Here is a 56307-nt window from a genome sequence, read left to right as displayed (position 1 = left end):
GACCCGGCCCAGGGCCGGCACCGCGACGACGCGATCCAGGACTACGGCTGGGTCCCGACCGCCGACGGCACCATGGTCTGCGCGCAGCCCGACGGAGCCAAGATGATCTTCCCGGCCAACGACCACCCGAGCCTGCGGGCACCGGTCACGTTCCGCATCACCACCCCGCCGGGGCTCAGCGCGGTGGCCAACGGCCGGCTCGTCTCCACCGTCCGGCGACCCGACGGCCGCACCCGGTGGACGTACGACTCCGAGCAGCCGATCGCCGCACAGCTGGTCCAGCTGGCGATCGGGAGGTTCACGTTCGTCGACAGCAGCGGCCCGCGCGGGCTGCCCGTCCGGGACGTGGTCCCCGACGACCTGGTCACGGACACCGAGGAGTACCGCTCGCTGACCCCGGACCATCTGGCCTGGCTGGAACGGCGGCTCGGCCCGTACCCGTTCCGCCGCTACGGCGTGCTGGTCGGGAACACCGACCTGCCGGTGGCCCTGGAGACCCAGTCGCTCTCCGTCGTACCGCGCGACGATCTGCTGGGCGACCGGGTCGCCGCCGAACGCAACCTCGTCCACGAGCTGACGCACCATTGGACGGGTGACAGCGTCGCCATCCGCCGCTGGTCCGACCTGTGGCTGAGCGAGGGTCACGCCCGTTTGTACGAACGGTTGTACTCCGACGAGCACGGCGGCGTGAGCCTGGAGTCCGCGATGCGGGACGCGTACGAGCAGCACGACCAGTGGCGGCACGACGAAGGGGCACCCGCCGAGCCCACCGAGGAGACGCTCTTCAGGGTGATGCGGTACGACGGTTCGGCGCTGGTGCTGTTCGCCCTGCGGGAGAAGGTCGGCGAGGAGACCTTCGAGCGGATCGAGCGGGCCTGGGTGACCGAGTACCGGGGCCGCGCGGCCGGCACCCGGGACTTCGTCGCGCTCGCTTCCCGGGTCGCGGGCGAGGACCTGACGCCGTTTCTGAAACCGTGGCTGTACGGCCCGCACACCCCGCCCATGCCGGGCCACCCCGACTGGCAGGTGGACCCGGTGGAGGACTGAGCCGTACCCGGTCGCGCGTGGTTGCCCCAGGCAGCCGAGTCACTGCCGCCGACCGGGTGGCCTCTGCGGGGCCGCTGGTCCACCCCGGTGACGCTCGCCACGACACGGCGCTCGGGGCACGGAAACGTACAAGGGGTGGCGCCACGGGCAACTCCTTTGCCCCTGGTTGCGATCGAGCGTGGTTGGGAGAGCCTCTGCGATGAGAAGAAATGTTTCTGCACATGTCCCCGGTGCCATCCGGAGGTGCCGCCGCACGGCTTGTGTGATCGCCGGGGCGGCTCTGCTGCCGCCGCTGCTGATCCTCCCGATGTCCGGCGCCGACGAGGCGGCGGACCGGCGTCTGCAGGACGCCTTCACCAACGCCGCGCGCGAGTTCCAGGTGCCGCGCAGTGTGCTCATGAGCGTCTCCTACATGCAGTCGCGCTGGGACACCCACCCGGGGGCGCCCAGCGTCTCGGGCGGCTTCGGGCCGATGCACCTGGTGGACACCGACCGCGTCAAGGCGGCAGCCCCCACGTCCGCCCCGCAGCCACCGCTCGGCGGACACGACCGGCCGCGCACGGGCACGGCGGGGGGCCCCGCCGGCGCGACCGCGCCGGCCCGCCGTGCCGTACAGCCCGCGGACCTGCAGCACGCGGCACGCCTGATCGAGGCCCCTGCCGGGCGCCTGCGCACGGACGCCGTCGCCAACGTACGCGGTGGAGCGGCCATCCTGGCCGAAACGCAACGGCGGCTCGGCAAGCCCCTCAGCGCCGACCCGGCGGACTGGTGGGAGGCGGTGGCACGCTTCCCGGGCACCCGTGACGTCACGTCAGCCGCCGCGTACGCCGACGACGTCTTCTCCGTGATCCGCCGGGGAGCGCACCGCACCACCGCCGAGGGCCAGGACGTCTCTCTCCCCGCCAGCCCCCGGGTGCGGCCGCACCCCCGCACCGCCGGCCAGCAGAATCCGCAGCGGTCGAAGCTGGCGGAGTGCCCCGCCGAACTGGCCTGTGACTGGCTCGGTGCGCCGTACGAGGAGATCGACGACAGCTCGTACGGCAATCACGACCTCGCCGACCGGCCCAGGGACCAGCCGATCGAGTACATCGTCATCCACGACACCGAGGCGGAGCTGCCGAGCATGCTCCAGACGGTGCAGGATCCGACGGAGTCCTCGTGGCACTACTCGATCCGCTCCAGCGACGGCCACGTCACCCAGCACGTCAGGACCAAGGACGAGGCCTGGCACTCCGGCAGCCAGTTCGTGAACGCCCGCTCGATCGGCATCGAGCACGAGGGGTTCCTCACCCACCCGGGGACCTGGTACACGGAACAGATGTACCGGGCGTCGGCGCGGCTGGTGAAGTACCTGGCGAAGAAGTACTCCATTCCGCTCGACCGGCAGCACATCTTCGGCCATGACAACGTGCCGGCCCCGACCGCCGACACCATCCCCGACATGCACGACGACCCCGGCCCCTTCTGGGACTGGCGGCACTATTTCGACCTCCTCGGCGCGCCGCTGCGCGCGACGGCGGGACCCGACAGCGACATGGTGACCATCCTGCCGGACTACACCACGCACAAACCGGCGTTCACGGGCTGCACCGGCAGTGGTTCACCGTGTCGGCCGCACGGCTCCAGCGCCGTCCGGCTGTACACCGAACCGGACGAGAAGGCCCCGCTGATCCAGGACCCGGGCCGCAAGCCGGACGGCGAGGATTCCACCCAGGACGTCAACGACCTCGGATCGCGCGTCTCCGCCGGTCAGACCTTCGCCGTCGCCGACCGCAGCGGCGACTGGACGGCGATCTGGTTCCAGGGGCGGAAGGCCTGGTTCAAGAACCCCGCGAAGAAGCCGACGGCCGTCGGTGCGGCCGGGCGCATGGTGACGCCCAAGGAAGGCCTGGACGAGATCCCGGTGTACGGGCGAGCCCTTCCGGAGGAGGAGGCCTACCCGGACGACGTGGACGAGCCGACCGAGTCACCGCTGCCCTACAACCTCCTGGCGGGCCAGCGGTACGTGACGCAGGCCGGCGTCGGCAGTTCCTACACCGCCAAGTCGTTCAGCGACACGCCCAACCCGGTGGTGTGGGGCCGGGAACGGTACTACGAGATCCAGTTCGGCCACCGGCTCGCGTACGTCCGGGCCAGCGACGTGGACGTGGTGAACTCGTCCGCCGCCGCGGGCGCGCCGGGAGACGGGGCCGGTCGGTGACCTCCGCGGGCGCCGGGGCTCCAGGCTGAACCGGACGGACGGTGGCATGGCGGTGACCTCGCGGTGGCCGGGGCTCCAGGCCGGGCCGTGCGGGTGGTGGCATGGCGGTGACCTCGCGGTGGCCGGGGCCCCAGGCCGGGACCGCCCGGGCGGTGACCTCGTGGTGGACGGGTGCGGGCCGGCGGGCGGGCTACGTCCCGATGCCCTCGCTACGCCTTCAAGCTCGGTCTGTCCCCCATCACCACGACAGGCTCGCGCGCCGGGTCCAGGGTGCGCAGCAGGAACTCCATGGCTTTTCTGGAGACGCTGACGCAGGCCGAGGTGCCGCTGCCGTGGTCCAGGTGCAACCAGATGCCACCGCCCTTGTCCACGCCCCAGGGGCGGGTGGCGTCGCGCGGCGGGGTGCCCTTGACGCGGTTGTAGTCGATGGCGATGACGTAGTCGAAGTCGTGCTGGTGGGCCTCGTCCCAGTCGGCGGGCGGTGCGTAGGCGCCCTCGTTCTGGTCGTAGGGCAGCCGAGTGCCGGGGTCGGCGAGCACGCCGCCGGCGTCGGTGAGGGTGAACACGCCGACCGGGCTGCGTGCGTCGCCCTCGTGGTGGTGCGCGGTCCAGCCCCTGCGCCCGTTGTGGGCGGGCCAGCCGGCCAGCGGCCGCCAGTGCGCGCCCTGTCGGGAGTACAGCACGACCAGGGAGTCCGCCGAATTCCGGCCCTCGCCGTACACGGCCACGACCTGGCGGGAGCCGGCGGGTATCCGCCGGTACAGGCGGTCGCCGACGCCCGGGATGCGGGTCGGGTCGGTCGTGGGGGCGGCCGATGGCACGGTGGTGGTCCGCGCGGCACCGTGCGCGCCATGAGCGGGGGCGTTGGTGCCGCAGGCGGAGAGCGTTGCGAGGAGGGCGCCGAGGGCCGCCACCACAGCGACCGTCCGGCGCCGCACACTGTCGATCTGCACACCTCCATGCTGCCATCACCGAACCGGCTGATTGGGTGAATGTTCGGGCAATCACCTTGTCGGGTGACACGATTACCCGGACTTGACGGCGGGGTGAGCGGGGCGTCCGGGGCCCTGGCCGGAAGTCGGCGGATTTCGCGGGCCGTCGAGGAAAACCGTTTGAAATTCACCACTCTGCGACGCGAACCTTTCACGGCTTGTTGCCGCTCACGGCGGCTTCCCGGTCCTTCCCCTCCCCTTGACACGAGCCACTGGGACGTCATGCAGATTCAAGACCTTCCGTATCCCGATCCGGGCGTCCCCGACGTGCGTTCGGGTCCCCGATTCCTGTGGTGGCTCTGGCGCAACCAGCTGGGCGGGCAGCTGAAGTCGCTCGCCTGGGGCCTGCTGCACTTCGTGTCCGTCTCCGCGCTGCCCTTCTGTGTCGGTCTCGCCGTGCAGGCGGCCGTCGACCGCTCCGGCGGCCGGCTCGCCCTGACGGGCGGTCTGATGCTGCTCTGCGGAACGGGTATCGCGCTCGGCGACACCTTCCTGCACCGAACTGCCGTCACCAACTGGATCACCGCCGCCGCCCGCGTCCAGCAGCTGCTGGCGCGCAAGGCCGCCCACCTGGGCTCCGCCCTGACCCGGCGGGTGGCCGCCGGTGAGGTGGTGGCCGTGTCCACCGGCGACGTGGAGAAGATCGGCTGGTTCGTCGAGGCCGTCTCCCGGTTCACCGCGGCCGCGCTCACGGTCCTGGTCGTCTGCGTCAGCCTGCTCGTGTACCAGCCGGCGCTCGGCGTGGTCGTCGCTGTGGGCCTGCCGGTCGTGGCCCTCGCGGTCCTGCCGCTGCTGCCCCGGGCGACGCGCCGCGCCGACGTGCAGCGCGAGAAGGCGGGCCGGGCCACCGAACTGGCCTCCGACACCGTTGCCGGACTGCGGGTGCTGCGCGGCATCGGCGGCGAGGAGCTGTTCCTCGACCGCTACCGCCGGGCCTCGCAGGAGGTACGGCACGCCGCCGTGCGCAGCGCCCGGATGTGGTCGCTGATCTCCGCCGTCCAGGTGCTGCTGCCCGGACTACTGCTGATCGCCGTCGTCTGGCACGGCGTCGACCTGGCCCGTCAGGGCCGGATCACGGTCGGCGAACTCGTCACCGTCTACAGCGCGGTCATGGTCCTCAACTACCCGCTGCGGCACTTCGAGGAGATCGCCATGGCGTACTCCTTCTCCCGGCCCTCGGCCAAACGCGCCGCGCGTGTGCTGTCGCTGGAGCGGTCCACGGCCACCGACGGCACCCGCGGGGCCGGCGTACCGGCCGGCGACCTGTACGACCCCGAGACCGGTCTGCTCGCTCCCGCCGGCCGGTTCACCGCCGTGGTGTGCGGAGACCCGGACGCGGCGGGCAGGCTGGCCGAGCGGCTGGGCGGTCACCCCACGGAGCCGGGCCGGTCGGTGCTGCTCGGCGGGGTCGCCCTGGACGAACTCCCCCTCGACAGCGCCCGGACCGCCGTCCTCGTCCAGGACAAGGACCCGGTGCTGCTCTCCGGCACCCTGCGCGAACTGCTCGACGTGCCCGCCTCCGGTGCCGTACGGCCCGAGGACGCGCTGGCGGCGGCCCAGTGCGAGGACGTGCTGGACGCGCTCGTGCAGGGTTCGCTGGACGCCGCCGACCCGATGGACGCCCGCATCACCGAGCGCGGACGGTCCCTGTCCGGCGGCCAGCGCCAGCGGCTCGCCCTGGCCAGGTCGCTCATCACCGATCCGGAGGTGCTGGTGCTGGACGAGCCGACCTCCGCCGTCGACTCGCACACCGAGGCCCGGATCGCGGAGGGACTGCGCCGGCTGCGGTCGGGGCGGACGACCGTGGTGTTCACCTCCTCTCCGCTGCTGCTCGACAGCGCGGACCGGGTGGTCCTGGTACACGAGGACGAGGTCGTGGCGGTCGGCGCGCACCGCGAACTGGTCGACAGCGAGCCGCGGTACCGAGCCGTGGTGACCCGGGAGACCGACGAGGAACTGGCCGCGGCCGACGAGGACATGCTGCTGGACGCGCTCCAGGAGCTGGAAGAGATCGAGGAGAGCGCATGATCGGCGTTGCGCCGCCGGCGTACGACCCGGCGGCCCCGACGACCGCCACCACCCTGCCCGTCGGCGCCACCGCGACCGTACGCGCCTACGTCACCGAGCTGTTCCGGCGGCACCGGCGGGCCTTCCTGCTGCTCATCGCCGTCAACACGGTGGCCGTGGTCGCCTCCATGGTGGGCCCGTACCTGCTGGGCGGCCTGGTCGAGCGGGTGACGGACGAGGCCCGGGAGCTTCACCTGGGCCTGACCGCCACGCTGTTCGTGCTCGCGCTGGCCGTGCAGGCGGTCTTCGTCCGTCAGGTGCGGCTGCGGGGCGCGATGCTCGGCGAGCGGATGCTGGCCGACCTGCGCGAGGACTTCCTCGTGCGGTCCGTCGGGCTGCCGCCGGGCGTGCTCGAACGGGCGGGCACCGGCGACCTGCTCTCCCGCATCACCACCGACGTCGACCGCCTGGCCAACGCCATGCGTGAGGCCGTGCCACAACTGGCCATCGGTGTGGTGTGGGCCCTGCTGCTGCTCGGCGGGCTGGTCGTGACGGCCCCGCCGCTGGCCGCCGCCGTGCTGCTCGCCGTGCCGGTCCTGGTGATCGGCTGCCGCTGGTACTTCAAGCGGGCGCCGTCCGGCTACCGCTCGGAAGCCGCCGGCTACGCCGCCGTCGCCGCCGCGCTCGCCGAGACCGTGGACGCGGGCCACACCATCGAGGCGCACCGCCTCGGCGCCCGCCGCGTGGCCCTGTCGGAGCGACGGATTTCGCAGTGGGTCGCGTGGGAGCGGTACACCCTCTGGCTCCGCTCCGTGCTCTTCCCGGTCATCAACGCCGTCCACCTCCTCGTGCTCGGCTCGGTCCTGATGGTCGGCGGTGTCCTCGTCCTCCACGGCTGGCTCGGAGTGGGCCAGCTGACCACCGGCGCGCTCATCGCGCAGATGCTGGTGGATCCGGTGAACCTGATCCTGCGCTGGTACGACGAGGTGCAGGTCGCCCAGGTATCGCTGGCCCGCCTGGTCGGTGTGCGGGACATCGAGCCGGACGCCGGGGACGCCTCGCTCGCCCCCGACGGGCGGGACGTGCACGCCGACCGGGTGCACTTCGGCTACCGCGAGGGCGTCGACGTGCTGCGCAAGGTCTCCCTGGAGGTCGCGCCGGGCACCCGGCTGGCCCTGGTCGGCCCGTCCGGAGCGGGCAAGTCCACCCTGGGCCGGCTGCTCGCCGGGATCTACGCGCCCCGGGACGGCCGGATCACCCTGGGCGGGGCCGAGCTGTCCCGGATGCCGGCGGAGCGTGTCCGCACGCACGTCGCCCTGGTCAACCAGGAGCACCACGTCTTCGTGGGCTCCCTGCGCGACAACCTCCGGCTCGCCCGCGCCGGCGCCACGGACGCCGAGCTGTGGTCGGCTCTGGGCGCGGTCGACGCGGACGGGTGGGCGCGGGCGCTGGACGACGGCCTGGACACCGAGGTCGGCTCCGGCGGCCTGGCGCTGACCCCGGCACAGGCGCAGCAGATCGCGCTGGCCCGGCTGGTGCTGGCCGATCCGCACACGCTGGTCCTGGACGAGGCGACCTCGCTGCTCGACCCCCGCGCGGCCCGCCACCTGGAACGCTCCCTGGCACGTGTCCTCGACGGCCGCACCGTGGTCGCCATCGCCCACCGCCTGCACACCGCCCACGACGCCGACATGATCGCCGTCGTGGAGAACGGCCGGATCAGCGAGCTGGGCAGCCACGAGGAGCTGGTCGCAGCCGGGGGCGCGTATGCGGCGCTGTGGCGGTCCTGGCACGGGTGAGAGCACGCGCGTGGGCGGTGTGTGAGTGCGGTGCCTACGGCGCGGTTGTGTGGGTGCGGTGCCTCCGGCGGTGGGGGCCGGGGGCCTGCCGTGGGGGCGGCGGGGAGGCGCGGGCCTGTACTGGTGGGGGCGAGGGCCTGAGGCGCGGGGCTGCGCTGGTGGGGGCGAGGATTTGACGCGCAGGGCTGAGGCTTGCGTTGCCTGGGGCCCAGGTGCCGGTGCCGCGGCGAGGGTGGGGGCGGTGCCTGTGCCCGGCCAGGGGCGGGTGCCTGTGCCGGGCGGGGCGAGGCCTGTGCTGCCCGGGGGCGGCTGCCGATGCCGGCCAGGCGAGGCCTGTGCTGGCCGCGCCCGAAAGCCCGTGCCGGCGAGGGCCGGGGCCTGCACCGGGGCCGGAGGCCTGCTTCGCCGAGGTTGATGCACCGGGCCCACCTGAGTGCAGGGGCCCGGGCTGACGTCGGGGGCGCGGGCCATGGCGCCTGTACGGCACGCCGGGTCCCGGGGGCCGGTGGGGTGCTGGTAGGTCCCGGTGGGGTGCCAACGCTCCGGGTGGGGATCCAGGGAGATCGCGCCGCAGCCCCGCGTAGCGGCCCGCCGCCCCGCCGGGACTCGTGGCGTTGCGCGGGGGCGAGCAGGGGTGGAAGGCTGGAGAGCGGCACCAGCTCGGGGTGCGGCCGGGAGCCAGGGGTTCGCGGCGTGTGCCCCGGTGCCCTGGGTGCCGACGGCCCGCCGCCCGCTGGGGCGGTACCCGGCCGTCCTCACCACCTGGAGGTAGTCGTGGACAGCGCCGACGGTTGGGGGGACGACGTCTACCAGCCCGATCCCGACCCCAGGGAGGTCCGGGAGGACACAGGGGTGCTCGACGTCGAGGACACACTGGACTTCGACGGCGTCGCCGACCCCCTCGACCGTGGCTGGTCCCCACCCGAGCGACCCTGGGCGGTCGAACACACCGGCGTGACGGCGGCCGAACGCCAGGCGGGCGAGACCCTCGACCAGCGGCTCGCCGAGGAGCTGCCGGACCTCGCCGCGCCCGACGGTGACGGCATCGGTGACTGTGAGAGCACCGACGGGGAACCCCTCGACAACGAGGTCGGCCACTTCCGCTCCGGCCGGCTGGTGGCTCCCGACGAGGGCGCGCACGAGGACGACGAGGCCGCCCTCGTGGCCACCGACGTCGGCATCGACGGTGCCGCCGCCTCCGCCGAGGAGGCAGCGATGCACATCGTCGACGAGGACTCCCTCCCCGGTTGAGCCGGACCGAGCGGAACCGCCCGTCCCGACCGCCCCGCACAAGGAGCCGCGATGCAGCAGGACCAGCACCCCGACTACCACGCCGTGGTCTTCCGTGACCGCGCCGCCGGCTACGCCTTCCTGACCCGCTCCACCGCGCAGAGCGAGCAGACCATCGAGTGGGACGACGGCGAGACCTACCCGGTGGTCGACGTGGAGATCTCCTCGGAGAGCCACCCCTTCTACACGGGCAAGGCCCGCACGGTCGACACCGAGGGCCGCATCGCCCGCTTCGAGCGCCGGTACGGCGCCGCGGACGCGGGCGAGGCCACCTGATCCCGAAGTGTTCCTCAGATCACGTTGAGGGCCGCCGCGCAGCCCACTCCCCCGAGCAGCATGAACACCGGCATCAGCACCTTCAGCTCGACCCAGCTGCCCGCCCGGAACCGCATCGCCTTCGGCGGCCCCACCGGGTACCAGCGCTTGCGGCCCACCGGGATCGGCCACAGGATCGGGCAGCCGGACACGGTCAGCGCGTCCCCGATGTCGTGCACCAGCGCGCCCAGCACGATCGGCAGTCCCAGCCACAGGTACTCCTGCCCCGGCGCGGTGAACAGCCAGTCCGAGCCGTAGCCCGGCTTGTCCAGCACTCCCGCGAGGATCCAGGCGCTGGTCGCCGCCAGCAACCAGACCAGGACGTCGCTGCTGGAACCGCGCGCCGCCCGCCACAGCAGGCCTTCGATCGCGAGCACCATGTGCACGAACAGGATCGCCAGCACCGCCCAGCGGCCCCCGGTGATCGCCGCGGCGGAGCAGCCGGCACCGATCAGGACCGCCCACACCCAGGTGTGGGTCAGCGTGCGGTGCCCGCCGGAGCGGCGCGGGTCGCCCTGTTTCCTGGTCGCCTTGTAGACGGCGTACGACAGCTTGTCCACGATCTCGCAGATCCAGCGGGAGACCGGCCCGAAGGCCCGGGAGATGGTGGCGGCCTTGTGATCGAGGTCCGGGGCGAGCGCGGCGCCGGCACAGATCAGGGCGCCGCACAGGAGGACCGGCCAGGGCATCGGGTGCCCGGCCGCCGCGGCGGCGGCTCCGACGCCCAGCCAGGCCGCGGCCCCCGACAGTGAGTGTGCTGGTCCCATCATGGCCGCTTCCCGCCCCATTCCTCGTGTGCCGCTGTCCAGTTGACCTGGTGCGCTGACGCTGCGTCGGCGACACAGCGTAGCGGTCGTGATCTTCGTACCCGCAGCCGATTCCCCGCTCGGGCCCAAGGCCAGGCAAGATGGGGTCGTGACCCTCATCGATCAGCTGCCGCCGACCGCCGACCCCGACGCCCTGTACGAGGCCTTCGAGTCCTGGGCGCAGGAGCGCGGGCTCACCCTCTATCCGCACCAGGAGGAGGCGCTGATCGAGGTGGTCTCCGGGGCGAACGTGATCGTCTCGACGCCCACCGGCTCCGGCAAGAGCATGATCGCCGCGGGCGCGCACTTCGCCGCACTGGCCCGGGACGAGGTCACCTTCTACACGGCGCCGATCAAGGCCCTGGTGTCGGAGAAGTTCTTCGAGCTGTGCAAGCTCTTCGGTACGGAGAACGTCGGCATGCTCACCGGCGACGCCTCGGTGAACGCCGACGCGCCCGTCATCTGCTGCACCGCCGAGGTACTGGCCTCGATCGCGCTGCGCGACGGCAAGCACGCGGACGTCGGCCAGGTCGTCATGGACGAGTTCCACTTCTACGCCGAGGGCGACCGCGGCTGGGCCTGGCAGATCCCGCTGCTGGAGCTGCCGCAGGCACAGTTCATCCTGATGTCGGCCACTCTGGGCGATGTGTCCTTCTTCGAGAAGGACCTGACCCGCCGCACCGGCCGCCCCACCTCGGTGGTCCGCTCGGCGACCCGCCCGGTACCCCTCTCCTACGAGTACAAGCTGACCCCGCTCACCGAGACGCTCACCGACCTGCTGGAGAGCAAGCAGGCCCCTGTGTACATCGTGCACTTCACGCAGGCGCAGGCCGTGGAACGGGCGCAGGCGCTGATGAGCATCAACATGTGCACGCGCGAGGAGAAGGACCAGATCGCCGAGCTGATCGGCAACTTCCGCTTCACCACCAAGTTCGGCCGGAACCTCTCCCGTTACGTCCGGCACGGCATCGGCGTGCACCACGCCGGCATGCTGCCCAAGTACCGGCGTCTGGTGGAGAAGCTCGCCCAGGCCGGTCTGCTGAAGGTCATCTGTGGCACGGACACGCTCGGCGTGGGCGTCAACGTGCCCATTCGGACGGTGCTGTTCACCGCACTGACCAAGTACGACGGCAGCCGGGTGCGCACCCTGCGGGCCCGGGAGTTCCACCAGATCGCGGGCCGGGCCGGCCGGGCCGGTTTCGACACCGCGGGGCTCGTGGTCGCGCAGGCGCCCGAGCACGTCATCGAGAACGAGAAGGCGCTGGCGAAGGCGGGCGACGACCCGAAGAAGCGGCGCAAGGTGGTGCGCAAGAAGGCGCCGGAGGGCTTCGTCGGCTGGACGGAGAACACCTTCCAGAAGCTGATCGAATCGGAGCCGGAACCGCTGACCTCGCGATTCCGGGTGACGCACACGATGCTGCTGTCGGTGATCGCCCGCCCGGGCAACGCGTTCGAGGCGATGCGCCACCTCCTGGAGGACAACCACGAGCCGCGCAGGCAGCAGCTGCGGCACATCCGCCGGGCGATCGCCATCTACCGTTCCCTGCTGGACGGCGGGATCGTGGAGAAGCTCGACAAGCCGGACGCCGAGGGCCGTATCGTCCGGCTCACGGTCGACCTCCAGCAGGACTTCGCGCTGAACCAGCCGCTGTCCACGTTCGCCCTCGCCGCGTTCGAACTCCTCGATCCCGAGTCGCCGTCCTACGCGCTCGACATGGTCTCCGTGGTCGAGTCCACTCTTGACGACCCGCGGCAGATCCTCGTCGCCCAGCAGAACAAGGCGCGCGGCGAGGCCGTGGCCGCGATGAAGGCGGACGGCGTCGAGTATGAGGAGCGCATGGAGCGCCTCCAGGACATCACGTACCCGAAGCCGCTGGAAGAGCTGCTCTTCCACGCGTACAACACCTACCGCAAGAGCCACCCGTGGGTCGGTGATCACCCGCTGTCGCCGAAGTCGGTGATCCGGGACATGTACGAGCGGGCGATGTCCTTCACGGAGCTGGTGTCCTTCTACGAACTGGCCCGCACCGAGGGCATCGTGCTGCGCTACCTCGCCAGCGCCTACAAGACCCTGGACCACACCATCCCGGACGACCTGAAGTCCGAGGACCTGCAGGACCTCATCGAGTGGCTGGGCGAGATGGTGCGCCAGGTGGACTCCAGCCTGCTGGACGAGTGGGAGCAGCTCGCCAACCCGGAGGAGATGACCGCCGAGGAGGCCCAGGAGAAGGCCGACGAGGTCAAGCCGGTCACCACCAACGCCCGCGCCTTCCGCGTCCTGGTCCGCAACGCCATGTTCCGCCGCGTGGAGCTGGCCGCCCTGGACCAGGTCGAGGAGCTGGGCGAGCTGGACGCCGAGTCCGGCTGGGACGCCGACGCCTGGGGCGAGGCGATGGACAAGTACTGGGACGAGTACGACGACTTCGGCACCGGCCCCGACGCCCGCGGTCCCAAGCTGCTCGTCATCAACGAGGAGCCGGAGAACGGCCTCTGGCGGGTTCGCCAGATCTTCGACGACCCGAACGGCGACCATGACTGGGGCATCAGCGCGGAGATCGACCTCGCGGCCTCCGACGCCGAAGGCCGCGCGGTCGTCCGCGTCACCGATGTGGGCCAGCTGTGAGCTGTTCGCGACCAGTGGTGAGCCAAGGAGAATCCCGCCGATGACGAATCCGGCCGAGAGACTGGTCGACCTGCTCGACCTGGAGCAGATCGAGGTCAACATCTTCCGTGGCCGCAGCCCGCAGGAGTCCCTGCAGCGGGTTTTCGGCGGCCAGGTGGCGGGCCAGGCGCTGGTCGCCGCCGGCCGCACCACGGACGGCGAGCGCCCGGTGCACTCGCTGCACGCGTACTTCCTGCGCCCCGGCCGCCCGGGCGTGCCGATCGTGTACCAGGTGGAACGGGTCCGCGACGGACGCTCCTTCACGACGCGCCGGGTCACCGCCGTCCAGCAGGGCCGCACGATCTTCAATCTGACCGCCTCCTTTCACAAGCCTGAGGAAGGACCGTTCGAGCACCAGCTGCCGCCGGCCCGTGAGGTGCCGGATCCCGAATCGCTGCCGACGGTCACCGAGGAGATCCGCAAGCACCTGGGGGCGCTTCCGGAGCAGTTGGAGCGGATGGCGCGCCGCCAGCCGTTCGACATCCGGTACGTCGACCGGCTGCGCTGGAACGCCGAGGACATCGACGGCGCCGAGCCGCGCAGCGCCGTGTGGATGCGGGCGGTCGGGCCGCTCGGTGACGATCCGCTGGTCCACACCTGCGCGCTGACCTACGCCAGTGACATGACCCTCCTGGACGCGGTGCGCATCCCGGTGGAGCCGCTGTGGGGACCGCGCAACTTCGACATGGCCTCGCTGGACCACGCCATGTGGTTCCACCGGCCGTTCCGCGCGGATGAGTGGTTCCTGTACGACCAGGAGTCGCCGATCGCCACCGGTGGGCGCGGGCTGGCCCGCGGGCGCATCTACGACCTGCGTGGACGGCTGCTCGTCTCGGTCGTCCAGGAGGGCCTGTTCAGGACCCTGTAGCGCCCGCGGCCGACGACCGCGTCCGGCAGTGGGGCTTCAGACACCCGCCGGCCGTGCCGGTCGTGGACTTCTCCGCCGCAGCCAGGCCCGCAGACCGCGGGACGACCGCGGCGGAGTCGGCTGTGCCGACTCTGCCGGCTCGTGCTGCCGGGGGACGGATTGCGCCGCCGGTCGGATCGCGAACTCCGCGGGCCGCAAGCGCGACTCCGAAGGCCGCACCGCCAACTCGGGACGCCGTCCCGGCAACTCCAGGAGCGGTGTCGCCGACTCCTGAGGCCGTGCCGGCAACTCCAGGCCCCGCGCCGCGACCTCGACACCCCGCATCGGCGACTTCAGGGGCCGCGTTTCCGCCTCCCGCGGCGGTGCTGTCGCCTCCGGGGTCCGCGCTGCCGGTTCCGGGGTCCGTGCTGCCGGTTCCGGGTTCATCTCGTCCGTGGGCCGGCTGACCGTGGGTTCTTCCACCAGCCCGGTGACCGTCCGTGCCATCGGCGGGATGGGCCGTGCGACGGTTCGGATCGCGGGCGGTACGCGGTGGGCGGCCGGGCGCGGGGCGGGCGAGAGGCCGCGGGCCTCCTCGACCGAGCGCGCCAGGTCGCTGCGCAGCCAGCCGATCTCGTCCGCGTCCTGCGCCGTCATGATCTGCTCGGCCAGGTGCGCGGCGGGGGAACCGGGAACTCCGTGTCCTGGCGGCGCGGGCCGCAACCGGTTCAGGTGGGCGCGCTCGTACGGGTCCTTGACGATGTCGGCGACCTCGACGGGTGCGAGGAGCGCGGCCACGGCTCCGGCGCGGGCCCACGGGTCGTCGGCCTCCCGCAGCAGGAATCCGAGGTGGCGGCCGCGCCAGTTACGGGCCCGCAGATCCACTCCCGCCGCCAGTTGGCTCCGCAGGGTCTCGGGCGTACGTCCCTTGAGCAGGTTCCTGTTCTCCGTGGCCGTCGCGAACTCGCGTAGTTCCTCCGCCAGATAGAGCCAGACCACCGCACGGTAGCGGTTGAGGTAGAACATGACGGGCACGAGCAGACCCAGGCGGGCGAGCCGGCTGAACCGGCCGGCCGGGATGCCCATGAGGGCGGCACCCTCCGCCGTACCGACGACCTGCACCCGCTTGCGCAGGGATTCGGGGAAGTCGTCCTGTGCGCGGAGGCGGTCGATCTCCGCGCGCTCCACGCGCCGGCCTCCCCCGCCCTCGTCGGGCATGGTCCGGATGCGGCCGAGGTGCACGGCGAGGTCGAACTCGCTGCGCTTGAGCCCCAGTTCGCGGGCGGCCCGGCTCGGTGTGCAGGTGCGGGGACGGGATGGGCCGAAGGTGCTTGCCGACATGGTCGTACTCCCCCGTGGAGTCCGTGGCTCACGCCCTGTGCGTTCGCCGTGCACTCACGGTAGCCCGTCCGTCGCAACTCGTGGCGAGCCTGTGGATAACTCGACGAGAGCAAGGAAAGACGCAGGTCAGACGTCGTCTGCCAGGCGGGTCCGCTCGGGTTGCCTGGCGTCGACACCGAGGTGTTCGCCGACCCGGTTGACGAGCAGGGTCATCTCGTAGGCGATCTGGCCGATGTCGGCCTGAGCCCCGCTGAGCACGCACAGACAGCTGCCGGTGCCGGCCGCGGTCACGAACAGCACGGCGTCGTCGTACTCGATCATCGTCTGGCGCACCCGGCCGGCGCCGAAGTGGCGGCCCGAGCCCTTGGCCAGGCTGTGCAGCCCGGATGCCACGGCGGCCAGATGCTCGGCGTCCTCCCGGCGTAGGCCCGTGCTCGCGGCGGTGACCAGCCCGTCGTTCGACAGGACCAGCGCGTGGCGTACGTGGTCCACCCGCTCGGTCAGATCGTCCAGGAGCCAGCCGAGACCCTGGTTCTGCGCCATCTCCGTCTCCCCGTGTGATGTCTCCCCCTGGCTGGAGGAACTTCCCCGCCAGCCTTCCCCACGACCGGCGTGCGGGCAAGCAGGATGGGCGCATGGCAGAGAAGATGACCGATGAGGAATGGCGGGCGTTCGTCTCGGACGGCACCCGCACCGGCAAGCTGTCCACCGTCCGCGCCGACGGGAGCCCGCACGTGGCGCCGATCTGGTTCCTGCTGGACGGGGACGAGTTGGTGTTCAACACCGGCAAGGAGACGGTGAAGGGGCGGAATCTGGCCCGCGACGGCCGGGTCGCCCTGTGTGTCGACGACGACCGTCCACCGTTCCACTTCGTGGTGCTGAACGGCCGCGCCCGGCTGTCGGAGGACCTCGGCGAGCTGCGTCTGTGGGCCACCCGGATCGCCGCCCGGTACATGGGCGAGGACCGCGCCGAGGAGTACGGCGCCCGCAACGGTGTACCGGGTGAACTCCTGGTCCGCGTCAGGATCGACAACGTGGTGGCGGTGCGGGACCTGGCGGCCTGAGCCTCGGGCTCAGCCGACCGAGTCCAGGAGCCGGGCGGTGTGCATCCGCCCGGCGTACTCGACCAGCCGGATCAGCACTTCCTTGCCGGAGTCGCGGTCGCGCGCGTCGCACAGCACCACGGGTGTGCCGTGGTCGAGGTCGAGTGCCCGGGAGACGTCGTGGGCGCCGTACCCGCGGGCTCCCGCGAAGCAGTTGACGGCCACCACGAACGGGATGCGCCGGTGCTCGAAGTAGTCGACGGCGGGGAAGCAGTCCTCCAGCCGTCGGGTGTCCGCGAGGACGACGGCGCCGAGGGCTCCCTGGGCGAGTTCGTCCCACAGGAACCAGAATCGGTCCTGTCCGGGTGTGCCGAAGAGGTACAGCGACAGGCCGGAGCGGATCGTGATGCGGCCGAAGTCCATGGCCACGGTCGTGGTGACCTTCTGGTCCACGCCATCGGTGTCGTCCACCAGCTGGCCCGCTTCGCTGAGGAGTTCCTCGGTGCGCAGCGGCCGGATCTCGCTGACGGCGCCCACCAGGGTCGTCTTGCCGACGCCGAAGCCACCGGCGACCAGTATCTTCAGCGCCAGGGCGGAGGTGTCGCCGGCGGCGTCGGAGTGCTCGGAGACCATGATCACTTCTTTCGGGAGGGCAGGGTGCGGCCGGCGTCCGCCTGTGGCGGTTTCTGAACGTTCATCTACAGCGCCCGCAGACCCTCGATGACCTCGCGCAGAATCCGTTCATCGGGCAGGTGCGCCGGGGGTACGGGGCGGCTGATGGTCACGCAGCCGAGTTCCAGGAGGTCTCCGAGGAGCACCCTGACCACGCCGACCGGAAGGTCCGCGTCCGCGGCGAGTTCGGCGACGGACTGGGTCTCCGGGCGGCACAGGTCGATCAGGGCCCGGTGCTCGGGTCCGAGCGCGCTGTCGTCGTCCAGCGCCGGTGCGGCGAGGTCCAGGGTGACGAGCGCGATCAGATCGAAGCGCACGCCAGTGGGTCCCGGCTGGGTGCGGCCACCGGTCATGGCGTACGGGCGGACAAGGGGCCCGGCCTCGCCGTCGTACCACTGGCTGCCCGGCTCGCGGGGGCCGCCGGGCGGGTTCTCGGTCATCGGTGCGGCCTTCCGTCTCATCCGGCGGCGGGCGGCTGCGCCGCGACGCGCGGCGGCGTGTAGAGGTGCTCACCGACGCGTTTGACCAGGCGGGCCATCTCATAGGCGACCAGCCCGATGTCGGCCGTGACCGCGGTGAGCAGGGCGAGGCACGAGCCGTCACCGGCGGCGGCCACGAAGAGGAACGCGTCGTCCATCTCGACCATGGTCTGGCGGACCCCGCCCGCTCCGAAGTGCCGTCCGGCGCCCTTGGCGAGGCTGTTGAAGCCGGATGCCACGGCCGCGAGATGCTCGGCGTCCTCCCGCGCGAGGTCGGTCGAGGCGCCGACCGCCAGGCCGTCGTTGGACAGCACGACGGCGTGCCGTACCTCGCGCACGCGCGTCACCAGATCGTCGAGCAGCCAGTCCAGTTCGCCGGATCGCTGGCCGGCCCTCCGGTTCGGGTCCTGGATCATGCCGGGTCTCCTTCGGTGCTGTGCCTGCCCGTTCCGGGTTCCGGGGCGGGCCCGCGGCCGGGCTGCCTGCCACCGCCACGCGCCCAGCCGTCGCGGTACGCCGCCATGCGGTCCCGTACGAGTTCGGGGGTGCGCCGGTCGTCGCCGCGCCGGGCGGGCTGCGGAGCCGGCTCTTCGGGGCGCTGGTGGCGCAGTTGGGGGGCGAGGCTCGCCTGGCGCACCCGGCGCGGGAGGTCGTCGGGGGAGTCGGAGTCGTCCGACGGTCGGTGCAGCCGCAAGGCGGTGACGCCGGGCGGCGGGGGTTCGTGGGCGGTGCCGTGGCGGCCGTCCGCCGGGCCCTTCTCGTCCGGGACGGGAGCCGGCCGGGTGCCCTGGGGGCCTGCCGCCGTGCCGGTGGCGCGCGGGCCGCGGATCTGGGCGGTGCCGTGTGCGCCGGGTGCGGTCGCCGCCAGGGCGGGCCGGTCCGGCCGTGCGACGACGGCGGCTTCCTGGGGCGAGGCCGTGCCGGGCACGCGTGCGTAGGCGCGTTCCTGGTCGGGCCGGGCTTGCGCGTCCTCGCGGGAGAAACGTTCTGCCGAGCCGCTGTGCAGCAGGGCGGTCGGCACCAGGACCACGGCGGTGGTGCCGCCGTACGGGGAGATCCGCAGGTGCACCTTGATGTCGTGCCGGGAGGCGAGCCTGCTGACCACGAAGAGCCCGAGTCGGTCGCTGTCGAAGAGGTCGAGCGCCTCGGACTGTTCGATGCGCCGGTTGGCCTCGGCGAGGGTCTCGGCGCCCATGCCGAGTCCGCGGTCCTCGATCTCCAGGGCGTAGCCGTTGCCGACCGGTTCGCCGGTGACCCGCACGCGCGTGTGGGGCGGTGAGAACTGGGCGGCGTTCTCCACGAGTTCGGCGAGCAGGTGGGTGAGGTCGGCGACCGCCGCGCCGATGACGTGGGCCTCGGGGAGCTGACGCACCTCCACGCGCGCGTAGTCCTCGACTTCCGAGACGGCCGCGCGTACGACGTTCGTCAGGGACACCGGCATGCGCCAGGCCCGGCCGGGTGCGGCGCCGGAGAGGATGATCAGGCTCTCGGCGTGGCGTCGCATCCGGGTGGTGAGGTGGTCCAGACGGAACAGGTCGCTCAGCTCGTCCGGGTCGTCGGAGCGCCGCTCCATGCTGTCGAGCAGGCTGAGCTGGCGATGGACCAGGACCTGGCTGCGGCGGGCCAGGTTCACGAAGACCCCGGAGATGCCGCTGGCCAGTTCGGCGCGCTCCACGGCCGCGCGAAGCGCGGCGCGGTGCACGGTGGTCAGGGCTTCTCCGACCTGACCGGTCTCGTCCTCGGCGGGTGGTCCGGCGGGCGCCTCGGCCTGGATGTCGATCTCCTCGCCCGCGCGCAGTTTCCGCATCGCTTCGGGGAGTTTGCGGCGGGCGATCTCCAGCGCGTCGTTGCGCAGGCTCACGAGTTCGACCACCAGGGCCCGCCCGATGCGGACGGAGATGACGAGGGAGGCGGCGACGGCGGCGAGCCCGAGGAGTACGGCGGCGCCTGCGGGGCTGAGCAGACCGCGGGCGACCGGGTCGGCACGGCCGGCGACGGCACGGCCGGTGGCCGTCGCGATGGTCCGCATGCCGTCCTGCACGCGCGCGTGCGCGGCGCTCCAGGCGGCCTGCGGTGCCGTGTCGGCCGGTCGGGCACCCGGTCCGGCGGCCAGCAGCTTGTTCTCGGCGGCGCCCAGGTCGGTGTAGGACCCGCTGCGCGCCAGGTCCTGCCAGGCGGCGCGCTGGGCGGCGGGCAGGTCGGCGACGGCGGTGTCGGTGAGGGTACGGCGCGTGGCCACGGCGGCGCCGAAGAGCCGTAGCCGCTCCCCCCGCAGGGCACCGGCGGTCCGTGCGCTGCCCAGCAGCGCGTCCTCCTGGGCCAGGGCCTCGGCGGCACGGGAGAATTCGAGCAGCACGCGAGCGTCGGAGGCGACGTCGGCCTGCTGGACACCGGTGAGGGCGCCGTCCACGGCGAAGGCCGCGGCGATGGTCTTCGTGTACCGCGCGTACGTGTCGTCCCAGCCCGTCTTGTGGTCCCGTACGGCAGCTCGCAGTGTGCGGAGGTGCTCGGCACCGGTGACGAAGGCGTCGAGACGCCCGGAGACGCCGGCGGGCAGTTCCTGGCTGTCGGCGACCGTGCTGTGCCGGCCGAGCCGGAGTGCGGCCACGGCCCGGTCGGTGCGGGCCGCGAGGTCTTCGAGGTCGCCACCGTTCCCGGCGCGCGGGTCGGTGGCGTAGCGCACGGCCGCGGTGCGCTCGGCCTGCAGTGCGGTGACGGCGGCGGCCACCGGGGTGCGCAGTTCGGCGTCGACCCGCTGCGACTGACGCAGCCGGGCGACGTCCTGGGCGGTGCTGACGGTGGCGTACGCCCAGAGGGCGAGGAGGGAGACCACGGGCACCATGAGGAGGCTGACCACCTTGGCGCGCACGGTCCGCGGTCGCAGGTGCCGGCGGCCTCCGCGCGCGCGTGCCGGGCCGGGCGGTGTGCCGAGCGGGCCGTGGGTGCCCTCGTCGGCGGGTGGTCCGGCGTGTGCGCGGCGGCCGCGGGGGCGGTGCTCCGGGGCGGCGGCTTGCTCGGGGGTACGGGGTGGGCGCATGGCCTCCTCGCTCGGGACGGGGTCGGTGCGTTGGGGGCCGGAGTCCCGCTAGCGGGCGACACTCTCGACGGGCCGCTGGGCGGAGGCGGATGCCTCGCGTTCGTCGGCGGTGGGCGAGAGGGCCACGAAGGCCGACGTGATGAACAGGTAGGACCCGAGGCCGACGGCGAGGGGGAAGATGAACTGCATCGCCGTGGCCCCGGGCAGGGTGTCGCCGGAGGGGTCCACACGCACGCTCACCGCGAACATCCCGGTGTAGTGCATGCTGCTGACGGCCGCTCCCATGACGAGGGAGGCGACGGTGACCGCGAGGGGTGACTTGATGTTGAGCCCGGCCCACAGGGCCGCGGTCGCCGCGACCACGGCGATCAGTACCGACAGTCCGACGAGGACGGGGTCGTACCTGACGTCGCCGTGCAGCCGGACCGCCGCCATGCCCAGGTAGTGCATGCTGGCGACGCCCAGTCCGGTGGTGAGTCCGCCGAGAAGGAGCGCGCGGCCTCGGTCGCGGCTGTAGCCGACGGCGAAGACGCCGGCGCAGACGACGACCATGGCGACGAGGAGGCTGAGGATGGTCAACGGCACGTCGTAGCGGATGTCGCTGCCGCTCACACGGAAGCCGAGCATGGCCACGAAGTGCATGGTCCAGATGCCCGTCCCGATCGCCGAGGCGGCGGTGACGAGCCAGTTGCGGCGCGAGCGGCCGGTGGTGGCGAGCGCGCGGACGGTGCAGCGCAGTCCGAGTGCGGCGCCTATGCAGGCCATCACGTACGACAGCACGGGGGTCAGCCAGTCGAAGGCGGCGTGGTCCAGGTGTCCCATGGCCCCGGGACGCTAGCGGTGGCATGGGCGCACAAAGGGGGCGCATTTCGAAAACTGCCGGAATATGGCGCACAGATGCGACGGAACGATCGCGTCCCGCTCGAACATGCGCACAGAGGCATCCCTCGTGACGGTGAGGAATCATGCGGAACATGAGCGACGACCACACACACGTCCAGGAGTTCTTCACCGCCCGCGCCGCCGACTGGGACACCCGGTTCCCGGACGACGGCCCGGCCTACGCGGCCGCCGTGGCCGACCTACGACTGCGGAAGGGGGACCGCGTGCTGGACGCCGGGTGCGGCACGGGGCGCGCCCTGCCGCCGCTGCGAGCCGCCGTGGGGCCTTCGGGGGTGGTGCTGGGCGCCGATCTCACCCCGGCGATGCTCCAGGCCGCCGTACGGGCGGGCAGGGACCGCCACGGGCGGCTGGTGCTCGCCGACGTCTCCGCCCTGCCGCTGCGCTCGGGGAGCCTGGACGCCGTGTTCGCGGCCGGCCTGATCGCCCACCTGCCGCGTCCGGTGGACAACCTGCGGGAACTGGCCCGCGGGGTACGGCCGGGCGGCACGCTCGCGCTCTTCCACCCCATCGGCCGCGCCGCGCTGGCAGCGCGTCAGGGCCGCCGTGTCACCCCCGACGACCTGCGGGCCGAGGCCAACCTGGGTCCGCTGCTGGCCCGCTCGGGCTGGCGCATGACGTCGTACGTCGACGAGGACGCCCGCTTCCTCGCGCTCGCGGTGCGCGAGGGCTGACGGCGGGGCCGGGTCAGTCCGTTCCTGCGACGGCCGCCGCGAAGGCGTCGGGGTTGTCGAACATGACGTTGTGCCCGGCGCCGGGCACCGTCACCACGCGCACCCCGGCGGCCTCCAGGCGCTCCCGGCCCACGAGTTCGCCGCTGCGCTCGCCCTGGAGGAAAACGCGGTCGACGGGCAGCCCCTCCAGGAGCGTACGCATCACAGGGTCCGAGCCCTTGCGCAGGCCGACGGCACTGCGGTGCAGGGCGCGCGGGTCGGCCAGCCGCATGGTCGCCGCCCACAGCGGGCCGACCGCCTCCAGCACGCGCGCGTGCCCCTTCTCGACGAACTCGTCCTCTCCATAGGCGGCGATTCCGCTGCTGGCGGCGGTCGAGGGCGGAAAGGCGTCCAGGTTGGCCTCCGTCAGCACCAGCCGGGAGACGAGGCCGGGCCGCCGGTGGGCGAGGACGACGGCCACGGCGCCGCCCATGCTGTGCGCGATCAGTTCGGCACCGGTGACTCCGGCCGCGTCCAGCGCGGCCGCGACCGCGTCGGCGTGGTCCTCCAGCGTGTACCCGAAGTCGCGGGGCCGGTCGCTGGTGCCGTGCCCGGGCAGGTCCACGAACAGGCTGCGCCGTCCGCCGAGTTCGGGCCGGGCCGCGATGTGTGCGTGGTACACGGCGGACATCGATCCCAGTCCGTGCAGGTACACCCTGGCGGGCTCCGCCCCGGGCACCTCGGTCCACCGGATGTGACTTCCCCTGCTGTCGAACGCGGCCTGCTGCACCGTGCCCCTCCCTGTGTTCGGCGACGCCGCACGATACATCGAGCTCGATGTATACCGTCAAGGTGGTATTGGCGTGGCGAGGTATCCCTGCGGAAGAATGCGGCCATGCTCGAACTCGCCATCCTCGGTTTCCTGTACGACGCCCCGCTGCACGGTTACGTCCTGCGTCGCCACATCGCGGCGCTCACCGGGCATGTGCGCCCCGTGGCCGAGAGCACGCTGTACCCGGCGATCAAGCGCCTGGAGAAGGCCGGTCTGCTGGTGCGGGCGACCGAGCCCGGGGCCGTGGCCGCGCCACGCCATGTGCTGCGACTGACCGAGGAGGGCGGGCGCGAGTTGCAGCGCCGGCTCGCCGAGCCCGCCCAGCGCGAGATCACCGACGAGAACCACTGGTTCACGCTGCTCGCGTTCCTGCGGCACCTGGAGGACCCCGCCGCGCAGGCGGCCGTGCTGCGGCGCCGGCTGGCCTTCCTGGAGGAGCCGGCGAGCTTCTTCTACGACGGCGACCGGCCGCTGTCCGCCGAGGAACTGGACGACCCGTTCCGGCGGGGTGTCCTCACCATCGCGCGTGCCACGAGCCGGGCCGAACTGGCCTGGCTGCGCGACACCCTGGCGTCACTCGACGGGGTCGGCCGCTGAGCCGTCCCAGTGCCGCACCGGGCAGCCGCGCAGCCCGGGGACCGGGCGGGTGCCCAGGTCGGCCACGCGGTATCCGTTCGGGTAGCCCTTGATCTCCCAGTTCTGGCGCGCGAAGTGCGGGTCGCGGCGCGGCGGCAGCAGCCGGACGAGCCGGCCGCGGGTCCGTACGGCGCGGCGCACCAGCGCGGAGGTGGCGGCGCCGGGACGCGGATAGCGGAACGCGCGCAGCAGCGGTTCGTCGAGCAGGGCGAGCGTCGCCGTGCGCAGCACCGGTGCCAGCGGACGCGGATACCAGGACGCCATCAGGTCGAGGGTGGCGTCGGAGACCCGCCGGGCCTCCTCGTCCCAGCCGAAGTGGGCTTTCTCATAACTGTCGAGAAGGGCTTCGAACTCCTCGTAGGTAGCGGGAATGTCCGGGATGCCCATGTGCCGGCCCAGGGTGCGGTAGTACTCGGTGGTGGCCACGATCTCGTGCCGGGACAGCCTCCGCCAGCCGTAGGCGTCGATCCAGCGCCGGGGCATCACCACGAACGTGCTCAGCACGTACCGCATGTCGTCGTCGCTGATGTCGTAGCTGCGGTGCATCTGGTTGATGCGGCGGATGGCGGTGCGCCCCTGCTCCGCGGCGAAGCCGTGTTCCACGATGGTGTCGAGGAGCAGCACGGTGTCGTCGTACCGCTTCTGCGTGCGCTCGGTCAACTCCGCCGTCCGCGCGAGCAGCCGGCCGATGCTGGGCACCGCGTAGGTGCGGTACAGGGCCAGTTCGAGGGCGCGGGTGTAGTCCCAGGGGAACTCGTACGCCACACTGATCCGGTAGATCTCCAACGCGTCCACCACCGGGTCCAGCCGGCGGATCCGGTCCAGCTGCTCGAACCGCTTCACCGCGTCTTCCCCCTTCTGATACCGGATCTCCAACTCTACGTTGTGGAACAGCAGATGGGCGATCGGTACTGACTTCGTTCGAGGAGAGGGTGATCCGTGTGTTCGACACGATCCGCAGGTACGCAGGCAGGCTCCGCACCTCCACGCCCGACCGGCCTGAGGGTGTCCGGGAGCGGCGCACGCACAACCTGTTCGAAGCCGCGGCCGTCTATGTGGCGGCCCGCGCGGAGGACGACCAGGACCGGATCGAGGAGGCCGCGGCCTGGGTGTCGCCTGAGGCGCTCTCCTTCGGGGTGAGCGAGCTGGCCTGCCGGGCGGTGATCGCGCTGGCCCGGGAGCGTGACGAGTCGCCCGACGCGGTCGCCCGTGACCTTCTCGGACTGCCTGCCGCCTGAGCGGAACATCCTTCTCCAGATGTGGCCGTTTCGCCCCCGTCCAGGTGGAAACCTGCAGCTCCGCGTGGTGTGCGGAGTCGTGACAAGCGGCTTGCGCTCGCACTAGGGTGCGCGCCGATGGACGACCACTGGGGAGGCAGGGATGGCCGGGACGGACGATGAGGCCGTCGCCGCCGCGGACGATGCGCTGTACGTGCTGACGGCGGTGCTGCTGACGCCGGCGCAGTTTCCGAGCGTGCTGGGTGACGACTACCCGGAGGCGTGTGCGGCGCTGGACCTCGCGCCGCGCGCCGACGGGTACGGCCTGGTGCTGGGCCAGGACGGGGACGGCGCTCGCTGGACGGTCGTCATCGACGACGTCTCGCTGGTCGCCGTGGCGATCGCTTCCTGGGACTGCGGCATGGAGTACGAGCTGTCGCCGGACGAGAGCGCGGTCGTGACCGCCCTGCCGGGGTGGCCCCTGGCCGTCGCCGTGGCGGCACCGGGTGTGCCCGCTCCGCACGACCCCCCTGCCGAGGCGGCGGACCGGCCGGCGCTGAGCCCGCCGGACACCGGATCCTGGGGGCCGGCCCAGCGCCGTCTGGGCGCCGACGAGATCGCGCTGCAGTGGGCGGCCTGGCGGGAGCAGATCGACGACGCCGACTTCCCCGCACCGGGTGAACCGGCGAAGGCCGCGCAGTCCGCGCCGGAGGGCGAGGAGCGCGCCTCGTCCGGCGGCCACGCCGGTGTCCGCCGGGTACTCGCGGAGGCGCGCGCCTACGTCGACTTCCCGCCGCCGCTCGGCCGGGTGCGCTCCTCGTTCGCCCCGGGCGAGGCCCGTACCCTGCGCGCCGACGGCCCCGGCTGGTCGATCGTGGCCCGCACCGACGACATCGCGTTCGTGCTGCTCGACGAGGAGCCCGGCGAGGTCCTGCCAGTCGGCCGGGGACCGGAGCTGCCGGGACTGCTGGAGGCGCTCGACAAGATGGCCGTACGGCCCCTGTGAGCCGGAGCGGCCGGACGAAGCCTCCCGTGCCGTTCCAGGAGCCGTACCGCGCGCGACGGCGCGGCCCCTGCGGATCGGCCCCTGCGGATCCGCCGGCTCGTGCGGGCGCCGCGGGCCGGTGCCCCGCCGTGGGTCGGCACCGCGGATCGCTGCCCGCCGACGGCCGGCGCCTCAGCGACCGATCTGCTTGCGTCCGACCCGGCGCAGCCGGCGCCGCTGTGAGGGGTCCAGCGCGAGGTACGCGACCACCGGGACTCCCACGACGAGTAGGAACGCCACCCAGCCGGTCAGCCATATCAGCAGGATCAGCCCGACCGCCACACCCCCTGCGGCGATCTTCGAGTTCATGGACATGAGCGTCGCCTCCTTCGCGGCCACTGCCGCTGTCTGATCTGAGAACGGCCTCCCGCTCGCCCCGGTTCCACGTCCTCACCCGGAGACATCCCTGAGGCCTCCCCCTAGTGGCTCCTCCGGCGCGAGCCCCGGCGGCGGTCAGGCGTGTCGGATCAGGCTCGCCGGATGAGCGCCTGATAGCCCTCGACGTCCCATCGCGCCTGATGCGGGGCTCCCCCGCGCGGCAGGGTGCGGGTGCCCGACGCGAGGGTCACGTGCTGTTCCGTGGACAGGCAGAAGACCACGAAGACCTTCTGGTGCGTGAGTTCGAGGCTCTCGTCGTAGTACCAGTCCGCGACGAGCCCGTGGTCGTCCGGCAGGAAGGGTCGCTGGAGGAACTCCTGGATCTCGGCGGGGAAGTTCCCCAGCACACCGACGGCGGCGGGGCCCAGGTTCAGTGGGCGCACGGCCGGGCGCGCCGGCTGCACACCACTGGCGGCCGGGGGCCGGCCCGAGGCGCCGGTGGCCGCCGACTGTCCCGCGCCGGTCGTGCCGAACGACCGGCGCCGCACCGATCCGGGCTCGAGTCTCAGGCGCTCACCCTGGAAGACCGGCCGGCCGTCGCGGACCACGCAGCCGACCTGGCACAGGCCGCGGGGACCGAACACGAACGCCCTGGGCCGGCCCTCGTGGTCCAGCCGCGCCCACCACTCCCAGACGCCGCCGGCCTTGCGCGTCAGCTTCTCCCGCACGCTCGGCTCAAGCATGTCCCAGCACTGCTGCCGGTTGGGGATCGAGGCGTCGACCTCGAAGCCGCCGGGACGATGGATCTGCGGGACGAGCCCTGCGGGATCCCCGGACTGCCGCTCGGCGTGGCGCAGCTCCAGGGCCGCGTGCTCGTCGCGCCGGGCCGGCATGCGGTCTCGTCCGCGAGACCCGGCCGGTCCCCCTGGCTCCGGGGTCCCCGGAAGCTGGGCGTCCGTCATGTTTCCCCCTTGCTCGGCCACAGCGCTCGACAGCGGTAGCGGACATTGTGCTGTACCCTCGGCGGCTCCGGTCGAGTAGTCAAATTTGAGGAGTGCGGCAGAGCTGTGCAGACCATCCCCACGGCACCACCCTCCGACCTGTCCGAACTGGCCCAATACAGCGTCGTTTTCCTGCCGTCCGACCCCGCGCGGGCGGGCCGGATCGGGTTCTGGCGACCGGACGGCGGTACTCCGGCCGCATGCTCGGAGGGCTCCCTGGCCGATCTGGAGCTCGCGCTGCCCTCGGCGGACGGCGGCGTCGAACGCGTCCCGCTGCCCGTCCTCCTGCTCCCGGTCCGCAGTGCCCTTCCGGTGCTCACGCGCGCGCGTGCGCTGCCGGGGGAACACCGGTCCGCGGCCTTCTGGCGGGCCGCGTACGAACTTGCCCTGGCCTTCCTGGCGCGCGGTCTGCTCCTGCCGGGCCTGTCCCCCGGCGACCACGACGCCTGGCGTGTGGGCCCGCTGTACGCCCACGATGCGGAGCTGATCCGGGAACTCGCCGCCGCCATGCCTCCGGAGGCACACGCCGTGCCACTGCCGGGGGACGGGCCGCTGCTGCTGCCCGACCCGGAGCGGCTGCTGCGTGCCTTCCTCGACGCGGTCGCCGACGTGCTCCCCCGCTCCCCCGCCGCCCCGCTGGTGACCGGCGGCCCCGCGTACGCGGTGCCCGAGCAGCAGCATCTGCCGGTGCTGCGGGCGTGGGCCGACGACATCGCCGCCGGCCATGACGCGGGGGTGCGGTTGTCGCTGCGTGTGGAGGCGACCGGTCTGGACGACGTCATACCCCAGGATGACGCCCCGGTCCGCTTCCGTGCGGTGCTCCAGGTGCACGGTCAGAGCGGTTCGGGGGACGTCATGGATGCCGCCGGCCTGTGGACCGGTGCGGAGGCCGGGAGCGTGGCGTTTGCTGCACGCGCGCGTGCGGACGCGTTGTTGGCGCTGCGCCGCGCCGCCCGGGCCTGGCCGCCGTTGGCGCCTCTGCTCTCCGCCGCCGTGCCCGACGCCATGGACCTGGCCGACGAGGACATAGCCGACCTGCTGGGCGAGGGCGCGCGGGCGCTGGCCGCCGCGGGAGTCGACGTGCACTGGCCGAAGCACCTGGCGCGTGGCCTCACCGCGCACGCGGCCATCGGCCCACCGGACGACGGCACCGCCTCGACCGGAGCGGCGTCCGCGCCGTCGTCGTACCTCTCCGCGGACGCGGGGGTCGCGTTCCGCTGGGGGTTCGACCTGGGCGGGCGGGAGTTGTCCCGGGACGAGCTGGACCGCCTCGCGGAGGCCAAGCGCCCCCTGGTGCGGCTGCGCGACGGGTGGGTCCTGGTCGATCCGCGGGAGGCGGAGCGGGCCCGGTCCGAGCGGAACCGTACCCTCGCTCCCGTCACGGCGCTGGCCGCGGCGCTGACGGGTTCGGCGGAGGTCGACGGCCGACAGGTCGACGTACGGCCCACCGGGTGGCTGGCGGGGCTGCGGGAACGGCTGACGTGCAGCGAGCCGGCGCACACCGTCGGTCAGCCACCGGGCCTGGTCGCGACCCTGCGGGACTACCAGCTGCGGGGCCTGGACTGGCTGGCCCGGACGACATCCCTCGGTCTGGGCTGCTGCCTTGCCGACGACATGGGCCTCGGCAAGACGATCACACTGATCGCGCTGCATCTGCACCGGCAGACGGACCCCTCGGCGGCGGGTCCCACGCTCGTCGTCTGCCCGGCCTCGCTGCTCGGCAACTGGCAGCGCGAGATCGAGCGGTTCGCTCCCGGCACAGCGGTGCGCCGGCTCCACGGAGCCGGGCGTGAACTCGGGTCTCCCACGAACGGGGAGGTCATCCTCACGACGTACGGGACGATGCGCATGGACGCCGCGCGGCTGGCCGGGGTGTCCTGGGGAATGATCGTGGCCGACGAGGCACAGCACGTGAAGAACCCTTACTCCGCGACCGCGCGGGCACTGCGCACGATCGGCGCACGCGCGCGCGTGGCGCTCACCGGCACTCCGGTGGAGAACAACCTCACGGAGCTGTGGGCGATCCTCGACTGGACGACACCGGGCCTGCTCGGCGGCCTCGGCGGCTTCCGCGAGCGGTACGCACAGCCCGTCGAGGGCGGCCGTGACGCCGCCGCCGCGCAACGGCTCGCCCGGCTCGTCGGACCGTTCCTGCTGCGTCGGCGCAAGTCCGATCCGGGTATCGCCCCCGAGCTTCCGCCGAAGACCGAAACCGATCACCCGGTGGCGCTCACGACCGAACAGGCGGGGCTGTACGAGGCGTTGGTGCGCGAGACCCTGGACCGGATCGCGATCGCCGACGACATGGCCCGCCGGGGCCTGATCGTGCGGCTGCTGACCGGCCTGAAGCAGATCTGCAACCACCCGGCGCAGTTCCTGAAGGAGGAGGATCCTCGGCTCGCGGGGCGCTCGGGAAAGCTGGAGCTGCTGGACGAACTGCTCGGCACCATTCTCGCGGAGGGTTCGGGCGTGCTGGTCTTCACCCAGTACGTGCGCATGGCCCGGCTGCTCGAACGGCATCTGGCGGCCCGTGGGGTGCCCTCGCTGCTCCTGCACGGCGGGACGTCGGTCGCCCGGCGTGAGGCCCTGGTACGGCGCTTCCAGGCAGGAGAGGCGCCGGTGTTCCTGCTGTCGCTCAAGGCCGCCGGAACGGGGCTGAACCTCACCCGGGCCGAGCACGTCGTGCACTACGACCGCTGGTGGAATCCGGCGGTGGAGGCACAGGCCACCGACCGCGCGTACCGGATCGGGCAGACCCGCCCGGTCCAGGTGCACCGGCTGATCACCGAGGGGACCCTGGAGGACCGCATCGCGGAGATGCTGGGCCGCAAGCGGGAGCTGGCCGACGCCGTGCTCGGCACCGGCGAGGCGGCTCTGACGGAACTGTCGGACGACGAACTGGCCGCACTGGTGGAACTGCGCGGGGAGGCACGATGAGCCACGACCACGACAAGAACGGCCACGTGGAGCGGACGTTCGCCGCGCTGCCACCCGCGCACGGGCGTGCCTTCGCGCAGAGCTGGTGGGGGCGCGCCTGGCTGCAGGCGCTGGAGGACGCGGCCCTGGAAGCGGCGGCGGTCAAGGCGGGACGCCGGCTCGCGCGCGCGGGCGGTGTGGGCGCGGTGACCGTGCGGCCGGGCCGGGTCACGGCCGTCGTACGCGACCCCGCGGGTGCGGCCCACCGGGCCGACGTCCTGCTGCCCGAGCTGTCCGACGAGGAGTGGGCGCGGTTCCAGGATCTCGCGGTGGAGCGGTCCGGACACATGGCCGCGCTGCTCGACCGGGAGCTTCCGCCCCATTTGATCGAGGACGCGGCGCTGGCGGGGATCGAACTGCTGCCGGGCCTCGGCGATCTGGAGCCGGAGTGCGACTGCGGCGCCTGGGACCACTGCGGACACACGGCGGCGCTGTGCCACCAGGTGGCGCGGCTGCTGGACGAGGATCCGTTTCTGCTGCTGTTGCTGCGGGGGCGGGACGAAGACGCCTTCCTGACGGAGCTGCACGTCCACAGCACCGCCGAGCCGTCCGGAACGGCACCCGCTGCCGCCGGGGTGGACGCGGCCGAGGCATGGGCGGCTGCCGACATCCTGCCGCCGCTGCCCGAGTTGCCCGGACCTCCGAAGGCACCCGGCACACCGCCGTCCCTCACCGCCGGGTCCGTCGCGGCGCCCGGAATCGACCCCGCGGCGCTGGAGCATCTGGCCGGCCGTACCGCCGTGGAGGCCTCCCGGCTGCTGGCAGCCGTCCTGGACGGTGAGGCTCAGGCGGAGGTCGGACTGACAGTCGCTCAGGACGCCGTACGGCTGGCCTGTGGGCCGGCGCCCACCGCCGTCACCGAGCGGCTCGCCACCGGGTCGGGGCGCGGCCCGGACGGGCTCGCGGCGGCCGTCCGCGCCTGGCGGCTCGGGGGCGCGGTGGCGCTGACCGTGCTGGACGAGGAACGGCAGGTGGAAGGCGTGCCACTCGCACGCGCGCGTGCGGCTGTGGAAGCGGCCTGGGAGGCGGACGAGCGACCGGTCTTCCACCGCAGCGGCAACCGGTGGACCGTTCCGGACGAGGGCGTTCAGCTGCGGCTCGGCCGGGAGGGCCACTGGTGGCCGTATCGCGAGGAGGGAGACCAGTGGGTGCCGGCGGGCGGGGCGGATCCCGATCCCGCGACGGCACTGGCCTCGGCGCGGCCCGGTGCAGCTGAGCCGCGAGGCGTGTGACCCGCTGTCGTCACAGGACCGGCATGATCCGATGAGCGGCGGACGCCGGCCGTTCACCCGGCGGTCGTACGGCGTTCCTCCCGGGGCCCAAGGGTGGCCGCAGCCCACGACGTCTTCCCAGGAGGCCCGATGTCCCCGCATGCCGCCGGCCGGCGCCGCGTCGCCCGTTCCGTCGCCACGGGGCTTCCCCTGGCCCTGGTCGCCGCCCTCGTGGCCACGGGGACGGCCACGGCGGCGCCGTCCGGGGACGCCCGCGTCGTCCGTACGGCGACCCTCGGCGAGATTCCGCTCGGCGCGTTCAGCAACGCGCTGCTGCCGGGCAGTGTGGCCGACGACCACGGGGTGGAGCTGGGCGGCATCGGCAGCGACATCTATCCGGCGGGCCGCAAGGGCGAGTACTGGACGGTGACCGACCGCGGCCCCAACGGCCAGATCAAGGTGGACGGCAAGAAGCGCCGCACCTTCCCGGTGCCGGGATTCGACCCCGCGATCGTCAAGGTCCGGGTCTTCGGGGACTCGGTCGAGGTCCTGGACGCGATCGCGCTGACCACTTCCTCCGGGAAGGCCGTGACCGGGCTGCCGAACCAGCGGAGCCGGGACGAGGCGCCGTACACCTACGACGCCGGGACGCCGCTCTCCTACGACCCGAACGGCCTGGACACCGAGGGCATCGTGCGGGCCGGGGACGGCGGTTTCTGGCTCGTGGACGAGTACGGGCCGTCCCTCGTGCACGTCTCCGCGCGCGGGCGGGTCCTCGCTCGCTATGTGCCCAAGGGGCTCGCCCTGACCGGCGCGGACTACCCGGTGGTGGAGGCGCTGCCGTCGATCCTGCTGCACCGCAAGACCAACCGGGGGTTCGAGGGTCTGGCGCTGCTTCCCGGCGGTGATCTGGTGATGGCCCTGCAGAGTCCGCTCTCGCTGCCGGACGCGGACGCCGGGGACGCCTCTCGCACCACCCGTCTGCTGCGCTTCTCGCCGCGCGAAAAGGCCGTCACGGCGGAGTACGCCTACCGCTTCGACCCGGTCGGCGTGGTCGACCCGGGCGAGGACGACACCTCGGAGCTGAAGATCTCGTCGGTGGTGGCGGTGGGCCGCGACCGGCTGCTCGTCGAGGAGCGCACCGACAGGGCGGCCCGGTTGCAGCTGGTGAGGCTGCGCGACCGGTCCGACATCCTCGGCGGCCCGTGGGACGACGACACGACGTCCCCCTCGCTGGAGCAGCTGGACGACCCGGCGACCGCGGGTGTGCCGGTGCTGTCCAAGCAGCTCGTGGTGGACCTGGGCAAGGTCGCCGGGGTGCCCGGGAAGATCGAGGGCATCGCGCGCGTGGACCACGACACGCTCGCGCTCGTCAACGACAACGACTTCGGGATGACCGACGGTGCGGGCGCGTTCGACCCCCACGGCCGCCTGGTCGACAGCGGGGTCGAGACGACGGTGGTGTACGTACGCCTGCCCAGGAAGCTGTGACCGAGTCCGGCGGGCCGGCTCGCCGGCCCGCCGGACAGACCGCCTCAGGAGGTCGTCTTACGTGGTGTCACCACCGGCCGTGAGGGGAGTCGACGCTCTCCCGCGTCGCGGCGACGGCGCGGGCGCGCACTGGACCGGCATCGACCCCTGGGTTCGGCCGCGCGTGGGGACGTTCGCCCGCACGCGCGCGTGCGGTCAGCCCCGTGCCCCCAGCAGGTGGTCCATCGCCAGCTGGTCGAGGCGTTCGAAGGCCATGCCGCGCGCGGCGGCCGCCTCCACGTCGAAGTCCTGGAAGGCCGCACGGTCGGCGAGCAGGCCCCGCAGGCCGTCCGCCGCGGTCGGCTGGGCCAGCTGGTCCAGCCGCGACGCGCGCAGCGCCTCCTGTACCTCCGGGTCCGCGCGGAAGGCGGCCGAACGCTCCTTCAGGATGAGGTAATTGCGCATGCATCCGGCCGCGGACGCCCAGACGCCGTCGAGGTCCTCGGTCCGCGGCGGCTTGAAGTCGAAGTGGCGGGGCCCTTCGTAACCGGCGCTCTCCAGGAGGTCGACGAGCCAGAAGGCGGCCCGCAGGTCGCCCGCGCCGAACCGCAGGTCCTGGTCGTACTTGATCCCGGACTGGCCGTTGAGGTCGATGTGGAAGAGCTTGCCCGCCCACAGGGCCTGGGCGATGCCGTGCGGGAAGTTCAGACCGGCCATCTGCTCGTGGCCGACCTCCGGGTTGACGCCGTACAGCTCGGGCCGCTCCAGGCGCTCGATGAAGGCCAGCGCGTGCCCGACGGTGGGGAGCAGGATGTCGCCGCGGGGCTCGTTCGGCTTGGGCTCGATGGCGAACCGGAGGTCGTACCCCTGGGAGGTGACGTACTCGCCGAGCAGGTCGAAGGCCTCCTTCATGCGGTCCAGCGCGGCGCGTACGTCCTTGGCGGCCCCGGACTCGGCGCCCTCGCGACCGCCCCACGCGACGTACGTCTTCGCGCCCAGTTCAACCGCCAGGTCGATGTTGCGGATCGTCTTGCGCAGGGCGTAGCGGCGCACGTCGCGGTCGTTGGCGGTGAACGCGCCGTCCTTGAAGACGGGGTGCGTGAAGAGGTTCGTGGTGGCCATCGGGACGGTCATGCCGGTGGCGTCCAGGGCCTGCCGGAACCGCTTGATGTGCGACTCGCGCTCGGTGTCCGAGGAGCCGAAGGGGATCAGGTCGTCGTCGTGGAAGGTCACTCCGTGGGCACCGAGTTCGGCCAGGCGCTGCACCGTCTCGACCGGGTCGAGGGCGCGGCGGGTGGCGTCGCCGAACGGGTCCCTTCCCTGCCAGCCGACGGTCCACAGGCCGAAGGTGAACCTGTCCTCGGGGGTGGGCTGGTAGCTCATGCCGCGGCTCCTTGCTGGGGTACGACTATTTCGTCATGGCCGTTTACAAATTAGTATGCGGACGCACCGCTGGGAAGAGACAAGATGTCTTCGACAGCAACGTGTCCTCGCCAGCAAGGTGTCTTCGACAGCCCACCGCACATCCCGCGGAGCCGCGGAAGAGGGAGAGCCCGATGTCAGCAGCCGAGGGTCCGCTCGTCGTCGGGGTGGACACGTCCACCCAGTCCACGAAGGCACTGGTCGTCGACGCGGCCACCGGTCAGGTGGTGGCGAGTGGCCAGGCACCGCACTCCGTGACCTTCGGGGCGGGCCGGGAGAGTGATCCGCGGCAGTGGTGGGACGCCCTGTGCGCGGCGCTGCGCCAGTGCGGTGACGCGGCGCACGAGGCGGCGGCGGTGTCCATCGGCGGCCAGCAGCACGGCCTGGTCACCCTGGACGAGCACGGTGAGCCGGTGCGTCCGGCACTGCTGTGGAACGACGTCCGCTCGGCGCCCCAGGCCCGCCGTCTGGTGGAGGAGCTGGGCGGACCGAAGGCCTGGGCGGAACGCACCGGCAGTGTGCCCGGGGCATCTTTCACGGTCACCAAGTGGGCGTGGCTCGCCGAGCACGAGCCGGAGGCGGTCCGCGCGACCCGGGCGGTACGGCTCCCCCACGACTACCTCACCGAGCGCCTGACCGGACAGGGCACGACCGACCGCGGCGACGTCTCGGGCACCGGCTGGTGGGCGTCCGGGACGGAGGCCTACGACGAGGAGACCCTCGCGCACATCGGTCTCGACCCGGCGCTGCTGCCCCGGGTGGTGCGTCCCGGCGAGGTCGCCGGCACCGTGCGCGACAGCCACGACCTGCCGTTCTCCAAGGGCACCCTCGTCGCCCCGGGCACCGGCGACAACGCGGCGGCGGCGCTGGGCCTCGGTCTCAGGCCCGGCACCCCGGTGCTGAGCCTCGGCACCTCCGGCACCGTCTACGCCGTCTCCAAGCGCCGCCCCACCGACCCGACCGGCACGGTGGCGGGTTTCGCCGACGCACGCGGGGACTGGCTGCCGCTGGCCTGCACCCTGAACTGCACCCTCGCGGTGGACCGCGTCGCGGCCCTGCTGGGCCTGGACCGGGAGGCCGTGGAACCCGGCGGCTCGGTGACCCTCCTGCCGTACCTGGACGGAGAGCGCACCCCGAACCTGCCGCACGCCTCCGGACTGCTGCACGGGTTGCGCCACGACACCACCGCGGGTCAGCTGCTGCAGGCGGCGTACGACGGCGCGGTGCACGCGCTGCTGGGCGCCCTCGACCTGGTCCTCGACGAGGACGCGGACCGCGGCACCCCGCTGCTCCTGATCGGCGGAGGGGCCCGGGGAACGGCCTGGCAGCAGACGGTGCGCCGGCTCTCGGGGCGGCCCGTCCAGGTGCCGGAGGCCAGGGAACTGGTCGCCCTGGGCGCGGCGGCACAGGCGGCCGGTCTGCTGACCGGAGAGGATCCCGCGGCGGTGGCCCGCCGCTGGAACACGGCCGCGGGCCCGGTCCTGGAGGCCGTGGAGCGGGACTCGGCGACGCTGGACCGGATCACCGGGGTACTCTCCGACGCGGCCCCGCTGCTGGAGCGGGACACGCACACCCAGTGACCGGGCCGCCCGCCTCCAGCCGGGCGGCAGACACCGAGGATTGACGGAGGCATGACCGCACCGCTGCACGAGGCGCGTCCGCCGGGCGCCGGGCGCGCCCTGCCGGACACCCAGCAGGGCATGCGCCGACGCAACCTCGCCCGCGTGATGCACGCCGTCAGCGCCGAGGGCTCGCTGTCCCGCGCGGTGGTCGCCTCACGGATCGGACTGACCCGGGCGGCGGTGTCGACACTGGTGGACGAGCTGATCCGCTGGGGGCTGCTGGAGGAACTGGGCCCCGAGCGGCCGGGCCGGGTGGGCCGGCCCGGATCGGCGCTCGCGGTGAGCGGCCGGGGACCGGCCGGGATCGGGGCGGAGATCGGCGTCGGCCACCTCGCGGTGTGCGCGGTCGACCTGCGCGGCGAGGTCAGGGCGCGGGCCGTACGGCACGGCGCCAACCGGGGGCGGGCGGCCGGGCCCGTGATCGAGGAGCTGACGGCGCTGATCCGTCAGGTCGTCGCGGAGGCGGAACGGGCACAGCTCTGGCCCGCCGGGCTCGCGGTCGCCGTGCCCGGCCTGGTGGCCCGGGACGGACGGACGGTCGTACGGGCCCCGAATCTCGACTGGCACAACACCGACCTCGGCCCCCTGCTGCCCGGCGACTGGCCACTGACCGTGGACAACGAGGCCAACTTCGGCGCGTTGGCCGAGCTGTGGCTCGGTGCCGGCGCTCCCGGTGACTTCCTGCACGTGTCGGCCGAGATCGGCATCGGTGCCGCCGTGGTCGTCGACAGCCGGCTGCTGCGCGGGACCCGGGGATTCGCGGGCGAGCTGGGCCATGTGCCCGTACGGCCGGACGGTCCTCCCTGCCCGTGCGGCGGCCGGGGCTGCCTGGAACAGTACGCGGGCGAGGACGCGGTACTGCGCGCGGCCGGGCTGGAGCCGCGCGAGGATCTGGTGGGCCTGCTCGCGGAGCGCGCCGAGGCCGGTGACGATGCCGTACGGGCGGCTCTGCGGGACGCCGGTACGGCGCTCGGCATCGCCCTGACCGGGGCGGTGAACCTCCTCGACCCCGAGACGGTGGTCCTGGGCGGGGCCCTCGCCGGCCTCTCCCCCTGGCTGCTGCCATCGCTGGAGACTGAGCTGGCGGGCCGTACGGCGGGCCCGGCCTGCCCGGTGACGGTGTCCGCGCTGGGCCCGCAGGGTCCCCTGCTGGGCGCCGCCCACTCGGTCGTCCGAGCGGTGCTGGACGATCCGGCGATGGTGGCGGAACGGTCCTGAACCGGCTCGCCGCACGCCGGGGGCCGTGCCCCCCTGTAGTCCCCGTGCTTCGCCCGATCGGGTGATCGAGTTATCCACAGGCCGCGACTTGTCCACGGAACCGCGGCACGCTCTTCTGCCCAACCGGCCCGAGCCGTACCGTGATTCACGCGGGGCGCAGCCGACGGGTCGTCATGAACCGCCGACGGGCGCACCGACGGGACCACCGACGAGTCGTCAGGAACCATCGACGGGTCGGTCATACACGGCCGACGGGTCGTCATCGATGGCGGAGGGCTCGTCACGTGCGGGCGGACGGCGGGCGCTCGCGGAATGAGGGAAACGCGCAGGCGGCAGGTGGCAGCGGACTGACACGTATCTGGGGGGACATATGAACGGGGAGCCGACCGGGGCGCTGCGGCGCGATGCGATCGGGTTGCGTGAGGTGCTGTTCCAGAGCATCACGGCGATGGCGCCGGCCGCAGCGGTCGCCGCATCGATTCCGTCCGGCGCCGCCTTCGCGGGCGGCAGCCTTCCGCTGGCGGTGCTGATCGCCCTGGTGGCCTGCCTGTTCACCGCCTCGTGCGTGGCGGAGCTGGCCCGCGAGCTGCCCGCGGCGGGCTCGGTGGCGACGTACGCGGCACGGGGCCTGCACCCGGCCGTCGGCTTCCTCGTCGGGTGGGCCTACGTCTTCGTGGAGATGCTGGTGCCACCGTTGCTGCTCCTGCAACTGGGCTTCACGGCGGCGGCCACGCTGCATGAGGAGTGGGCCGCGTACCCGGCGGACCTGTGGTGGCCGTGGGCGCTGGCGGGGGCGGCGGTGATCGCGGTCGCCGGCTATCTCGGCGTCCGCGCCTCCGCCCGCTTCGGCACCGTCCTCGGTGTCTTCGAGATCCTCGTCCTCCTCGTGTTCGCGGTGCTGCTCATCGGCAAGGCGGGCAGCGCGAACACCCTGTCGGTGTTCGGCACCGCGCACACCGCCGACGGCTACACGGGGGCCGCCGGGGTGTTCGCCGGGTCCGTGTACACGGTGCTGGCGTTCGCCGGGTTCGAGGCGGCGGCACCGCTCGCCGAGGAGACCCGCGACCCCCGAAGGACCATGCACCGCGCGGTTCTCGGGGCGGCCCTCGGTATCGGCCTGTTCTACGTGCTCACGACGTACGCGATGACGGTCTACTTCGGCCCCGACCGGTTCGCGGGGTTCGGCGCCTCGGGCGCCGCGTCCTGGGAGGGCGTCGCCCGGGCGTCCTTCGGTCTGTTCTGGGTGCTGGTGTTCCTCGCGGTGGTCAATTCCACGATCGCGAACGCCAACGCGTGCGCGAACGTCTCGACCCGCACGGCCTTCGCCCTGGCCCGCATCCGTGTCCTGCCCGGCCTGCTCGCCACGCTCCATCCGCGGCACCGCTCCCCCGTGGCCGGCATCGCCGTGCAGACCGCCGTGGCGGTGGCGGCGGTGCTGGGACTCGGCTTCGCCTACGACCCCGTGACCGCGTTCCTGTTCCTCGCCACGGTGATCGTCACGGTCGCCGTCGGTGTCTACATCATCGTGAACGTCGCCTGCACCGGCCACTTCCTGCGCTCCGGCCGGGCCGCCTTCAAGCCGGTACGGCACTTGCTGTTCCCGGTGCTGGGCATCGCCGCGTTCGTCCCCGCCCTTCTCACGGCCGCCGGCCTCCCGGTGTTCGACTTCGTCACGGAACTGACGGCTCCGGTGTCCTACGCCGGCCCGGTCGTCGGCGCCTGGATGGCGGTGGGTGTGGTGGTCCTGCTCGTGCTCGTACGACGGCATCCCGAGCGCATAGCCGAGACCGCGCGGGTGCACCTCGACGCGTACGACCCCGGCGCCGACCGGCAGAGCGGGACCGTGTCTCGCTGACCGACGGGCACCCCGAGGACGGCCACGCCGCAGCGGCCCCGTTCCCGGCCCAGGACAGCCACGCCCCAGCCGGCCCCGTTCACCGCCCCGCCCGACCGGATCCACGACCTCCGTCGACCCGATCCACGACCTCCGTCGACCCGACCCACGCCCCAGGACAGCCACGGCCCAGCCCGTGCCCTTCACCACCCGTCCGACCCGATCCACCCACCTGACGACCGCCCCACGAAGGGAGCCACGCCAGATGACCGAGCCCCGCATCCTCACCGTGCGTCCGGAACCGGACCACTACGCCTGGACGTTCGGCGGAGCAGCGCCCTTGGCGCGGATCGCTCCGGGCACCGTTCTCGACCTGTACACGGAGGACTGCTTCGCCGGCCGGGTCCGCTCCGAGAAGGACCTCGTGTCCGAGGTGTGCGAGTTCCCCTACCTCAATCCCCAGACCGGCCCCTTCCACATCGAGGGCGCCGAGCCCGGCGACACCGTCGCCGTGCACTTCGTGTCGATCGAACCGGCCCGCGACTGGGCGGCGTCCGCGACGGTCCCCCTCTTCGGCGCCCTCACCTCCACCCATACCACGGCCACGCTGCAGCCACCGCTGCCGGAGCGGGTCTGGATCTGGCAGCTGGACCGGGCCCGGCAGACCGCCCTGTTCCAGGCGCGGGACAGCGACTTCCGGGTGGAGCTGCCCCTGGACCCGATGCACGGCACCGTGGGCGTGGCACCCGCCAACCTGGAGGTGCGCTCGGCCCTGGTGCCGGACGCGCACGGCGGGAACATGGACACGCCCGAGATGCGGGCCGGCGTCACCTGCTACCTGGGCGTCAACGTCGAGGGCGCCCTGCTCAGCCTCGGCGACGGGCACGCCCGGCAGGGCGAGGGCGAGACCTGCGGAGTGGCCGTGGAGTGCGCGATGAACACGGTGGTGGTCGTGGACCTCCTCAAGGACGTCAGCACGCCGTGGCCCCGGCTGGAGTCGGACACGCACATCATCTCGACCGGATCGGCCCGCCCGCTGGAGGACGCGTTCCGGATATCCCAACTCGACCTGGTGCGGTGGCTGGTGCGCGACTACGGGTTCAGCGAGCTGGACGCGTACCAGTTCGCGACCCAGGCGGTCGAATCACCGTTGGCCAACGTGTGCGACACGAACTACACGTGCGTGGCCAAGCTCCGCAAGGAGTGGCTGCCCGCGCGGGAGACGTACCGCGGTGTGCACGCACGGCTGCGGGAGACCGCGCGGGCCCTGCGCGGCTGACGTCTCGGCCGTACCCCTCCGCCGTACTCCTGACTCCCCGACGGCCGACTCCCCGACGGCCTCGCGAGGCATCGCGAAGGCATCGCCGAGGCACCGCGCAAGCATCCCGAAAGGCTTCCGAAAGGCATCCCGCCATGGACATGGACCGAGCCCGATCCCGGCTCAGCCGGCGACGGCTGCTGAAGGGCGCGGCACTCGCCGCCGTCCCCTACGCCCTGCTTCCCGACCCGCGTGCCGGAGCGCACACCGGGTTCGTCGACTACCCGCTCGCCGAGTGGCGGCCGGCGAGCAGTTCCAACTACACGCTGTCCGAGCGCCCCGGCGACTACGCCATCGACCGTGTGATCATCCACGTCACTCAGGAGACGTACACCGACACGCTGGCGATCTTCGGCAATCCGCAGAAGAAGGTCTCCGCGCACTATCTGGTCCGCTCGGCGGACGGGCACGTCGCCCAGTGCGTGCACGAGGCCGACATCGCCTGGCACGCGGGCAACTGGACCTACAACACACGCAGCGTCGGCATCGAGCACGAGGGCTGGGTGGACCGGCCCGCCTACTTCACCAACGCCCTCTACGAGGAGTCGGCGAAGCTCACGGCGGCGATCTGCGCGGCGTACGGCATCCCCCGGGACAGAGAGCACATCATCGGCCACTACGAGGTGCCCGGCACCGACCACACCGACCCGGGGCCGCACTGGGACTGGGTGCGCTACATCAGACTGGTCAACTTCGCCTAGCCGGGAGGAGCCGCTTGTCGCACCGGTTGTCGCACCGGTTGTCCCCGCGAACACGCGGGGTGACGATGGTCCCAGCCGCCGTGGCACCGCCGTTCCACCGTCCGGGGAGGCCGAGTTGACCGATCCGTGGGTTGCCCTGGAGCCGGGGGCCGATCCCGCCGAGCGCGTTCGGGTGCTGCGCCGTGCGCACGAGACGTTCACCACCGCGGGGACGGTGCCGCGCCCGGTGCGGTCGGTGGTGGCGGAGTCGTGGCGGCGCAGCGCGCGGGCGGGCGTCGGGCCGGACGGCGCCGCCAGCGTGGAGCTGACCGACGGCGACCTCGGCGCCTACCGCGCGGAACACCCGCTGGCCCGGGTGATGCCCCTGTTCCGGGAGCTGATGGGCACGTTCGCGGCCGACGGCGAGCATCTGCTGGCGGTGTGCGACGCGCACGGCAGGCTGCTGTGGGTGGAGGGGCACGCGGCGACCCGGCGTCGCGCGGACCGGATGAACTTCGTGCCCGGGGCCCGCTGGTCGGAGAGCGCGGTCGGCACCAACGCGCCGGGCACCGCGGTCGCCGTGGACCGGGCCGTGCAGGTGTTCGCCGCCGAGCACTTCATACGGCGGGTGCAGCCGTGGACGTGTGCCGCCGCTCCGGTGCACGATCCCCGCACCGGACGGGTCCTCGGGGCCGTGGACATCACCGGTGGGGACGGGCTCGCCCATCCGCACAGCCTGGGTTTCGTGCAGGCGGTGGCACGGGCGGCCGAGGCACAGCTCGCCCTGCTCGCCCCGCCCGGCACCGCCGGGGAGGGACCGCTGCTGAGCGCGCTGGGCCGGGACGAGGCCGAACTCGCCCTGGAGGGCCGGCGGCTCAGGCTCAGCCGTCGGCACAGCGAGATCCTCGTGCTGCTGTCGCGGCACCCCGAGGGCCTGAGCGGGGACGAGCTGCTGTGCGCGCTGTACGCGGAGGAGTCGGTGACCCCGGTGACCCTGCGGGCGGAACTGGCCCGGCTGCGCAGACTCCTGGGGCCGGGGCTGCTCGCCTCACGGCCGTACCGGCTGACGGCCGCGGTCGAGTCGGACGCCACCGTGGTCGAGCGGCGGCTGGGGACGGGCGGGCTCACCGCTGCGGCGGAGGCGTACACCGGGCCCCTGCTGCCCGGCTCGCAGGCCCCCGCGATCGTGCGGCTGCGGGAGCGGCTCGCGGGCGCACTGCGCACGGCGCTGATCGCGCACCGCGATCCCGACCTGCTGGCGGACTGGGCGCACGCGCCGTGGGGCGAGGAGGACATCGAGGTGTGGCGGGCGCTCGCCGCGGTGCGTCCGACGGCACCGGTCCGTGCCCGGCTCGCCGCGCTGGAGGCCGAACTGGCGGCACCGGCCGGCCGGGCACCGGCGCGGACCTGTGGTGCAACGTACGTGCAACGTCCGCTTGCCTAGCCTCGCGGCGAGAGCTGCCCAACGGCGGGCAGCGCTGCACCGGGAGGCAGACCAGGATGACTCGTTACGCGGCGCCGGGCACCGAGGGCTCGATCGTCTCCTACCAGGCGCGCTACGACCACTTCATCGGCGGTGCCTATGTGCCGCCGGCGCGCGGGCGGTACTTCGAGAACCCGTCCCCGGTCAACGGGCAGCCGTTCACGGAGGTCGCGCGCGGTACCGCCGAGGACGTCGAGCGGGCACTGGACGCGGCGCACGAGGCGGCACCCGGGTGGGGCCGTACGCCGGTGGCGGAGCGCTCCGACATCCTGCTGAAGATCGCCGACCGGATGGAGGCGTACCTGGAGCCGCTGGCGGTGGCCGAGAGCTGGGAGAACGGCAAGCCGGTGCGGGAGACGCTGGCGGCCGACATCCCGCTCGCGATCGACCACTTCCGCTACTTCGCGGGGGCGATCCGGGCGCAGGAGGGTTCGCTGGGCGAGCTGGACGACGACACGGTGGCGTACCACTTCCACGAACCGCTCGGGGTCGTCGCGCAGATCATCCCGTGGAACTTTCCCATCCTGATGGCGGCCTGGAAGCTGGCGCCGGCGCTGGCCGCGGGGAACGCGGTGGTCCTCAAGCCGGCCGAACAGACCCCGGCCTCCATCCACTACTGGCTGAGCCTGATCGCGGACCTGCTGCCGCCGGGCGTGCTGAACATCGTCAACGGCTTCGGTGTGGAGGCGGGCAAGCCGCTGGCGTCGAGCCCGCGGGTGGCGAAGGTCGCGTTCACCGGGGAGACCACGACCGGGCGGCTGATCATGCAGTACGCCTCGGAGAACATCAAGCCGGTCACCCTGGAACTCGGCGGGAAGTCGCCGAACATCTTCTTCGACGACGTGTGGGCGCACGACGACGACTTCCGCGAAAAAGCGCTCGAAGGCTTCACGATGTTCGCGCTCAACCAGGGCGAGGTCTGCACCTGCCCGTCCCGGGCGCTGATCCAGCGCGGTCACTACGCGGAGTTCCTGGAGGCGGCCGTCGAGCGCACCCGTCGCATCAAGCCGGGCCATCCGCTGGACACCGACACGATGATCGGCGCGCAGGCCTCCAACGACCAGTTGGAGAAGATCCTCTCCTACCTGGACATCGGCCGCCAGGAGGGTGCGAGGATCCTCACCGGCGGTGAACGCGTCGAGCACGACGGCGAGTTGAAGGGCGGCTACTACGTCCAGCCGACCATCTTCGAGGGTGACAACCGCATGCGGATCTTCCAGGAGGAGATCTTCGGCCCGGTCGTCTCGGTGGCCTCCTTCGACGACTTCGACGACGCGATCAAGATCGCCAACGACACGCTGTACGGCCTGGGCGCGGGCGTGTGGACCCGGGACATCAACACCGCCTACCGCGCGGGCCGCGCGATCCAGGCGGGCCGGGTGTGGACCAACTGCTACCACGCCTACCCCGCGCACGCGGCGTTCGGCGGCTACAAGCAGTCCGGGATCGGCCGTGAGACGCACAAGATGATGCTGGAGCACTACCAGCAGACCAAGAACCTCCTCGTGTCGTACTCGCCGAAGAGGCTGGGCTTCTTCTAGATACGAGAAGGGGCGCCTGACCAGGGCAGATGCCGGGCGGGCGCCCCTGTCGGACCGGTGCCGTCAGACCGGTGACCAGGCGAGGGCGCCCTGGAAGTACACGTCCCAGAGGCGGCCGGCGAAGAACTGGCCGAACCTGCCCAGTGCGGCCAGCCGGCCACGGGTCGTGTCCGCCCGCACCCGGAAGCTCGCGAGCTCGCGGACGAAGTCCGGCAGCCGGAGACGCACGACTCCGGTGGCCACCACCTGGGCGTCCGCTTCCTCGCCGGCCGGCACCCTGCCGCGCAGGATCCGGGTGTACAAGGTCGTGGTGTCGGCCCACAGTCCGTGGCCGGAGTCCTCGTCGACGGTCTTGCAGCCGCTCAGCGTCAGCGGGTTTCCGGCCTTGTCGGTGAAGAACAGGCGGTAGCGCATGCGCAGATGTTCCGGGTCGCCCTCCTCCACGAAGAGGTGGAAGCTGCCCGACTCCACCTCGCGCCGGCCGCCCAGCGCCTCGCAGTGGATCTGCCCTGTGATCGTCGCCTGGTGCTCGGGGTGGACGAGGAAACGGTCCAGCTCGTCGATGTGAACGGTCAGACGCACCGACAGTTGCTCCTGGACCGGCCCGCCGTTGCGTATCGCACGGGAGCCGGGCGCCCTGGAACCGAAGGTGATCGCGCCGGTCATCCGTTCGCTGAACCGCAGGCGGCTGCCGTCGGCGGCCGGGCAGGGCAGCGGGGCGGACAGCGGTATCCGTTGTTCCTCGCACCAGGCGCGGGCCTTGTGCACCCCGAGTTCCACGGCCTGCCGGAAGCGGTCCCGGCTGAAGTTGATCAGATAGTTGAGAGGGACCTCGCACTGCAGCATCCGGACGCTGATCGGGCGGCCGAACTCGCCCCGGCCACCCTCGCGGATCGCGGCGTTGTTGGCGTCGATCCGCCGCTGCCACTCCTGCAACCGGCTGTTGGCCGCGGTCTCGATGATCTGGAAGTAGTGCGCCACGAAACCGTCGTGCCAGCGACCCCGCCGGCTGACCGTCCAGATGATCCACAGCTCCTCGCAGCCCCGGCGGATCGCCTCACCGATGTTCGCGTCGGTGACGTAGACGGGGTCGATGTAGACCCTGCCGTCGACGGTGACCGGCGGGAACCACATCGGCAGCGACACGGCGGCGACGAGCAGGTCCTCATCCATCTGGTCGGCGGTCAGCACCTCCAGCTCGTTGCGGGAGAAATCGTAGAGGTTGAAGGTGGCGACCCGGTCGGTCGCCCGGATCTTCTCCCAGTCGAGCCCCCAGCGGCTGAAGACGTTCCGCCGGTAACCGTCGAGCGTGAACAGCGAAGAGCCGTACGGGCCCTTCAGGTACTGCCGCCAGTTGGGAGTGACTCCCTTCAAGGGGCGTATCTCCCGCCAGTTGTCGGCGATCTGACGCCCGCTCATGCCCTGGCAGTACATGGCCAGGTTGAACGTGCCGCCACTCGCACCGTCCGCGTGGTCGAACCGCAGGCCCGCCTCGTCGAGCCAGACCTGGAGCACACCTGCCTGGAAAGCGACCTTGACCCCGCCACCGGCGAGGATCAGCGCCCGGCGGGTGTCACCGGTGCCATGGCCGTCCGTCATCCGTCCGTCACCGCCTTGCCTGGGGTCGTCGCTTCCCCGCGTCGAAATCGTCGATGGCGGCGTCGGCCGCACGGTCGGCGAGGGCCGCGATGGTGAGCGAGGGATTGGCACCGACCGGGCCGGGCATGATCGACCCGTCGACGATCGACAAGCCCGGGCAGCCGTACACCCGGCCGTAGGAATCGACCACGCCTTCCTGCCGGTTACGGCCCATCGGAGCCCCACCGAGCGGGTGCACGGTGATGAGCCGGTTGAGATACGACAGGGGGTCCGCGGCGTAGCAACCGCCCAACGCCGAGGACAGTTCCCGCATGGTCCCGTTCATCCGGTGGAAATAGGCGTCCGAGGCGGCGGTGTCCCAGTCCAGATCCAGGTATCCGTCCCGCAGCCGCATCCGGCCGGTCGGCACGTCCCGCCCCATGCCGAGGAGCGGGAGCGACGTGGCCGTGAACAGCCCCTTGCTCATGGCGTCGGACAACTGGCGTCCGACCTCGCTCTTGGGGCTGTGGGTGAGTTGGGACCAGCCTCTGCGCAGCAGGAAGCGCAGGACGTGCCTGGAGGCGGTGAAAGCGTTCTGTTCCACCAACCAGTTGATGAAGTCCGGGTATCCGGCGTCCTCGATGAAGAATCCGCGTCCGGTACCGCCGTCGAGCTGGTCCGGCGAGCGCATCGCGCTGGTGATGACCGGACCGAAACTGGGATGCAGCAGGCGGGGCGTCTCCTGGCCACCGTGTCGTTCCCGGGCCTTGAAGACGAATCCGAGGAAATCGCCGTTGCCGGAGAAGTGGGTTCCCAGTGCGGGACCGAGGTCCGGGAGCTGGCTCCGGTTCCGCAGGAGCAGATAGGGCGTGCCGAGCGCCCCGGCCGCGAGAATCAGCCGGTGTGCCCGTACGACGCGCGGCACGGCCATGCCCTCTTCCCCTTCCGCCCGGTCCAGCCGGCGGTCGAGATACGAGATCAGGAACCCGTCGGACGTGGGCGTGAAGGACTTCACCTCGCAACCGGTGCGGAGCACGGCCCCGTGCTCCTTCTCGGCGGTGCTGAGGTATGTGAGGTCCAGGGTGTTCTTACTGCCGAAATTGCACCCGATATCGCACTCGCCGACGAGCCGGCATGTGTAGCGCGGAACTCCGTACCGATTCTTGTCGCCGCCTGCGATGGGCACTCCGGGTACCGGCTTCTCTTCCGGATTACCGAAGGTCACGGCCAGGTGAGGCAGGTCCCATTCCAGGCCCAGCCGCTGCGCCGCGTCCTGCATCGCCAGGGTCTTCGGCGTGCTCCGGTAGGGCTCGTGGTCGGTGGGGTACCTCTGCACGCCCATCGTCTTCTCGACGGCCTCGTAGTGCGAGACCAGCTCCTTGTAACTGATCGGCCAGTACTCGCCGGATCCCGCCAGGGTGTCGTCCTGGGGAAACCAGTTCTCGGGTTTGCGCAGCAGGACGTTGGCGTAGATCAGCGAACCGCCACCGAGTCCGCTGCAGACGACGGCGTCGAGTTCCGAGAAGCTCCACACGTCGAACATGCCGTGCAGCCCGTGGTCCGGGGCCCAGAAGTTGGACGCGGTCGCGTGCGGCCCGCGGGGAAATGTGCCCGGCGCGTAGGCCCTGCCCCGTTCCAGGACGCAGACACGCATCTGTGCTTGCGCCAGTCGTGCCGTCATGACCGAGCCGCCGAAACCCGAGCCGATCACCACGGCGTCGAAGCTTTCCATGCCGGCTGCCTCCGAGAAGCGTCGAGCCCCTGCGCAGGACAGGCAAACGTTCATGTCTTTTCATTGTGACGCGGCCGGTCGCGAGGCGCATGCCGAGCATGTTCGTGCCGAGTTCACAACCCTCCGCACGTACTGAAGTCACGCCGCGCTTCGGCGAACGGGGAGGGCCTCGAGGCGGCCCGGCCCGTCGGCGTTGTCATGCGTAGAGGGACTCGCCGGGGGCCGGTGCGGGTGGGGTCGAGGCCGCGCAGCACATCACCTCCACCCACTGCGACGATCCGGCAGCCCGAACGCCGACCGCTTCTGGAACGGACCGCCGTCCCACGCGTACGGCGCCGGACTCGCCCGCCTCGCCGGCAACCGGCGCCGTCGCGTCTCAGGGCAGGAACGTCACCTCCGGGAACGCCCGGGACGGGCCGTCGAGCAGATGGCCGCGTCGGTGCCGCAGGTGCAGGTCGAAGAACGCGAGCGGGTACGCCTGCTGGATACGTACCGCCCGGGCGGGGGCGAGGGTGCCGATCCAGCCGCGCAGTTCCTCATCGCTCATGCCCACCGCCGCCGCCAGCTGCGGGATCAGCACCTGATTGTCGCCGTAGGACGCATGGACAGCGCCCTCGGCCTGGATGTTCAGCCGCCATCCGCGCAGGCGCGTCCAGAACTCGGCGACGCTGGGCTCCTCGGCCCGCGTGAATGCGGCCGTCATCATCATGAACGGCCGGTCCAGGTCGCCGGTGACGACCGGCAGCATCGGTCCGTCGAGGCTCAGCCCGGCCCGGACCCGCGGATCGTCGAGCATGAGGCGAGCGGTCGCCGTGCCGCCCTTCGACCAGCCGGACATGCCGACGCGCCGCGGGTCGACCGCGCCCGTCAGGCCCGTCGGCAGGGGCCGGCCGTCGGCATCGGGATTGCGCCCGGCGGCCAGGTCCTCGACACAGTCGAGGATGAATCGGATGTCTGCGGCGAAGTCCGCCGGGCCCATCGCGTGCTGCGGGTCCATGAGCGGCGTGCGGACCCGCCCGTCGGGGAACTCGGTGAAAGCGTCGTAGGTGTGGTCCGCCGTCACCACCGCATAGCCGTGGCTGGCGAGTTCCTGCACCATGACGGTGTGATCGGCGCGGTGGCTGTGCGCGCCGTGCGAGAAGACGACGACGGGCAGTTCCCGGCCGCTCCGTCGCACCGGGGCGCTCTGGTGGCCGGACGTCAGCGGCGCCTGTACGGCGTCGACGGGAAATCCCGCGGACGCGAGCAGCCCCCGCAGCGCGCCGGCGGACATCCACGGTGCGAGCGGGTACCGCCGGACGTCCCGGGCGGGGTACCAGACACTCGCCATCAGCTCCCGATGGCGCCCGGGGCCGGCCACGGGATCCGGGCGGGCGGTGTCGACAAGGTGCAGCGCCACCGTGCCCACCGGGTACGGCCCGGTCGGCGCGGGCAGCGTGAGCTGCGCGGGGGCGGGCGCTTGCGAGGCTGCCGCCCGGGCAGCCCCGGCGAGGCCGAGCGGCACGGCAGCGCCGGCCGCCAGCGCGGCTCCCAGCAGGTGACGGCGCGTCCAAGCCTCGTGCGGGGGCAACGGAGTGGTCGAGGGTCCGACCACCGGACGGTCAGCTGTACCCGCGGCCGAACGTCGGTGGGGTACGCCAGAATTGGTACGCATGGGTGCGACGCTGTCATTCACAGCAGCCGTGCCGCATCCGCCCACCGCATGCAAACCAGGGGCGCATCAGACCACTGGTCTACATCCGTGGTGTGAGCAGCCGGACGAGCAGTACCGTCACCGCGCCTATGGCCAACACCGATCCCAGCACCGTGAACAGCAGGTCGACGGCCTTCATGTCCCAGCCCTCGATCGCGAACCGGTGTGGGGCTTTCGGGTCGTACCGGACCGTGACGCGCGCCCCGACGGCGAACGTGTTTCCCAGGGTTCCGCGGCCGAACCTGGACGGGTACTCGCACGCGGTTCCGTCTCGGGCCGTCCAGGCCGCGACCGGGTGGTAGAACGTGCCGCCCTCGTCGCCCCGGCTGACCTCGTGCCGGACGATCCGGGCCTCGGTATCGACGCCTGTGCGGCGCAGCGCGCCGGCGCGGCGGAGACCATGCACACCGAACGCAAGGAAGACCACGCCGATCGTCAGGGGGATGAGGGAGAAGAGCCATGCACGTTCCATGTGTCCTGCGACGCATGCGTTGGGATGTCGGTTGCGTGTCAGGTGGCAGGGGCGGTCCTCCGCCACCCGGTCCTGTTGTCCGGTCGTGGTAATTTCGCCGTGGCAGCTCGTAGGTGCTTGCCCCGGACGAGATGTGCGCCGTACCCGGCCCGCCAAGACGACGCACTCGAAGGAGACGTCATGGACGCGGGCGCACACCTGATCGATTTCACGTCGGCGCCTCTTCCGCCTCGTCCGCTGGGTGTCCGGTGGATTCACGGCTCGCCTTCGGCCAAGCACAACACCGATCCGGACATCCAGGTTCATCCGTACGACGAGCACACGTTCATCCTGCGGCAGAACAAGGCGGTCAACTATGAGGCGCCGTTCATGTTTCTGCTGTTCGGAAACGCCCAGGCGGTGCTGATCGACACCGGCGCCACCGCATCCGCCCGGTTCTTCCCGCTGCGCCGGGTGGTCGACGAGCTGATCGCCGGCTGGCTCGCCCGCCACCCCCGGGAGCGGTACCACCTGCTGGTGCTCCACACCCATCCGCACGGTGACCACATCGCGGGAGACGGCCAGTTCGCCGACCGCCCCGACACCACGGTGGTCGGCGCCGATCTGTCCACGGCCTGGAAGCATTTCGGCTTCCACGCGGACCCCCGAGCCGTGGCGCGGGTCGACCTGGGCGGGCGTGTACTGGAGTGTCTGGCCACCCCGGGCCACCACGAGGCATCCGTCACGTTCTACGACCCCTGGACCGGCTTCCTGCTCACCGGTGACACGGTCTATCCAGGTCGGCTCTACATCGAGGACTGGCATGCCTTCGCCCGGACGATCGACCGCCTGATCGCTTTCTGCGACCGTCGACCGGTCACCCATGTGCTCGGCTGCCACATCGAGATGACCGGGCAGCCAGGGGTGGACTATCCGATCCGCACCACCTACCAGCCCGACGAACCACCCCTCGAGATGACCGCCGGCCACCTGCGCGAGATCCGGGTGGCGATCGAGGAAATCGGCGACCGGCCCGGCCGGCGCGCCTGTCCTCTCTTCATCCTCTGGCCCTTCGCATGACGACTCCGCTGCGTGTGCGAGCCGGGTTCTCAGCCGATGGTGACGACACGTGGCCAGGGCGGTGGGGCGTCGGGGACGTATTCGGGATCGTCCTCGTCCACGGCGCGCGTGGGACGGGGGAAGAGTCCGACGACGGTGCGGCAGGGCGGCTGCGCTGAGGGCCATGGCGTCTGCGTCCGCCGGGAGTCCGACGCGCCCGTGAGCGCCGCCCTCCGCGACCGGATCCACGCCGCGCTGAAGAAGCAGTTCGGCACGTGGATGGCGGCGATGGTGGTGAACGGCAGGGGGTACAACGCCTGGCCGTACACCATCGTGCCGGTCAACATCGTCGGCTGGGCGGTCAGGGACCGCGCCACGCTCCAGTGGACCGACGACTCCGTCGACGTCTACGCCGGAGTCCTCGACGGCGCCGGCGCCCCGCAGTGCGCCCCCGACTGCGGCCGTTTCTTCCACCAGGACGGCGACTACTCGAAGTGCCCGAGCGGTACGGCCCGGCACTACGACCAGTCGCTGTGGCGGCAGCGCCACCCGGATCACCGAGTTCGACACCTGGATGCTGCGTGACTTCTGACGCCAACTGAAGAGCCGGTACGGGTACTGACCGCGCCCACCGGTACGGGTACTGCCCCGGCCATCACCGGCCGAGTGATTGACGCGGCCATGACCACAGCCCTACCGTCCGACCGGAGAACCGAACCCCGTTCGACATATCGACCACTTCGACGCCCCCTGGAGCACGCATGACCCCAGGTCCCCACCTCTCCCGCCGCGCCTTCCTCGGCATGGCCGCCGCCACTCCCCTCGCCGTCACCGGCGCGCTGGGTGCCGGCGCAGGAACCGCCCACGCCGCCGGCACGGCGTACGCCATGGCCTACTTCACCGAGTCACCGAACGGCACCGGCACCGACTACGGCCTCCACCTGGCCGTCAGCACGGACTCGCTCAACTGGATGCCGCTGAACCAGAACAAGCCCGTCGTCACCCCCACCGAGGGCGCGCTCGGCCTGCGGGACCCGTTCATCCTGCGCAAGCAGGACGGCACGTTCGTCGTCCTGGCCACCGACCTGAAGGGCACGGACTGGAGCTACGTCAGCCAGTACGTGCACGTGTGGAACTCCCCCGACCTGCGGACCTTCACCGGCTACCACCGGCTGAAGGTGCACGGCCTGAACACCCACGCCTGGGCTCCGGAGGCGTTCTGGGACCCTGGGCGGGGCCAGTACGCGCTCATCTACTCGGCGGTCGATTCCAGCGGACACAACGTGATCATGGTGAACTACACCACCGACTTCGTCACCGCCTCCGCCCCGCAGGTCTTCTTCGACCCCGGCTACGACGTGATCGACGGGGACATGGCGGTGGGGGTGAACGGGGTCAACTACCTCTACTTCAAGAAGAACCAGACGCTGGTCGGCGCCCGCTCCACCAGTCTCGCCCCGGGCAGCTTCCGGGAGTTCAGCACCGGAGTCGCGCACGGCGGCACCGAGGCGCCCACCCTGGTCAGGTCCCCCGACGCCGGGAGCTGGTACCTCTGGGGAGACACCTACACGCCCAACGGTGTCTTCTACGCCTGGCAGACCACCGACCTCGCCTCCGGCACCTGGACCGCGCTCGACCAGAGGGCCTACACCCAGCCGGTCAACTCCAAGCACTGCGGGATCACACCCCTCAGCACCACCGAGTACGACAACCTCGTGGCCCGGTGGGGCGCCCCCTCCTGGAACCGGCTCAAGTCGTACAACTACCCGGCCCGTTACGTCCGTCACGCCAACTACGTCGGCCGTATCGACGAGTACCCCTTCGACCCGTACACCGACTCGCTGTGGCAGCTCGTGCCCGGCCTCGCCGACAGCAGCGCGGTGTCCTTCCGGTCGGTGAACTACCCGACCCGCTATCTGCGCCACTACGACTACCAGCTGCGCCTGGACGCCGACGACGGCACGTCGGCCTTCGCGGCGGACGCCACCTTCCAGCGCACGGCGGGCCTCGCGGATGCGAGCTGGTCGTCGTTCTGCTCGTACAACAACCCCACCCGCTATCTGCGCCACTCCGACCACGTCCTGCGGATCGACCCGGTCTCCACGGCCACCGACCGGCAGGACGCGACCTTCCGGGTCGGCTACTGACCCGGCGCGGACGGGCTTCGTACGGCCGAACGGCGCGCACGAAGGCGCCCGGCGCGCGATGCTGGGGAGCGGAAAGGTCCCCGAGGAGGCCAGGAGGCTCGGCCGGTGCTCGCCGTCAACCCGATGGACAGCGCCTCGGTGCTCGCCGCCTTCGGCGCGCTGGGCGTCCTGGTGGTGGTCTTCGCCGAGTCGGGTCTGCTGGTCGTCGGGTTCTTCCTGCCCGGTGACACGTTGCTGTTCCCGGCCGGGGTGCTGTGCGCGGGCAGCGCCCACCAGCCGCCGCGGCTGGCGCTGTGGCAGGTGCTGGTGTGCGCGGCGGTCGGGGCGGTGGCGGGCGGCCAGGTGGGCTATCTCATCGGACGGCACGGCGGCCGGGCCCTGCTCGCGCGCACGTCCGGCGACCGGGTGCGGCGCGCGGTGGCGCGGGCGGAGCGGCTGCTGGCGCGCTACGGCTACGGCAAGGCACTGGTGATCGGCCGGTTCGTACCGCTGCTGCGGACGGTCCTGCACCCGGTGGCGGGCGCCCTGGGCGTGCCCACCCGGACCTTCACCCTCTGGCAGACGGTCGGCGGGGTGCTGTGGTCGCAGACGCTCGTGCTCGCCGGATACACCCTGGGCGCCTCGGTCCCGCACATCGACGACTATCTGCTGCCGCTGGTCGCCGTGGTGGTCGTGGTGTCGCTGCTGCCGCTGCTCCCGGAGGCCCTCCGCGCCCGCCGGAAGCGCCGCGACTCCTCGGGCTGAGCGCGCGCCGTGAGGGCCTGGCCGGGGACGTGCGGGGGCCCCGGGAGGTCGGCGGGGCGGCGGGGCCGGGCGCCGGCCAAGACCTGGAGCGGTGGGTACGGCACGATGGGCCAGTCGGAGCCGAGGACGACCCGCGCCCCGGCCTCCCACACGTCACGGTGAGGTCGGCTGCACGGAGGCGGCGGCGCCGAGCGGGGCGAAGCGCCGGCGCGGTGCAGGTCGGCGATCACCGGGGTGCAGCGCTGCGGGTCGGGCCGGTGGGCGTGCGCCGACTCACCGTGGCGGTCCGGCGCTCCGAGCCCGTCGCTGACGCCCGCGGTGGCCACCGCCCCGCACAGGTCGGAGGAGCCCGCCGGCACCGAGATCGAGCAGCCGGGCGGAGAGCAGGACGTCGACACCGTCCACACCGGGCCGGTGGCCGCCGCCCTGGGCGGCATCGGCCTGGCCCTGCCGGCGAGCCTGGTGGTGGCCCCGGGGTCTACGCGCTGCTGATGCGACGGACCGCCACCGCTGGGTGAGGTCTCGGGGTGCGCTCACAGCTCACCGAGGAACCCCGGATCCGCCGGACCCAGCTGCCGGGCGAAGTCGGCGGCCACGCCCACCACTTCACGCAGCGGTACGGCGCGTCTGCTGGTGGCCGCCAGATCCTCGTGCGCCTCCTCGGACCACAGGAACGGGACGACGCTGATGCCCTGGGACAGGTCCAGGGCCGCCGCCTCGGCACGCCAGCCCGGCCAGCGCAGCCCCGTGTAGAACCTCTCCGTCCCGCCGGACAGCAGCCAGTCGATCCAGGCCGAGTGGCCGATGTCCAGCGCCTCCCACGCCAGGGTGTCGGGCGCGAAGTAGGTCAGTTGCCCGGGGGCGCCCGGCCGGCCGCTGCCCGCGGGGTCGTGGCCGTTGAGGCAGAACACGCCGCCGAGCACGTCATGGCCGACGACGAGCCCGGCCGCCGGGTGCCAGCGGGGGTCGAACTCCCCGGGGAACCCGTTGACCCGGCCCAGGCTCGGCAGCCCGTCGGCCACGGAGCCGGCGCCGTACACCCGCAGCCAGCCGTCGTCCAGGACGAGCCCGCCGCAGTGCAGGGTGAGCGCACCGAGCGCCGACCGCGTGGTGACCTGGAGCTGGAGCAGACAGCGGCGGCCCTCGTCGGGGTCGGCGGGCAGCACCCGGACGGGTACGGCGCCGGCGGCGAACGCCTGCTGAAGCTGCGGCCAGGCCGGATCGGCCACCTGGGCCAGCTCGTCGAACTCTCGCATCACCCGATGATGGCAGCAGGGTCCGGCCCGGGCTCAGCCGGCCCGGCGCGGTGTGCGGTCCTTGCGGCGCTTGCGGTTCGGGCGGCGGGGCCGGTACACCGTGTCCAGCTCCCCTATCGCCGCGCGGACGTGGGCCGGTTCCCCCTGGCGGTCCCCGCCGGCGCACCTCCACACCGGGCGCCCGGCCTCCTCGGCCACGTGCATCCCGAGCCCGTGCAGGGTGCAGACCGGCCATACCTGCCACAGGCATTCCATGACCGTCTCCTGGGCGGCCTCGGCGACGGCCGGCAGCGCTTCGTCGGCGGAGCGGGCCGGCTCCAGGGAGGTGCCGTGCGCGTCGCCGTTCGCCAGCGCGACATACACCTGTTCGGGCTCGCCGCCCTCGGCCGGGTAGGCGAGGAGGCGCAGCGGGCGCTGTTCGGGCAGGGCCGCCGCCAGGTCCCGGTTGACCGCGGCCAGCGCCTGCTCCCACAGCGGGTGCTCACCGGCGGGTACGAAGTACGGCTCGGGCGGGGTCGGGAAGGCAGGGCTCATACCGCCATTGTCCCTGTCGGAATCCGGGAACGTGTCCGTCCCGGCAATGAGGCGTTCTGGACGGGTTCGTGAGCGCCCGTGAGACTGGAGCGGACCGACGCCCCCGGCTGTCCAGGACGGTGACATGGAAGAGGAGATCCCGCGCGTCGAACTCACCCCGCAGGCAGCGGAGCTGGTGCGCCGCCTGCGTGCCGAGCACGGACCGCTGATGTTCCACCAGTCCGGCGGCTGCTGTGACGGCAGCGCCCCGATGTGTTATCCGGACGGTGAGTTCCGCACCGGCGGCGCGGACGTGCTGCTGGCGGAGCTGACGGTGGCGGGCGTGCCCGAGCCCGTCACGTTCTGGATGTCGCGCAGCCAGTACCAGGCGTGGAGCCACACCCGGCTGATCGTGGACGTCGTGCCGGGACGCGGCAGCGGCTTCTCGCTGGAGGCACCCGAGGGAGTGCGTTTTCTCACCCGTTCTCGCGTCGTCGACGCCTAGTCGGCCCCCTCGCCGCCCGAGTCTGGTCCACTGCCCCTGCGGACAGGACGGTTGACGAGACATCAGGGGGCACGGTGACCAGACGTCGCAGGCGTTCGGCAGCGGGCAGAGCGGTTCTCACGGCGGTCACGGCGTTCGGTGTGCTGACCGGTGCGACCCTGGCGGGTGCGGCACCGGCCGGTGCCGCACCGGCGGGCAGGCGGCTCGCGCCGGGCGTCTCCTACCGGCACTTCGACCTCAGGACGGCGGCGGGGAAGGCCCGCGCCCACCTGCTCACGGTGGACCTGACCGATCCGCACGTCAGCGTCGACCTGCTGTACCCGGGCGCGGTGGCGGCCCGGGCGACCGTCTCCCGGCTGGCGGACTCGGCCGGGGCGGTCGCCGGGGTGAACGGGGACTTCTTCAACATCACCGAGACGCAGCACCCGGGCGTGGAGGCCACCGGCGCCGCCGTCGGACCGGCCGTGGCGGACGGGCAGATGCTCAAGGCCGCGGTGCCGAAGGGCCAGCGGTTCGGCCCCGCGCTGCCCCCGGGCACCAGCACCCGGGACGTGTTCGGCGTGGGCACCGACCGGCGGGCCCGCCTGGACCGCCTCACTCTCTCCGGCTCGGTCGGCACACCGGACGGGAAGCTGTCGCTGAAGGGCCTCAACCAGTACGCCCTCCCGGTGGACTCCGTCGGCGCCTTCACCGCCCGCTGGGGCAGCGCCTCCCG

Annotated in this window: 48 protein-coding genes, 3 pseudogenes and 1 riboswitch (2 of these 52 running past the window's edge); of the genes and pseudogenes, 30 read left to right on the top strand and 21 right to left on the bottom strand. The window is 72.4% G+C overall.

From position 1 onward, the window contains the following. Nucleotides 1-1047: the 3' portion of a M1 family metallopeptidase gene (locus ACZ4U1_RS18645; protein WP_467904439.1), read on the top strand. Its footprint begins 483 nt before the window's first position; the window shows 1047 of its 1530 coding nt (coding positions 484-1530); its start codon lies off the left edge, out of view; its stop codon occupies nucleotides 1045-1047. Nucleotides 1048-1309: 262 nt separating this feature from the next. Further along, a complete protein-coding gene (locus tag ACZ4U1_RS18640) occupies nucleotides 1310-3247 on the top strand; it encodes an N-acetylmuramoyl-L-alanine amidase (RefSeq protein WP_467904438.1) in 1938 nt (645 codons plus the stop codon). Nucleotides 3248-3456: 209 nt separating this feature from the next. Here the strand turns inward: ACZ4U1_RS18640 and ACZ4U1_RS18635 are convergent, their stop codons facing one another. After that, nucleotides 3457-4200, bottom strand: coding sequence for a L,D-transpeptidase family protein (locus ACZ4U1_RS18635; RefSeq protein ID WP_467904437.1), 744 nt, complete (start codon nucleotides 4198-4200; stop codon nucleotides 3457-3459). A gap of 261 nt (nucleotides 4201-4461) precedes the next feature. On the opposite strand from ACZ4U1_RS18635, the gene ACZ4U1_RS18630 reads away from it, so the two are divergent. The 4 genes from ACZ4U1_RS18630 to ACZ4U1_RS18615 all read left to right on the top strand — a co-directional run bounded on the left by ACZ4U1_RS18630 (nucleotide 4462) and on the right by ACZ4U1_RS18615 (nucleotide 9611). After that, nucleotides 4462-6267 (top strand): ABC transporter transmembrane domain-containing protein, encoded by a 1806-nt coding sequence (locus tag ACZ4U1_RS18630; protein WP_467904435.1) that lies wholly within the window; start codon nucleotides 4462-4464, stop codon nucleotides 6265-6267. Next, nucleotides 6264-8045 carry an ABC transporter ATP-binding protein gene (locus tag ACZ4U1_RS18625; RefSeq protein ID WP_467904434.1) on the top strand — a complete coding sequence of 594 codons (1782 nt, stop codon included), beginning with the start codon at nucleotides 6264-6266 and terminating at the stop codon, nucleotides 8043-8045. The genes ACZ4U1_RS18630 and ACZ4U1_RS18625 overlap by 4 nt, the downstream gene beginning before the upstream one ends. A gap of 774 nt (nucleotides 8046-8819) precedes the next feature. Continuing rightward, nucleotides 8820-9296 carry a DUF5709 domain-containing protein gene (locus tag ACZ4U1_RS18620; protein WP_467904432.1) on the top strand — a complete coding sequence of 159 codons (477 nt, stop codon included), beginning with the start codon at nucleotides 8820-8822 and terminating at the stop codon, nucleotides 9294-9296. 51 nt (nucleotides 9297-9347) lie between these two features. Further along, nucleotides 9348-9611, top strand: a complete 264-nt coding sequence (locus tag ACZ4U1_RS18615; protein WP_467904431.1) for a type B 50S ribosomal protein L31 — start codon at nucleotides 9348-9350, stop codon at nucleotides 9609-9611. Between the two features lie 14 nt (nucleotides 9612-9625). Here the strand turns inward: ACZ4U1_RS18615 and ACZ4U1_RS18610 are convergent, their stop codons facing one another. Continuing rightward, nucleotides 9626-10420 carry a metal-dependent hydrolase gene (locus ACZ4U1_RS18610; RefSeq protein ID WP_467904429.1) on the bottom strand — a complete coding sequence of 265 codons (795 nt, stop codon included), beginning with the start codon at nucleotides 10418-10420 and terminating at the stop codon, nucleotides 9626-9628. Nucleotides 10421-10565: 145 nt separating this feature from the next. Here ACZ4U1_RS18610 and ACZ4U1_RS18605 point away from each other — a divergent pair, with 145 nt between their 5' ends. Further along, on the top strand, nucleotides 10566-13079 hold the full coding sequence (locus ACZ4U1_RS18605) for a DEAD/DEAH box helicase (RefSeq protein WP_467904428.1): 2514 nt from the start codon (nucleotides 10566-10568) through the stop codon (nucleotides 13077-13079). A 40-nt stretch (nucleotides 13080-13119) separates the two neighbouring features. After that, a complete protein-coding gene (locus ACZ4U1_RS18600; protein ID WP_467904427.1) occupies nucleotides 13120-13986 on the top strand; it encodes an acyl-CoA thioesterase in 867 nt (288 codons plus the stop codon). Nucleotides 13987-14472: 486 nt separating this feature from the next. On the opposite strand, the pseudogene ACZ4U1_RS18595 reads toward ACZ4U1_RS18600, so the two are convergent. Together ACZ4U1_RS18595 and ACZ4U1_RS18590 are read right to left on the bottom strand one after the other, a co-directional pair. Then, a pseudogene (locus ACZ4U1_RS18595) lies at nucleotides 14473-15306 on the bottom strand (DUF6397 family protein); the annotation flags it as partial. Nucleotides 15307-15432: 126 nt separating this feature from the next. Beyond that, a complete protein-coding gene (locus ACZ4U1_RS18590) occupies nucleotides 15433-15849 on the bottom strand; it encodes a roadblock/LC7 domain-containing protein (RefSeq protein WP_467904426.1) in 417 nt (138 codons plus the stop codon). A 92-nt stretch (nucleotides 15850-15941) separates the two neighbouring features. On the opposite strand from ACZ4U1_RS18590, the gene ACZ4U1_RS18585 reads away from it, so the two are divergent. Next, entirely contained in the window at nucleotides 15942-16370 is a 429-nt protein-coding gene (locus tag ACZ4U1_RS18585; RefSeq protein ID WP_467904425.1) for a PPOX class F420-dependent oxidoreductase, read from the top strand. Nucleotides 16371-16379: 9 nt separating this feature from the next. Here ACZ4U1_RS18585 and ACZ4U1_RS18580 read toward each other — a convergent pair whose 3' ends face one another. The 5 genes from ACZ4U1_RS18580 to ACZ4U1_RS18560 all read right to left on the bottom strand — a co-directional run bounded on the left by ACZ4U1_RS18580 (nucleotide 16380) and on the right by ACZ4U1_RS18560 (nucleotide 21359). Continuing rightward, on the bottom strand, nucleotides 16380-16982 hold the full coding sequence (locus tag ACZ4U1_RS18580) for a GTP-binding protein (RefSeq protein ID WP_467904424.1): 603 nt from the start codon (nucleotides 16980-16982) through the stop codon (nucleotides 16380-16382). Nucleotides 16983-17047: 65 nt separating this feature from the next. Beyond that, nucleotides 17048-17461, bottom strand: coding sequence for a DUF742 domain-containing protein (locus ACZ4U1_RS18575; protein WP_467904423.1), 414 nt, complete (start codon nucleotides 17459-17461; stop codon nucleotides 17048-17050). Between the two features lie 17 nt (nucleotides 17462-17478). Next, the gene (locus ACZ4U1_RS18570) at nucleotides 17479-17916 is read right to left on the bottom strand and encodes a roadblock/LC7 domain-containing protein (RefSeq protein WP_467904422.1); all 438 of its coding nucleotides are present in this window, start codon (nucleotides 17914-17916) and stop codon (nucleotides 17479-17481) included. Beyond that, complete coding sequence (locus tag ACZ4U1_RS18565; RefSeq protein ID WP_467904421.1) at nucleotides 17913-20537, bottom strand: sensor histidine kinase; 2625 nt, start codon at nucleotides 20535-20537, stop codon at nucleotides 17913-17915. The genes ACZ4U1_RS18570 and ACZ4U1_RS18565 overlap by 4 nt, the downstream gene beginning before the upstream one ends. Before the next feature lie 48 nt (nucleotides 20538-20585). Further along, entirely contained in the window at nucleotides 20586-21359 is a 774-nt protein-coding gene (locus ACZ4U1_RS18560) for an MHYT domain-containing protein (protein ID WP_467904420.1), read from the bottom strand. 152 nt (nucleotides 21360-21511) lie between these two features. On the opposite strand from ACZ4U1_RS18560, the gene ACZ4U1_RS18555 reads away from it, so the two are divergent. After that, the gene (locus ACZ4U1_RS18555; RefSeq protein ID WP_467904418.1) at nucleotides 21512-22111 is read left to right on the top strand and encodes a class I SAM-dependent methyltransferase; all 600 of its coding nucleotides are present in this window, start codon (nucleotides 21512-21514) and stop codon (nucleotides 22109-22111) included. A 13-nt stretch (nucleotides 22112-22124) separates the two neighbouring features. Here the strand turns inward: ACZ4U1_RS18555 and ACZ4U1_RS18550 are convergent, their stop codons facing one another. Next, nucleotides 22125-22880: an alpha/beta fold hydrolase gene (locus ACZ4U1_RS18550; RefSeq protein WP_467904417.1), complete on the bottom strand. Its 756-nt coding sequence runs from the start codon at nucleotides 22878-22880 to the stop codon at nucleotides 22125-22127. A 105-nt stretch (nucleotides 22881-22985) separates the two neighbouring features. Between ACZ4U1_RS18550 and ACZ4U1_RS18545 the strand changes: the two genes are divergently transcribed. Next, nucleotides 22986-23519 carry a PadR family transcriptional regulator gene (locus ACZ4U1_RS18545; RefSeq protein ID WP_467904416.1) on the top strand — a complete coding sequence of 178 codons (534 nt, stop codon included), beginning with the start codon at nucleotides 22986-22988 and terminating at the stop codon, nucleotides 23517-23519. Here ACZ4U1_RS18545 and ACZ4U1_RS18540 read toward each other — a convergent pair. Then, entirely contained in the window at nucleotides 23496-24401 is a 906-nt protein-coding gene (locus tag ACZ4U1_RS18540; RefSeq protein WP_467904415.1) for an oxygenase MpaB family protein, read from the bottom strand. The genes ACZ4U1_RS18545 and ACZ4U1_RS18540 overlap by 24 nt on opposite strands. 98 nt (nucleotides 24402-24499) lie before the next feature. Between ACZ4U1_RS18540 and ACZ4U1_RS18535 the strand changes: the two genes are divergently transcribed. Continuing rightward, nucleotides 24500-24796 carry a hypothetical protein gene (locus ACZ4U1_RS18535; protein ID WP_467904413.1) on the top strand — a complete coding sequence of 99 codons (297 nt, stop codon included), beginning with the start codon at nucleotides 24500-24502 and terminating at the stop codon, nucleotides 24794-24796. A 142-nt stretch (nucleotides 24797-24938) separates the two neighbouring features. After that, nucleotides 24939-25781, top strand: a complete 843-nt coding sequence (locus tag ACZ4U1_RS18530; protein ID WP_467904412.1) for a hypothetical protein — start codon at nucleotides 24939-24941, stop codon at nucleotides 25779-25781. A 171-nt stretch (nucleotides 25782-25952) separates the two neighbouring features. Here ACZ4U1_RS18530 and ACZ4U1_RS18525 read toward each other — a convergent pair whose 3' ends face one another. Both ACZ4U1_RS18525 and ACZ4U1_RS18520 read right to left on the bottom strand, forming a co-directional pair. After that, nucleotides 25953-26135: a hypothetical protein gene (locus ACZ4U1_RS18525; RefSeq protein WP_467904411.1), complete on the bottom strand. Its 183-nt coding sequence runs from the start codon at nucleotides 26133-26135 to the stop codon at nucleotides 25953-25955. Between the two features lie 152 nt (nucleotides 26136-26287). Beyond that, nucleotides 26288-27031 (bottom strand): hypothetical protein, encoded by a 744-nt coding sequence (locus tag ACZ4U1_RS18520; RefSeq protein WP_467904410.1) that lies wholly within the window; start codon nucleotides 27029-27031, stop codon nucleotides 26288-26290. A gap of 174 nt (nucleotides 27032-27205) precedes the next feature. Here ACZ4U1_RS18520 and ACZ4U1_RS18515 point away from each other — a divergent pair, with 174 nt between their 5' ends. The 3 genes from ACZ4U1_RS18515 (at nucleotide 27206) to ACZ4U1_RS18505 (ending at nucleotide 32817) form a co-directional block, all read left to right on the top strand. Continuing rightward, nucleotides 27206-30076, top strand: a complete 2871-nt coding sequence (locus ACZ4U1_RS18515) for a DEAD/DEAH box helicase (protein WP_467904408.1) — start codon at nucleotides 27206-27208, stop codon at nucleotides 30074-30076. Then, nucleotides 30073-31347 (top strand): SWIM zinc finger family protein, encoded by a 1275-nt coding sequence (locus ACZ4U1_RS18510; protein WP_467904407.1) that lies wholly within the window; start codon nucleotides 30073-30075, stop codon nucleotides 31345-31347. Before ACZ4U1_RS18515 ends, ACZ4U1_RS18510 begins: the two co-directional genes overlap by 4 nt. A 129-nt stretch (nucleotides 31348-31476) precedes the next feature. Next, nucleotides 31477-32817, top strand: a complete 1341-nt coding sequence (locus ACZ4U1_RS18505; RefSeq protein WP_467904406.1) for an esterase-like activity of phytase family protein — start codon at nucleotides 31477-31479, stop codon at nucleotides 32815-32817. Between the two features lie 195 nt (nucleotides 32818-33012). Here the strand turns inward: ACZ4U1_RS18505 and xylA are convergent, their stop codons facing one another. Further along, nucleotides 33013-34179, bottom strand: coding sequence for a xylose isomerase (xylA, locus tag ACZ4U1_RS18500; protein ID WP_467904405.1), 1167 nt, complete (start codon nucleotides 34177-34179; stop codon nucleotides 33013-33015). Nucleotides 34180-34352: 173 nt separating this feature from the next. On the opposite strand from xylA, the gene xylB reads away from it, so the two are divergent. The 7 genes from xylB (at nucleotide 34353) to exaC (ending at nucleotide 43914) form a co-directional block, all read left to right on the top strand. Next, a complete protein-coding gene (gene xylB, locus ACZ4U1_RS18495) occupies nucleotides 34353-35798 on the top strand; it encodes a xylulokinase (protein ID WP_467904403.1) in 1446 nt (481 codons plus the stop codon). 51 nt (nucleotides 35799-35849) lie between these two features. Further along, nucleotides 35850-37058 (top strand): ROK family protein, encoded by a 1209-nt coding sequence (locus ACZ4U1_RS18490; RefSeq protein ID WP_467904402.1) that lies wholly within the window; start codon nucleotides 35850-35852, stop codon nucleotides 37056-37058. A 370-nt stretch (nucleotides 37059-37428) separates the two neighbouring features. Continuing rightward, nucleotides 37429-38913 carry an APC family permease gene (locus tag ACZ4U1_RS18485; RefSeq protein WP_467904401.1) on the top strand — a complete coding sequence of 495 codons (1485 nt, stop codon included), beginning with the start codon at nucleotides 37429-37431 and terminating at the stop codon, nucleotides 38911-38913. Nucleotides 38914-39157: 244 nt separating this feature from the next. Next, nucleotides 39158-40171, top strand: a complete 1014-nt coding sequence (locus ACZ4U1_RS18480) for an acetamidase/formamidase family protein (protein WP_467904400.1) — start codon at nucleotides 39158-39160, stop codon at nucleotides 40169-40171. A 140-nt stretch (nucleotides 40172-40311) separates the two neighbouring features. Further along, on the top strand, nucleotides 40312-40911 hold the full coding sequence (locus tag ACZ4U1_RS18475) for an N-acetylmuramoyl-L-alanine amidase (RefSeq protein ID WP_467904741.1): 600 nt from the start codon (nucleotides 40312-40314) through the stop codon (nucleotides 40909-40911). Nucleotides 40912-41026: 115 nt separating this feature from the next. Continuing rightward, nucleotides 41027-42334, top strand: a complete 1308-nt coding sequence (locus ACZ4U1_RS18470; RefSeq protein ID WP_467904399.1) for a GAF domain-containing protein — start codon at nucleotides 41027-41029, stop codon at nucleotides 42332-42334. 56 nt (nucleotides 42335-42390) lie between these two features. Next, a complete protein-coding gene (gene exaC, locus ACZ4U1_RS18465; protein WP_467904398.1) occupies nucleotides 42391-43914 on the top strand; it encodes an acetaldehyde dehydrogenase ExaC in 1524 nt (507 codons plus the stop codon). A gap of 63 nt (nucleotides 43915-43977) precedes the next feature. Here exaC and ACZ4U1_RS18460 read toward each other — a convergent pair whose 3' ends face one another. The 4 genes from ACZ4U1_RS18460 to ACZ4U1_RS18445 form a co-directional block, all read right to left on the bottom strand. Further along, nucleotides 43978-45513, bottom strand: coding sequence for a patatin-like phospholipase family protein (locus ACZ4U1_RS18460; RefSeq protein ID WP_467904397.1), 1536 nt, complete (start codon nucleotides 45511-45513; stop codon nucleotides 43978-43980). A gap of 7 nt (nucleotides 45514-45520) precedes the next feature. After that, nucleotides 45521-47224 carry a GMC oxidoreductase gene (locus ACZ4U1_RS18455; protein WP_467904396.1) on the bottom strand — a complete coding sequence of 568 codons (1704 nt, stop codon included), beginning with the start codon at nucleotides 47222-47224 and terminating at the stop codon, nucleotides 45521-45523. A gap of 376 nt (nucleotides 47225-47600) precedes the next feature. Continuing rightward, nucleotides 47601-48794 (bottom strand): alpha/beta hydrolase family protein, encoded by a 1194-nt coding sequence (locus ACZ4U1_RS18450; protein WP_467904395.1) that lies wholly within the window; start codon nucleotides 48792-48794, stop codon nucleotides 47601-47603. 163 nt (nucleotides 48795-48957) lie between these two features. Continuing rightward, on the bottom strand, nucleotides 48958-49389 hold the full coding sequence (locus tag ACZ4U1_RS18445) for a DUF3592 domain-containing protein (protein ID WP_467904394.1): 432 nt from the start codon (nucleotides 49387-49389) through the stop codon (nucleotides 48958-48960). A 99-nt stretch (nucleotides 49390-49488) separates the two neighbouring features. Continuing rightward, a riboswitch (guanidine-III (ykkC-III) riboswitch) is annotated at nucleotides 49489-49556 on the top strand. A gap of 13 nt (nucleotides 49557-49569) precedes the next feature. On the opposite strand from ACZ4U1_RS18445, the gene ACZ4U1_RS18440 reads away from it, so the two are divergent. After that, nucleotides 49570-50448: an MBL fold metallo-hydrolase gene (locus tag ACZ4U1_RS18440; RefSeq protein ID WP_467904393.1), complete on the top strand. Its 879-nt coding sequence runs from the start codon at nucleotides 49570-49572 to the stop codon at nucleotides 50446-50448. Between the two features lie 29 nt (nucleotides 50449-50477). On the opposite strand, the pseudogene ACZ4U1_RS18435 reads toward ACZ4U1_RS18440, so the two are convergent. After that, nucleotides 50478-50621: pseudogene (locus ACZ4U1_RS18435) on the bottom strand (DUF2201 family putative metallopeptidase); the annotation flags it as partial. Between ACZ4U1_RS18435 and ACZ4U1_RS18430 the strand changes: the two are divergent. The 4 genes and pseudogenes from ACZ4U1_RS18430 to ACZ4U1_RS18415 all read left to right on the top strand — a co-directional run. Further along, nucleotides 50620-50964: pseudogene (locus ACZ4U1_RS18430) on the top strand (hypothetical protein); the annotation flags it as partial. The pseudogenes ACZ4U1_RS18435 and ACZ4U1_RS18430 overlap by 2 nt on opposite strands. A 224-nt stretch (nucleotides 50965-51188) precedes the next feature. After that, nucleotides 51189-52574 carry a glycoside hydrolase family 43 protein gene (locus ACZ4U1_RS18425; protein ID WP_467904392.1) on the top strand — a complete coding sequence of 462 codons (1386 nt, stop codon included), beginning with the start codon at nucleotides 51189-51191 and terminating at the stop codon, nucleotides 52572-52574. Nucleotides 52575-52679: 105 nt separating this feature from the next. Next, nucleotides 52680-53318 carry a DedA family protein gene (locus ACZ4U1_RS18420; RefSeq protein WP_467904391.1) on the top strand — a complete coding sequence of 213 codons (639 nt, stop codon included), beginning with the start codon at nucleotides 52680-52682 and terminating at the stop codon, nucleotides 53316-53318. A 318-nt stretch (nucleotides 53319-53636) separates the two neighbouring features. Next, nucleotides 53637-53810 (top strand): hypothetical protein, encoded by a 174-nt coding sequence (locus tag ACZ4U1_RS18415; protein WP_467904390.1) that lies wholly within the window; start codon nucleotides 53637-53639, stop codon nucleotides 53808-53810. 41 nt (nucleotides 53811-53851) lie between these two features. Here ACZ4U1_RS18415 and ACZ4U1_RS18410 read toward each other — a convergent pair whose 3' ends face one another. Together ACZ4U1_RS18410 and ACZ4U1_RS18405 are read right to left on the bottom strand one after the other, a co-directional pair. Further along, nucleotides 53852-54574 carry a DUF2625 family protein gene (locus ACZ4U1_RS18410; RefSeq protein ID WP_467904389.1) on the bottom strand — a complete coding sequence of 241 codons (723 nt, stop codon included), beginning with the start codon at nucleotides 54572-54574 and terminating at the stop codon, nucleotides 53852-53854. Nucleotides 54575-54607: 33 nt separating this feature from the next. Next, nucleotides 54608-55108, bottom strand: coding sequence for a hypothetical protein (locus ACZ4U1_RS18405; protein WP_467904388.1), 501 nt, complete (start codon nucleotides 55106-55108; stop codon nucleotides 54608-54610). Between the two features lie 124 nt (nucleotides 55109-55232). Between ACZ4U1_RS18405 and ACZ4U1_RS18400 the strand changes: the two genes are divergently transcribed. Continuing rightward, complete coding sequence (locus ACZ4U1_RS18400; RefSeq protein WP_467904386.1) at nucleotides 55233-55592, top strand: DUF779 domain-containing protein; 360 nt, start codon at nucleotides 55233-55235, stop codon at nucleotides 55590-55592. A gap of 74 nt (nucleotides 55593-55666) precedes the next feature. After that, nucleotides 55667-56307: the 5' portion of a phosphodiester glycosidase family protein gene (locus ACZ4U1_RS18395; RefSeq protein WP_467904385.1), read on the top strand. 598 nt of this gene lie beyond the right edge of the window; only the first 641 of its 1239 coding nucleotides appear in the window; the start codon lies at nucleotides 55667-55669; its stop codon lies beyond the right edge, outside the window.

The sequence above is a fragment of the Streptomyces sp. NPDC028928 genome (genome assembly GCF_055564915.1).
This window is presented reverse-complemented; position numbering and strand designations above follow the sequence as displayed.

What these genes read in the sequence shown, in the direction of transcription:
- ACZ4U1_RS18600 (WP_467904427.1), top strand. Translation starts at nt 13,120, where the DNA reads ATGACGAATCCGGCCGAGAGACTGGTCGACCTGCTCGACCTGGAGCAG.
- ACZ4U1_RS18480 (WP_467904400.1), top strand. Translation starts at nt 39,158, where the DNA reads ATGACCGAGCCCCGCATCCTCACCGTGCGTCCGGAACCGGACCACTAC.
- ACZ4U1_RS18510 (WP_467904407.1), top strand. Translation starts at nt 30,073, where the DNA reads ATGAGCCACGACCACGACAAGAACGGCCACGTGGAGCGGACGTTCGCC.
- ACZ4U1_RS18565 (WP_467904421.1), bottom strand. Translation starts at nt 20,537, where the DNA reads ATGCGCCCACCCCGTACCCCCGAGCAAGCCGCCGCCCCGGAGCACCGC.
- ACZ4U1_RS18580 (WP_467904424.1), bottom strand. Translation starts at nt 16,982, where the DNA reads ATGGTCTCCGAGCACTCCGACGCCGCCGGCGACACCTCCGCCCTGGCG.
- ACZ4U1_RS18545 (WP_467904416.1), top strand. Translation starts at nt 22,986, where the DNA reads ATGCTCGAACTCGCCATCCTCGGTTTCCTGTACGACGCCCCGCTGCAC.
- ACZ4U1_RS18525 (WP_467904411.1), bottom strand. Translation starts at nt 26,135, where the DNA reads ATGTCCATGAACTCGAAGATCGCCGCAGGGGGTGTGGCGGTCGGGCTG.
- ACZ4U1_RS18505 (WP_467904406.1), top strand. Translation starts at nt 31,477, where the DNA reads ATGTCCCCGCATGCCGCCGGCCGGCGCCGCGTCGCCCGTTCCGTCGCC.
- ACZ4U1_RS18570 (WP_467904422.1), bottom strand. Translation starts at nt 17,916, where the DNA reads ATGATCCAGGACCCGAACCGGAGGGCCGGCCAGCGATCCGGCGAACTG.
- ACZ4U1_RS18410 (WP_467904389.1), bottom strand. Translation starts at nt 54,574, where the DNA reads ATGCGAGAGTTCGACGAGCTGGCCCAGGTGGCCGATCCGGCCTGGCCG.
- exaC (WP_467904398.1), top strand. Translation starts at nt 42,391, where the DNA reads ATGACTCGTTACGCGGCGCCGGGCACCGAGGGCTCGATCGTCTCCTAC.
- xylB (WP_467904403.1), top strand. Translation starts at nt 34,353, where the DNA reads ATGTCAGCAGCCGAGGGTCCGCTCGTCGTCGGGGTGGACACGTCCACC.
- ACZ4U1_RS18425 (WP_467904392.1), top strand. Translation starts at nt 51,189, where the DNA reads ATGACCCCAGGTCCCCACCTCTCCCGCCGCGCCTTCCTCGGCATGGCC.
- ACZ4U1_RS18455 (WP_467904396.1), bottom strand. Translation starts at nt 47,224, where the DNA reads ATGGAAAGCTTCGACGCCGTGGTGATCGGCTCGGGTTTCGGCGGCTCG.
- ACZ4U1_RS18400 (WP_467904386.1), top strand. Translation starts at nt 55,233, where the DNA reads ATGGAAGAGGAGATCCCGCGCGTCGAACTCACCCCGCAGGCAGCGGAG.
- ACZ4U1_RS18625 (WP_467904434.1), top strand. Translation starts at nt 6,264, where the DNA reads ATGATCGGCGTTGCGCCGCCGGCGTACGACCCGGCGGCCCCGACGACC.
- ACZ4U1_RS18610 (WP_467904429.1), bottom strand. Translation starts at nt 10,420, where the DNA reads ATGATGGGACCAGCACACTCACTGTCGGGGGCCGCGGCCTGGCTGGGC.
- ACZ4U1_RS18585 (WP_467904425.1), top strand. Translation starts at nt 15,942, where the DNA reads ATGGCAGAGAAGATGACCGATGAGGAATGGCGGGCGTTCGTCTCGGAC.
- ACZ4U1_RS18440 (WP_467904393.1), top strand. Translation starts at nt 49,570, where the DNA reads ATGGACGCGGGCGCACACCTGATCGATTTCACGTCGGCGCCTCTTCCG.
- ACZ4U1_RS18560 (WP_467904420.1), bottom strand. Translation starts at nt 21,359, where the DNA reads ATGGGACACCTGGACCACGCCGCCTTCGACTGGCTGACCCCCGTGCTG.
- ACZ4U1_RS18575 (WP_467904423.1), bottom strand. Translation starts at nt 17,461, where the DNA reads ATGACCGAGAACCCGCCCGGCGGCCCCCGCGAGCCGGGCAGCCAGTGG.
- ACZ4U1_RS18490 (WP_467904402.1), top strand. Translation starts at nt 35,850, where the DNA reads ATGACCGCACCGCTGCACGAGGCGCGTCCGCCGGGCGCCGGGCGCGCC.
- ACZ4U1_RS18485 (WP_467904401.1), top strand. Translation starts at nt 37,429, where the DNA reads ATGAACGGGGAGCCGACCGGGGCGCTGCGGCGCGATGCGATCGGGTTG.
- xylA (WP_467904405.1), bottom strand. Translation starts at nt 34,179, where the DNA reads ATGAGCTACCAGCCCACCCCCGAGGACAGGTTCACCTTCGGCCTGTGG.
- ACZ4U1_RS18520 (WP_467904410.1), bottom strand. Translation starts at nt 27,031, where the DNA reads ATGCCGGCCCGGCGCGACGAGCACGCGGCCCTGGAGCTGCGCCACGCC.
- ACZ4U1_RS18405 (WP_467904388.1), bottom strand. Translation starts at nt 55,108, where the DNA reads ATGAGCCCTGCCTTCCCGACCCCGCCCGAGCCGTACTTCGTACCCGCC.
- ACZ4U1_RS18590 (WP_467904426.1), bottom strand. Translation starts at nt 15,849, where the DNA reads ATGGCGCAGAACCAGGGTCTCGGCTGGCTCCTGGACGATCTGACCGAG.
- ACZ4U1_RS18530 (WP_467904412.1), top strand. Translation starts at nt 24,939, where the DNA reads ATGGCCGGGACGGACGATGAGGCCGTCGCCGCCGCGGACGATGCGCTG.
- ACZ4U1_RS18475 (WP_467904741.1), top strand. Translation starts at nt 40,312, where the DNA reads ATGGACCGAGCCCGATCCCGGCTCAGCCGGCGACGGCTGCTGAAGGGC.
- ACZ4U1_RS18615 (WP_467904431.1), top strand. Translation starts at nt 9,348, where the DNA reads ATGCAGCAGGACCAGCACCCCGACTACCACGCCGTGGTCTTCCGTGAC.
- ACZ4U1_RS18445 (WP_467904394.1), bottom strand. Translation starts at nt 49,389, where the DNA reads ATGGAACGTGCATGGCTCTTCTCCCTCATCCCCCTGACGATCGGCGTG.
- ACZ4U1_RS18460 (WP_467904397.1), bottom strand. Translation starts at nt 45,513, where the DNA reads ATGACGGACGGCCATGGCACCGGTGACACCCGCCGGGCGCTGATCCTC.
- ACZ4U1_RS18555 (WP_467904418.1), top strand. Translation starts at nt 21,512, where the DNA reads ATGAGCGACGACCACACACACGTCCAGGAGTTCTTCACCGCCCGCGCC.
- ACZ4U1_RS18630 (WP_467904435.1), top strand. Translation starts at nt 4,462, where the DNA reads ATGCAGATTCAAGACCTTCCGTATCCCGATCCGGGCGTCCCCGACGTG.